The organism is Ochrobactrum sp. RH2CCR150 (assembly GCA_014138095.1).
GTDB classification, from domain to species: domain Bacteria; phylum Pseudomonadota; class Alphaproteobacteria; order Rhizobiales; family Rhizobiaceae; genus Brucella; species Brucella gambitense.
Window position 1 is genome coordinate 57,672 of sequence record JACGXE010000014.1, and the last position, 52,307, is coordinate 109,978.

The following is a 52,307-nucleotide window of genomic DNA, read 5'->3' on the forward strand; positions in this document are numbered from 1 at the left end:
TTCTTTGCATGAAGGGCCCCATGCCCATGCAATTGAACAGGGACGGTTCATGGAAAAGATACTCAGAACGGCGCTTGCGATAGGCAGCATTTCGCTGATTGCAGCGGTAGTCGCAAGGGCTCCGGGCGTCATGGAGCAGGAGATGGATTTAGAAAGCCAATCCCCTGCGTTCAATTTCAATATACCGTCGAAGCCACTTCTGGCTGCTCTTGCTGATTTCGCGGAAATAACAGGCATCCAGATTGTGAGACGGGACGGCAACCCAATCCAGGGATCGTCCACTGCCGTTGCAGGTCGCCAGTCCGCGGAAACCGCACTAACGCAAATTCTATCCAAAACCCATCTCGGCCATCGTTTCATAGATGCACGCACGTTCAATATCTTTGAACGTCAAACCTCTGTTTCGCCGACGGATGGAACGACCTTGCTGGAAACAATTGTCGTTGATAACTCAAGGATGACAGATGCGGCTTCGGTGTATTCTGCACCTCGCTCCAGCGTTTATATCTCCGGTGAGGAACTCGACCGCTATGGCGCTATCTCTGCTGGTGACACGCTCAAAGGGGTGCCGGGCGTTCAAGTAGCCGACAGCAGGAACGGTGGCGGTGTCGATGTCAATATACGTGGGATGCAAGGGCAAAGCCGCGTAGCGGTCACCGTGGATGGATCACAGCAGGCTTTAAATGTCTACCGTGGCTACGCAGGCACACAGCAACGAAGCTATTTCGACCCCGACCTCATCAGCGATATGATCATAAGCAAAGGACCGGGGCTCGCCCCGGGTGCAGCCGGTGCCATTGGCGGCACCGTCGCAATCACAACCTTACGTCCCAAAGATATCCTCCCTTCCGGCAAGAATATTGGCATCCGATTGAAGGGTGAATTATGGGACAACGGCGTAAAACCGCCACATCGCAGCTCACAAATTGAAAGTAGCAGTGAATTGTTTGCCCGGCCTCAGCAAGGGAAAGGCGATCTGTTTGACTCCGATGCGAGGTCAGGAAGCGTGGCTTTTGCTTTCGAACAGGACAATTTCGATTTCATCGCAGCCTATGCTCGCCGCAATCAGGGTAACTACATCGCCGGACGCCATGGCCACGATAAGTATCGGATATTCAACGGCTCCGGCTATCAAGAAAATTCGGCCGCGACGTCCTATGCACCTGGCGAAGAAGTTCTCAATACATCCGCCAATACAGAATCGGTTCTTTTGAAGACGACCGTTCGTCCAACGGACGAGCAGGAACTGGAGCTTAGCTACCGTCGCTTCAATGGTCGTTTCGGAGAAATCATGCCGTCGGACATCTTTCGTTCCGGTACTGCTGGTGTCTACCAGTATCCACAAGGTGAAATGCTGATCAACTCCGCTTCCATGCGCTACGCTTTCGATCCCGAGGATAACGACTGGCTTAATCTCAAAGCCAATCTTTGGTGGACTGATGCCCAAAGCAGCCAAATCAATGGCGTCACGGGTCCCAAGTCACAGTATTTCGCAAGTGATCGCAGTTGGGTCAGAATGTCCAATCGCCGGATCGGCGGGGATATTTCCAATAAATCGGATTTTGCAACCCGGTTTGGCGATTTCAATCTCACGTTCGGTGGTTCGTTCCAGCATGAAGATATCCGACCGCAGGACGGTGTTGTTATTACCGAGCACGATCTTGATACCAACCGATTTCTACGCGATGGTTCCAGAACAGAATTGAGCCTTTCAAGTCAACTACAGTATAAACCGCTGGATACGCTCGAATTCTGGGCCGGCGGTCGCTACAGTATGTTTCGTTCAAAAGACCGCAACGCTATGTCTAGAATAAGATGGGAAAACGTTTTTGGACGCTGGATATATGCAGCCAACTCCAAAGATACTGGCTATATGTTCTGGCGACCGGATGCAAATGGCATATTTGACGATGCTACGGACCCCCGCCTGAACAATGGGCTGATCTTTGGCGACAGCAACAATCCATTCGATGGAGTACCATTCAACGAATTTGGTGCGACTTATACCCATGCGTTCGATCCCCGTTGGTCGGAGACCGTTGTCGGCTTTGACCGAGGAGCTTCAATGTCCGCCAAAGACAGCGGCTTCAACCCTGCTTTTGGGGTAAATTACGAGATCTCGCCCGATACCTTCCTTTATGCCAGTTATGCCGAAGGGATGCGCATGCCTTCGCTGTTCGAAACAACCTTGGGAACGCTTCAGGTGGAGCCGACAGGCGGGCTGAAGCCGGAACGCTCGAGAAACTGGGAGATCGGAGCCAGCACCACACTTGACAATCTGCTAAGCGGGGGCGACACAGCATCTTTCAAGCTCGCCTACTTCAATACCAATGTCAAAGACTACATCACCCGCTATTATGATCCGAATACGAACGGTGTGATGACTTTCTCAAATGCAGAAAGCTACAAGACCAGTGGCCTAGAGTTGCAGTCAAAGTACGACAATGGCAGAATATTTGCCGATGTTTCCGCAACATACTATTTTAAAACTCAGACATGCGACCCCACTTTCGCGTCTTATCTGCGCGATACCGCGGGTGTTTACCAACACACGGAGAATACGCCCAATTGCACGCCTGGCAGCTTCATGGGGTCCTATACCAATACGCAAAATCCCCCCAAATATGCGGTGAACGTGACCTTGGGCAGTCGCTTCTTCGAGGAAAAGCTGATCCTTGGAGGACGGATGACTTATACGTCTGGTCCGACAGAAGAAATAAGCAAACCCTGGCAAACGGGCGCGACGACGCCACAACTCGTTTATCACCCGGTCGCCATTTTCGATGCCTTTATGAGCTATAAGCTCAGAGATGACGCCATTCTCAATGCTTCAGTTCAAAATATCACCGACCGCTACTATCTGGATGCTCTGGCACAAAGCTTTATGCCCGCGCCAGGCCGTACATATCGCGCCGGGCTGACAATCAAATTTTAAGCCATTGAAATACCGAGTGCGTTACTTCAATCGCAGTCACCCAATATACGCATGCCGGCCGGGACGGATCATGTTCTTACGCAACATCTGATCGTCTCGCCGGTTAGGGCACCCCACAATGAGGGGAAAAACACCATCAGATAAGATGGTTTTGCTGTACGTCAATCGCAGCAAAATGATCCTCATATCTGAGCCTTAAACTCCCCTTGGCTTTTGCTCATTACGCTCAATTAGTTCTGAAATAGTGCCTAAGCCCAGCTGCGCCATAGCGTTGATCAATTCTGTGCGGAGCAACTCAGCCATCTGATCTGGTCCCTCAGTCACGCCAAGTGCTGCAACGGCGTAAAGAAATGGACGGCCGACAAAGACATAATCGGCACCGTGGTTAAGAGCGACAATAACGTCCGTCCCCGAGCGGATGCCGCCGTCCATCAACACCGGGAAGTTTAGCCCCACAGAATCCCGAATAGCTGACAAAGCAGTCAATGGCGCGGGGGCGGCCTCGAACTGTCGTCCTCCATGACTGGAAACAATGAGGGCATCCGCCCCGGAATCAACAATTCGTCTGGCATCCAGCGGATTCAAGACGCCTTTCACGACCAATATTCCTTTCCAACGCCGCCGCAGGTCGCTTAGAATTGCCCAGTTGAGCCTGCCCGAAGTTTGGCGGGTCATCAAACGTGCCAGCGATGTGCCAGACTGTGAACCCGCTGAATAATTTGCGAAATTGGCCACTTTCGGAGATCCCGCGCGTAACGTTGCAAAACACCACGTAGGATGGGTTGCGAAGCTAAGGATGCTTGCCGGGCTTGGACGTAGTGGTAACGTAAAGCCATTCGCCAGGTCCCGCAGTCGTCTGCCGGGGGCGGGTATGTCAACTGTAACGACAAGTTTTCTGATACCCGCAGCTTCCGCACGGTCGACCAGATTGTCCACGATGGATTGATCTTCACCCACATAGAGCTGGAACCATGCGTCCGGATTAACTTTAACGATATCCTCGATAGTGGTCGATGCGGCTGTAGACAATATATAAGGAATGTCCAGACGATAGGCTGTCTGTGCTAAGGCGATATCTGTCTTCGGCCATACAAGATCGGCGAGACCTATCGGCGGAATACCAAAAGGCAATGACTGTTGTGTGCCGAAAAGACTGCAGCTCGTGTCAAATTGGGTGTGGCCCCTTAGTACCCTCGGTACCAGCTCAATGTCATTGAATGCAGCTTCTGCACGGCGCAGTGCATTCTCCCGCCCCGCGCCACCATCAATAAAGTCAAAAGCCATACGGGGAAGACGCCGTTTGGCAGCCTGACGTGTTTGTGAAACGCTGATAAGAGCCATTGCATCAAACTTCTTCTACGCGTGTCAATCGGCTACGTCTCCACATTGCGATGAGTGCCGGAATGGCAATCATTGCAATCCCGACTGTCATGACACTTCCGACCAGCCAGTTCGAAAAGAAGATTGAAAGCGACCCTTGCGAGATCATCAAAGACTGGCGAAAGGCATCCTCAGCCTTTTGCCCGAGCACCATTGCAAGCACAAATGGAGCAATGGGATAGTCCAGTTTTTTGAAAAGATAACCAACGACGCCGAATATAACCAGCAACACCATATCAAACGACGCACTGGCCACTGTGTAGGCGCCGATCAAACACACGAACATAATCAACGGGGCTACGATGGCGAAGCGAACGCGCAAAATGATTGCAAAAAACGGGACCGTTGCAAGCGCAAAGATGACACCAATGACATTGCCAAGATACATTGAGGCAATCAAACCCCATACGAAATCCGTATTTTGAACGAACAGCATCGGACCTGGATTGAGCCCCCAGATCAAAAGCCCTCCCATCATAACGGCAGCCGTCGCAGAGCCGGGAATGCCCAGCGCCAGCATCGGCAATATTGCCGAAGAACCGGCTGCGTGATCAGCCGTTTCGGGAGCAATGATACCCTCAGGAATCCCGGTTCCAAATTTCTTCTTGCTGGAGCGTTGCGCAACGCCATAACTCATAAAGGAAGCAGCAGTTGGCCCTCCTGGTGTGATCCCCATCCAGCAGCCAATGACGAGAGACCGCAGATATGTCGCCCAGTATCGCGGCAACGTCGCGATTGTTTTAAAAACACGGCGGATTTCCAGCTTCGACCTTACGGAATCGAACTTCAGGTCTTCTTCCATCGTAAGCAACAGTTCTCCGATGCCGAAAAGACCTATAACTGCGACGAGAAAGCTGATGCCGCGCAATAATTCGGAAAAGCCGTAAGTCAGTCGCACTTCACCTGAAACCGTGTCCATACCCACTGATGTGAGTGCGAATCCCAGCGCAATTACCGCCGCACTTTTCAGCATCGAACCGGAACCGAACCCTATAAAGCAGGAAAATGCGAGGAAATAGACGGCGAAATACTCTGCCGGTGAAAAGCTGAGGGCGAAGGAAGCGATCCAGCTCGATAGAACAGTGATCAGCGCCACCCCGAACAACGCGCCAATACCTGCGGAAGAGAATGCATAGGTTAATGCTTCAGTAGTCTCACCGCGTTTGGCCATGGGATGACCATCGAATGTGGTTGCCACAGATGATGGTTCACCGGGAATATTGAACAGGATCGATGTGGTCGATCCACCAAAAAGCGCACCCCAATACATGCTGGTTAGCAGTATGATGGCCGAGACGGGTTCCATCGAGAATGTCAAAGGCAACAATAGCGTCACACCATTGGGTGCACCCAATCCCGGTAGAACACCAACAAGTAGCCCCATCATCACGCCTGCGATCATCAAGAATATATGATAACCGCTTACCGCGATAGAAAAGCCGTGAATAAGGTTTTCGAGGTTTTCCATTGTTGCCACCTCACAACCCGAGAGGGGGCTCAATCGGCCCCTTCAACAAAGGGATGCGGAACCAGACTTCAAACATCACATAGAAAAGACCCACTGCAGATATAGCGATCAACAGTGCATTCAGCGTCGTTGCCTTGGCTTGAAATCTGATGGTTAGAAACAAATAGATCAGGCCGGCGCAATAGATACCCAGAAGATAGCTTGCGACGACCAGTCCGATAATCGGCAGGAAGAACGAGACAACATCGCGTGCGCCATCAAGTGTCAGAAACACTCTGGCTCTATACCGCTCACGTTCGAGGTAGCCTGAGATCGCGATCCCAGTTCCGGCGAGCGCAATGGCCCACCCGAGATAAAATGGCACGTAGCCTGAGTCAGGCCCACTGGATGTCCAGCCAAAACCCAAACCAGCAGCGCCATACGCAACGATTACACCTATAGTCATAAGAAGCGCTGCCACAAACATTTCGGCGGCAAAGCGCGTCAGCAACACCTTCCTGGCATCATCCATATCGGTCTCTCCCATTTTCAGCAGACAGCGCGGCCAGCAGGCCGTGGTGTAAAGCTTGTCCTATTTGACAAGCCAGCCTTCGCGCTCAAACACTGCCTTCGCTGCCGCACTATCCTGATCGATATAGGTCTGAAGCTCAGGCCCCTGCAGAAACAGATCGCCCTGCATGGTTTTCTTAAGATAGGCTTGCCATTCGGGCTTCTCGCGCACTTTCGACAGAAGGTCGTGGAAATAGGCCTGCTGGTCTTCGGTCAGTTTCGCCGCTGAAAAGATCGTTCGCGGAATCTCATAGGATTGTATTTTGCTGCCCTGACTTGCGCAGGTTGGAATGTCTCCAAAACCAAGCCCGTCATACACTTTTTCATTGTCTTCAAGCTTTGCTGCGGCAAAAATGCAGATTGGTCTCACCGCGCCACCCGCCCACTGGCCTACATTTTCCGAGGGGTTGTTTGTATTGATATCGATATGCCCGCCAGCCAGCTGCACAGCAGCTTCGCTTCCACTCTTGAACGGAATATAGATGAAATTGCCGCCTGCCTCATTCGCAATCATCCGCACGAGAATTTCGTCACCGTCTTTGGATTGTGTGCCGCCCGACTTCAAAGGCGTGGACGGGTCTTTCGCGGCGTTCACCACATCCTGATAGGTCTCGTAGGGGCGATCCTTATTGGTCCAGAGCAGGAACCCATCTTTCGCCATACTGGCAACCGGTGTTAGATCGTCCATCGAATAGCCAACTTTTGCCTTCATCGGCAGCAGCCAGGCATTATTGTTTCCGAACAATAGTTTATGCGGGTCTTTGCCGCCTGTAACACCATACATGAAGGCTTCGCTTCCAGCGCCAGCTGGCTTATTCGTCACGACAATATCAACATCCGCCAGGTCATATTTTTGTATGATCGACTGGATTGTACGCGCGAAAAGATCTGTTCCTCCGCCCGGTCCCGCACCTGCCACGAATTCCAGGTCCTGAGCCGGTTTCCATTCGGCCTGAGCCATGTCTGTAAACGACATAGCCGCAATCAATCCTAAAACTGCAGTAGAGTAACGCATTCCATCCTCCCAGTGGTTTGCTTTCCATCAGTATTCCTGCTCATCCAAACAGATGAAGCAGAGGTCTCATCATCCCTTTCCGCGTCCCATCGACGTCGGCATCTTCAGCAGTTCCGCCTTTCGTTCAGGCGACATCGAAAAGCCCAGACCAGGTGTTTCCGGCAGGGTGATTTCCCCCTCACCCAAAGTCGTCAGCCCTTCAAAAACCCCTTTGCAAAGTTCAACCGAGACCAAGTGCCATTCAACCAGGCCACCATTGGCCATAGCGGCATGCAGGTGCATATTGTGGAACGGAAATGCCCCGCCATTATCGATCGTGGTGTTGAAGGCCTGCGCCATGCCGGCAATCTTGGCACCCATCGTATAGCCGCCGCCGATACAGACATTCGGCTGCAACACATCGACAGCCTGATGCATGAGAAGATCACGATAGCGAAACAGCTGCCCTTCATTCTGTCCGGCAGCGACCGGAATTCTGATCTTGCGACGCAGATCAGCCAGACTTCCAATATCGTTCCCGCGCAAAGGTTCTTCGAAGAAGCGGATATCGCAATCGGCAATCCGCTCTGCCAGAAGCTGAGCGTGAAATTTGTCCAGACTGCAGTTAGCGTCGATGAACAGGTCGACATCGTCACCAACCGCCATGCGGACAGCACGAACCCGGGCCTCATCTTCTCGAATGACTGCATCAAGTGAACGTCCGCTGTCACGACGGGCCAGCGCATGATGGCCAACCACCATTTTAAGCCGCTTCTGCCCCTGTCGGGACAAATGAGCAGCCGCTTCCGCCAGTTCCTCCCGGTCAAGTGCAGCAAAACCAAACGTCACATAACTTTCGACCTTGCTGCGCGCTCCACCCAGCAAACGCCAGACTGGCATCTGCAGTTTCTTTCCGGCTATATCCCACAGCGCAATATCAATCGCCGAAGCGACATGACTGGCATAGCCGGTTTGGCCACGTGGGCTAAGTAACCAATACAATCGTTCTGCCACGGCCTCACGAGACATTGCGGGCATGCCGACAAGATTGGGTGCAACAAGACTATTGACCGCAGCGCTCACCACTTCTTCATCGGTAATCGCCGTGAAACCATGCCCTATCACGCCTTCAGCGGTTTCGATTTCAACCACCACTGCAGACAATTCAGTGGAACGATTGATTGCACCGATTTTCAGTTCGCACGGCAGAAAGACCGGTATGGCCTCAACCCGCGCAATTGCATCGCCCGCTAAATCGCTTGTAAGCTGCACATTCATATCTTCCTCCCTTGTGCCGAGCGTCGAAGTTGCTCGACAACCATTCACGGCATGACGGTGACCTCCACCAACGCCAGACCCTTGTTCGCTGACACGTGCGCGACAGCAGCCTCTAGCGCTGCCGACAAATCTTCCGCCCGTTCAACACGTTGCGCAAAGGCGCGACTGGCTTGCGCAATCATTGTGAAGTCGGGTGTAGGTCCCAGCGAAGTCAGTGGCATGATATTGGCCTGCGCCGCATAGCCTTCCGGATAGAGATCCGCGACTGACTGGCGCACCGCACCCCATTCGGAATTGTTGACCACCAAAACCACAATCGACAGACCCAGGGCTTCTGCAATTTGATGACAGACCACGGGATTGGCAAACATATAGGAGCCATCACCCATCGTCGCGACGACCAACCGGTCTGCGTTTGCCAGTTTCATGCCCATAGCAGCGGGGAACGACCATCCAAGACCACCGGAATGTGGTTCTTGAAACCAGCTTCCATGCCCGTTCAGTGTCAGCGGCTCCAAGGGACAACCAAGCTCCGACAGCACCGATACTTCGCGACCCTGAACAGCTCGCGAAAGACAGAGACTGACATGATCTTTCGTTATTCCGGAGGCTTGTTCGGTCTCAGCCCTGGCAAGGACTTTTTCCCGTCGCGCGCGACAGCGGGTCTGCGCATCATCCCGGCGACCATCGACATTTTGATCGCTTTCAACACCCAAGGCCTCTAACGCCTTTTCCAAAGCAACGAGGAATGGACCGACCTCACTGGTAATGGTCCGGTCCGATGGAAAACTCCGAAACGGAAACCGTTCGTAGAGCGGATCCGCACCAATCTGAAAGATTCGGCATTCCGCTTTTGGTTCATGAATGGCGGGGGACCACGGCGCCAGACAATCCAGTACAACGATGAGATCGGCCTCTTCGATCCAGGGTGCAATCTCTGCTCCTGTCGAAAAGGGGTGGCCTGTTGCAAGTGCGAGTTGCACCGCCCAATATTGACTGACGGGGATTGCCCAATTTCGGGCAATGCGATCCAGGGCAGCAAAACCCTGCTGTGTCCCCGCACCTCTTTGCGCCACGAATAGCGGCCGCCGTGCCTCCCCGATGGCACGCGCCAATTCGGTTACCCCATCGAGGTCGAGCGCAGAAACAGAAGACGCCACCCGACTGGGCGCGGTCAAGCCTTCATACTCAACGACCTCACACAGCACTTCACGCGGAACGCTTACATAAACCGGGCCTCGTGGCGTGGAATTCGCAATGGCAAATGCGCGGTCCACGACGTCTGGAATCTGCTCCGGAAAGCGGAGTTCATAGTCCCATTTGGAGGCTTCACGGACCAGCGCATGTTGATCGCGCATTTCCTGTCCCCAGCCGATCGGAACTGTGCGCGCGCCGAAACGCCCCTTTTCAAGCGTTGGCGTTCGCCCTGACAACAACAGCATGGGAATTTGCTCGGCTGCAGCATTGATGGCGCCCATGGCGCAGTTTGCAAGGCCGACATTGGTGTGGGCCATGACCGCCTGAGCGCGACCCGATGCGAGATAGTATCCGTGTGCCATTGCGACAGCAGCAGACTCATGGGGAATGACAAGCGCCTCCGGCAAAGCAACGCCATTAGCCTTAGCTTCAGCCAGCCCCTCAATGATAGGAGGAAAGTCAGTACCGGAATTGGCAAAAATATAGTCCACGCCAACAGCTTTCAAACGCGCCAGAAGCGCGCCTCCGGCAGTCATGGAATGACCCGTCTGGTATCGAACATCCACGCGTCTTGCTCCTCCTGAGAACTTCGCATTGCGCTTTGCTTTCGGCACATATTTCTATATGTGAAATATATATTGCTATTAATGCTAATTCCGTTATACTTCCCCTGTCAACATGCTTTGACATTTTGTGATCATCGCGTCCCGTCGGGAGAAAGATGCGACATGAGCCAGGCCAATGGATCGGTTATTAAAGCGTTCCAGATATTGGACTTATTCGACGATCAACTGCTCCAGCTTGGGACGAGCGATGTCGTGTCGCGCCTGGGGTTGAATACCATTACAGCACACCGTTTTCTGAAAACCCTGGAAGTGGCCGGCGCACTCGTTGCGGTTTCGCGCGGCCAATATCGACTGGGTTACAAACTGGCGGAGCTGGGTAAACGCGCTGCTGGTGCAGATAATCTGCGCAGTGCCCTGCAACCCGTTCTAGACCAGTTGACGAAGGACGTTGGTGAGGCAACGCTTGCTACAACTTTTGACGGTGAAAGTGCAATCTGTATCGCCCGCGCCCTGCCCGATCGGCCGATGTTCGTATCTATTCAACTTGGCAGCCATCTCGAAGCATATGCTAGCGCGCATGGCAAACTGTGGCTTGCCCATTTAAGTGACGCCGCACTTGATGCCTATCTCCAGCGCATTGAACTGAAGGCAATCAACGATGGCTTTGTACCAAGCCGGGACGGCCTCATCGCCGAACTGCAGGAAATTCGAACGACCGGTCTCGCCTATAATCGCGGCGAGCGCGAACCCGATGTCTATGCGCTGGCTGTGCCAGTGCTGAACCCATCTGGCAAAATGATCTGTGGCCTTTCTGTCTTCAGTTCAAAAAGCCGTATGGAACCACTGATCGCCAATGACCTTGCCGCCAGGCTTCAGGCATCAGCACAAAAAGTGCGAACTGCATTCTACGGAACGGCAGCTCAAGCCAGCTGAATAAACCTCAATTCCATTAAAAGGGAGGATTAGATGAATATCGGACTGCTAATAGATGGCCAGGATGTCCCAGCGCTCGGCAACGCAACTTTTACCCGTATTGACCCCGTCACTGGCGAAGAGGCCACTGTAGCACCCGCTGCCCGGCAGCCCGATGTCGACAGGGCGGTCAAGTCTTCCGCAGCAGCCTTCGCACAATGGTCTGAAACTGGTCCAAGCGAGCGCCGAACCATCCTGATCAAGGCAGCAGACATTCTCGAAGCCAGGATCGGTGATTTCGTCGCCTGCGGCATCGCCGAAACCGGGGCGACTGCACCATGGATTGGCTTCAACGTCGGGCTTGGCGCCAAAATCCTGCGCGAGGTTGCTGCTGCAACAACGCAGATCAAGGGCGAGATCATTCCATCGGATAAGCCTGGAACACTTTCCATGGCCGTACGCGAACCGGTTGGCGTGATGGTTGGAATGGCGCCATGGAATGCGCCGGTTATTCTGGCTGTGCGCGCCTTTGCGATGCCGATCGCCTGTGGCAATACGGTAGTACTCAAATCGTCCGAAATGTGCCCGCGCCTGCATCGAATGCTGGGCGATGTTATGATTGAAGCAGGTCTGCCAAAGGGTGTGCTCAATATTGTCAGCCACAGCGCTGAGGACGCACCGGAAGTGGTCAACGCGCTTGTATCGCATCCCCTCGTTAAGCGCATCAACTTCACCGGCTCTACCCGTGTGGGGAAAATCATCGCTCTTGAAGCTGCAAAACACCTAAAGCCCGTGCTTCTTGAACTGGGAGGCAAGGCCCCATTAGTCGTATTGGATGACGCTGATCTGGATGGCGCCGTCAACGCAGCGATTTTCGGTGCCTTCATGAATCAAGGGCAAATCTGTATGTCCACGGAACGCATTATCGTCGATGAAAAAATCGCCGATGAATTTGTAGCCAGATTTACTACACGAGCTTCAGCTTTGCCGAGCGGCAACCCGCGCGAAAAGGTAGCTCTGGGTGCCGTCGTCGCTCAAGCTACGGTTGACCGGGTGCTGGAACTCGTGGCCGATGCCCAGAAATCGGGGGCTATTGTCACCACCGGCGGTACGGCAAACGGGACGATCATGCCGGCAACCATTGTCGATAAGGTTACACCGGCTATGCGTCTGTTTCGCGAGGAGTCGTTTGGACCAGTCGTCTGTGTGATACGCGCTCACGACGATAAACATGCGATCGAACTCGCAAATGATACCGAATATGGCCTGTCATCAGCCGTTTTCAGCCAAAATATAGACCGCGCGCTCAAGGTCGCGCGCAAAATCGATGCAGGCATTTGCCATATCAATGGGCCGACGGTTGGAGACGAACCGCAAATGCCATTCGGTGGCGTCAAAGACAGTGGCTATGGAAGATTTGGCGGCTCTGCTGGCATTGATAGTTTCACCAATCTGCGTTGGATCACGATAGAAGATCCAAAACAGCATTATCCATTTTAATATCGGTTCGATTAAACCGGAGCCATATCAGACCCGATATGGCTCCGGTTTTACGCCTCATTGAGACAACGGCTTAGCAACTCGAAACATCCCAACATAACAGCAAGCAACATTGTTCGCCAAAGGCGTCCTACCCCTCAATCAAACGCAGGAGTGGTATAACGATGACGAAATTGACCCGACGCAATGTGAATACGCTTATCGGTACGCTTATCGCCAGCGGCATAGCACCGAAAAGTGCCTACGCCCGAAATTACGGTAGCGGTGGTACAAGACTGGCGATGATCAATTTACGCATGTTCATTGGTCAGGAGATGTCGTCTCCCGGCACGATCATTATTGAAAATGGCATTATTTCCGCTGTCCTGACTGAAACGGACAGTACAGCGGCCGCTTTGGAAAATACGCAGATTGTCGATTATCAGGGACGCTACCTGATCCCCGCCTTCACCTGCAACCACGCACATGTCGGCCTCATCAGGGGCACGACTGGCGGACGCCATAATTTCACGCCAGACAACGCTTATGCGGCGCTGCGTCAGTTTCAGGCTTACGGTATCGGTACCGTAGTATCGCTCGGAATGACACCGACGCCTGAGCCAGCAACCCGTGAAAACATGCGCAACAATCCCCGATATGGCGCATCCTTCATGACGGCAGGCGCGGGAATATATGCACCTGATGGTCTGTCGCCGCGCCCGCAGATACCCGAAGAAGCGCGTCAGGTCGTTCGCCAGATGGCGCAACAGCCCATCGATATTATCAAACTATGGATCGACACATTCGGGCCTATTGAACCGATGAGTGAAGAATGCTTTAGCGCGGCAATTGATGAAGCCCATCAATTGGGGTTTGCCGTCGCTGCGCATGTCTACACACTCGACCACGCAAAAAAGCTAGTTGCTGCAGGAGCAGATATTCTCGCTCATGGCGTTCGCGACGTTGAGGTCGATCAGGCATTTATTGATGCTCTTCGCGAGAAGCGTACATGGTATATTCCGACGGTGCACATGGACGAAGCGACCTATATTTTCGCCGATCAACCATCAATGCTGGAAAATCCCTTCCTACAATCGGCGTTAAGTCCGGAACTGAAAGCCCAGTTCTCCAATGCAGAATGGCGGGAAAAGACTGCTACCGGAGAACGGGCACAAAAGGCGCGACGCGATGTCGAGATGAATCTCCGCAATCTGTCAAAGTTGATAGAGGCGGGCGGTGTGAAATTCGGCTTCGGTGCTGATGCAGGTGCGTTTCCGGAACGTATCCCCGGTTTTGCCGAGCACCGCGAACTGGAACACCTGGTCAATGCGGGCCTCTCCCCCTCTCAGGCAATCGGCGTAGCAACAGAACAGGCTGCAGCGCTATTGAAACTGAAGGATAGGGGCAAGATTGCTGACGGACAACGCGCCGATCTGATCGTCCTTGATGCCAACCCGCTTGACGATATCACCAACACGCGAAAAATTCATGCAGTCTGGCAACAAGGAGAGCTGGTTTCCGTCGGCACACCGTGACCAACAGATGATTTCCCTTTAGCCAACGAGCAAGGGGCCATGCCTATCACGCGTTCGCCGCCCGAAATATTCATGCCGCATGCTCCTATTTTTTGGGCGGTAGTTTTGCATGTCTGTCGAGCCCGGTGATGATGCGCAACAGAGTATCCAGCAGCGCCTGCTTATCTGATCCAACAATATGATTGAGAGCCGCATTATGTGCCGACGCGCATGCACGCAATTCCGCCAAATACTTCTCACCGGCAGGCAAAAGGCTAAGCAGTCTGCCCCGGCGGTCAACGGGGTCGATATCGCGGCGGATCATTTCCTTCTTCTCAAACTCTTGAAGGATCGGCGTAATCGTTGTCTTGTCGCGCCCCACCTGACGGCTCAGTTCCGTCTGCGATATGCTCGGTTGATCATAGATAATCCGAAGTACCGCATAGTGTCCCGGGCGAAGACCTCGTTGGTCAACAATCGAGGCATAAGCGGCAAACGAGGCTTCCTGCGCCCGGCGCAATATGAAAGCGATGTTATCGGCGAAATCCTCGTCAGACGAATTATGGCGCATCAAATGGTTCCGTTTCATTCCTTATATTCTCGTTGCCTTGACGGAATATACCGCACGGCCTGGTCGTTGATGGACCAAACAATACAAAGACACAAGCAACTTGCTTCCTTCAAATTGAAGCAAAACACAAATTCCAGAAATGAGGAAACCTTTTAAGCATCGATCCAAATCTTCGTTGTGCGCGGTCCATTCGCGAGCGTAGAACTTTTACCGATCTTCCTATCAGTGATGTGCATTTGCTTGGTAGGCATGTGCGGTAAGAAAATGAGAATAGCGCTGTTGGGCGATGTGGTTTTCCATCGATCGCTGGAATGAACAAGCCTCCACTCTGCCCTTGTCTAAGCGACCATCATAGGGCATAAAATCCATATAGTTGGAATCCAAACTAATTTCAAAGGAACATCACTACGTAACTATCGGGAGGAAATTATGGGAAGAAAAATCTGCATACCTGGGAGGGGCGCGTCATGAACAACATTCATCACGCGGAGGGGAATAAAGACGTAGACATCGGCGAGTTGCTGGATGAAGGTCCGTGGACAACCGTCCAACGTATCGTGGTGCTGATTGCAGCCCTATCAATCGTTCTTGATGGCTTCGACGGTCAGCTTATCGGATATGCAATTCCTGTGCTTATTCAAGAATGGGACGTCTCACGGGCAGATTTTGCCCCTGTCGTCGCTTCTGGCCTATTTGGGATGGCATTCGGGAGTGCCTTTGCAGGTCTCATTGCTGATCGTTTTGGCAGACGACTGGCTGTGATTTTGTCTGTCATCACATTTGGGCTCGCTACAATGGCCATCGGCCTGTCCCAGGGAATTTGGTCTATTGCCTTTTTCCGTTTCATCGCCGGCCTTGGGATTGGTGGCGCTCTTCCAACGTCGACAACTATGACCGCTGAATACACGCCTCGAAGATACCGGACGGTTGCGATTACTGCAACTATTGTGTGCGTTCCGCTTGGTGGCATGCTTGCAGGGATCTATTCATCCTGGGTCTTGCCAACGTTTGGATGGCGAACACTGTTCATCGTAGGTGGAGGGATTTCAGTTCTCTTTTCCGCTTTGTTGATCACATCTTTTCCTGAGTCTCCGCGCTGGCTATCACGCCAACCAGCCAAAGCAAAGGTTCTCGCAGATCTGCTTGCAAGGATCGAGCGTCCAGTTCCCGCTGGAGCAAGGCTTATCGACCCGACGGAACGGATCAGTGGCAAGAGCGGGATCTCAACTTTGTTCAATGATGGCCGAGCCTTGAGCACTGTCGCTCTATGGACCGCGTTCTTTACTACACTTTTGTCGGTATATCTCGCGTTCAGTTGGCTTCCGACGTTATTGACATCGGAAGGATTAAGCCTCTCGTTGGCAGGTTCGGGTCTAACAGCTTACAATCTTGGCGGGGTGATTGGTGCATTGGTCTGTGCGGTCGCGATAGATCGGTTTGGTTCCCGCAGCCCGCTCGTATTCTGTTCTTTCGCGGCTGCAGCCACGGCACTTTTCTTGAGCGAGCTCAACGAGATGGAAGCGACGACCATGTTGATCGTCGGCATCGGGCTACATGGCCTGTTCGTTAACGCGGTGCAATCAACAGCATATGCTGTCGCCGCCAATCTCTATCCAACAGAGGTACGTGCGACCGGTACTGCGGCTGCCCTGGTAATAGGACGACTGGGTGCGATATCGAGTGGATTTGCCGGAGCAACCGTAATCGCAAGTGGAGGTGCGCAAAGCTATTTTGGGGTGTTGTTCATTGCGATGGCAATATCTGGATTTGCCTTTCTGATCCTTCGCAAGCATATTCCGCGTGCATCTCATTAGCTCACAACAGTGGATGCGGGTTGTAATTTCTCCCGCATCCTCAGTGCTCCACTTGCCGCTCAATTTAGACAACCGCATTGACGATTACAGCGATACTCATACATCCACGCCGTGCACCGTTAACGCAACCGGATTGCAAGGAAAGTAATGAAGCATGGGCCGGATCATGGATTGATACGAGGTGCCACCGTCAATAGAAATTGTGACGGCCCCTATCGACAACCAAAAGAAACCTGCTCGTTAGATTGTAGGCGGTCGGCGGACGGACCACCACGTCAATCGCGGCGACGAAATAACGAAGCATCTATGTCGTGTCGTTGCAGCCTAGCATAAAGGCTGCGACGCGGCAGTTGCAGCACTTCGGCAGCAGCACCCACATCGCCGTTGCAGCGCTCGAGCGTGGCGCGAATGACCCCCTCCTCGAATCGATCCATCTGCTCGGAAAGGGGCAACGCGCTCGGTTCATGTGCAGGATTATGCCGCAAACCAAGCACCACCTGTTTGGCGTAGTTGCGCAACTCCCGAACATTGCCAGGCCAGTCGTCCGAATGAAGTCGCGACTCGATGGCCGCGTCGATTGCGGGACGCGGCTGCCCGAACTGGCTGGCAGCCTCGTCGAGAAAATAGGCAAAAAGCAGACCGATATCCTTGCGACGCTCACGCAAAGGCGGGATGCTCAGGCGTACGGTTTCGAGCCGGTAGAAAAGATCGGAACGGAAACGTCCCGCTGCAACGGCTCCGTCCAGATCGCCCTTGGCAGCTGCAATCACCCGCAAGTTGACGGCACGCGGCTCGCCGGACAGCGAGGGTAGCTCACGCTCCTCCACAACCCGCAGCAACTTGCCTTGCAGATTGACCGACATGCTGTCGATCTCGTCGAGAAAAAGCGTACCCCTGTCCGCATCGACGATCCTGCCACGGTGGATACGATTACCAAACAAGACTTCATCGGCCACGGTATCGGGAAGTGCAGCACAATCAATCGCAACAAAGGCGCGCGCATGACGCACACTCCAGCGGTGCAGCAAACGGGCGACAAGTTCCTTGCCAGTTCCGGTCTCGCCTTCGATCAGCACGTCAACATCGACGCTCGCCAATTGGCGGATCGTATCGCGCAACCGCACCATGACCGGTGTTTCGCCTAACAATGGATAGTCCTGCTCAGCTTCCGCGGCAGCACGGCGCAGACGCCGGTTTTCCAGCACCAGTCGGCGCATTTCCAGCGCGCGGCGTACGCTGGAGATCAGGTGGTCGGCTGCGAAGGGCTTGGTAATGAAGTCAAAGGCGCCCTTCTTGAGCGCCGTGACGGCCATACCGATGTCGCCATGGCCGGTCATCAGAATAACCGGCAGTTCTGGATCGCGCGCCATCAGTGCTTCCATCACGGCATGGCCATCGATACGCGGCATACGAATATCGGTGACGACAACGCCAGGAAAATCGGCGGTCAGATTGGCAAGCGCCGACTGGCCATCCCCATGGGTTTCAATATCGATCCCCGCGATTTCGAAGGAATCCGCAAGGGCCGTGCGAAACGGCACATCGTCATCGACCAGCATCACGCGCAAGGGCTCACTTCCCGTCATGCTCACCATCCTTATGAACGCGTTTCCATGTCGCAGCAAACGCCGCTCCGCCCAGCGGTGAAGGAACGACCCGCAGCGTTCCTTCCAGTTCTGTCATCAGATCGCGCGCGATACCAAGCCCGAGACCAAGTCCCTCAGGTTTACCGGTGACAAAGGGGCTGAAAATTTCGTCGGCCAGTTCCGGTTCAATGCCAGGGCCATTATCCGCAACGACCAACGACACTTGCTCATCGTCTTGCTCGATGATGATTGCGACATGCGGATCGGGATGCGTCATCACCGCATCAAGCGCGTTTTGCAACAAATTGACGAGCACCTGTTCCGAGCGGATACGGCAGGCGAACACCATCAATTCTGATCGTTCCGGCATATCCAACGGGACATTGGCATTGCGAAAACGGTCGCCCATCAGCACCATCGTGCCATCGACCAGCTCGTTCAGTGGTATCGGCCGCGCGACGCTGCCGCGTCTACGGGCAAAGCGGCGCATTTCCTGCGTGATGAAACCAATGCGCGCCGTCAGATCGACGGAGGTCGCGAGATTTGCGGCAACCTTGTCGAGCTTACCCGCGGACAGATAGTGTTGCGCATTCTCGTTCAGTGTGCGGATGGTCGCAACCGGCTGGTTGATTTCGTGCACGAGGCCCGCAGTAATCGAGCCAAGCGAGGCGAGCCTGTTTGCCTGAGCCAGTTCCTCCCGCGCATCGCGAAAACGTTTGTCGGCGCACGCACGCTCGACCATCTCGGCACTCAGTTCCGCCGTGCGTTCGGCAACAGCCGTTTCAAGCGCCGCGCGGTCAGCAGCTGCACGAGCAGCACGCGTCATGCGCCAGTAGAAAGCCGCAGCAAGAAGCAGCACCACCAGCATCGCCGCAACCGTGATCAGTCGCGCCAAATCGTGTGCCGCCCGCATGGACGGTGCAGTCGGCTCGATATGGACGAGTTTCAGCTCGGTCCCCGCGATAGGTTCTTCAACGACGATGAACGGCGCTCCGGAAGGTCCGCGCATCGAACCTCCAGGCTCGAACGCATAATGGCTCGGCTGGAGATCGGCGGCATGGAATTGGCCGCTTTGGATAATCTTCGCCCGTTCGGCGGTGGTAATCGGCTGGAAAGACCGCAAGTCTTCCGGCGTATCCGTCGACGCCAGAATGATTCCGCGTGGATCGTTCACGAAGGTCTGGCCCGGGTCGTTTGACCATGTGTGCACCAGCCGGTGAAACTCGAATTTGACCACCACCACACCGACAGGATTGGTCTCGTCGCCGATACGCCTGGAAAGGAAAAGGCCGAAACGCCCGCTCAGATCGCCGATGGCGTAATATTCTGCATCACCAGCAGCCATGGCGCCCTGAAAATAGGGGCGATAGCTATAATTGCGTCCAACAAAGCTTTCCGGCGTGCCTGCATTCGACGAGGCAATAACTACACCGTCACGGGCGATGACATAGATGATCGGCGAGCCGATTTCGTGAGCCAGAAAGCCGAGATTGGCATTCAAGCGCGCAACCGCATCCTGCGATCCGCCTGCCAGCACGTCTCGCAGGTCACTATATTCCTTCAACGCGATAGGCAAGAGACGAAACTTGGCCAGTTCGCTGTCGATCAGACGTGTTTGCTGACGCGCAACAAGCGTTGCGTTCTGACGCAACCGCTCTATAGCGCCCCGCTCTGTCCATAGCTTTGCAGCTGTCCAGAAACCCGCTACCAGCACAACAGCCAGTACAAGAAGCAGGACTTTCACCGCATTTCGCGAGATCTTCATTTGTGCAGGATTATGCAATCACTCACCAAAAGTCACGCAGATTTTTGCACAAATCACGCGAATTTAAGCAGCCTTTGGACAATTTTTCCAATGTTTTTCAATGAATTAAACTTTTTAATGCCTGTCGCTGGTGATTGAAATCCGCGTCCCGCATCTTATCGCGACCACGAAAATGGGAGTTTCGTCAGGAGGAGTTCATCCATGCAGCGACATCATTGCCCGTCTCAGATTGATCGGACCGGGATTTCAATTTCTTTAATCCCGACGGCCGTTTTGCGGCAAAGCACAGTTCGCTTCTGAACCTTCTTTCGCAATTGCAGACAATTCGGCTTCGGGTTCCATGCCGCCCGGCACCATGACCCGTTTGAAGCCCCCACCAAAAAGCCACCCGACAGGCAGCGTAATGAAGTTGCGTTTCTGCAACGGGTCGCACCTCAGATATCGAGACATGTGAAGGAACAACAATGGCCTCAATAACATCCGAACGGAGTGATGCGCCGAGCACCAACAGCCGGCTTAAATCAATCATTGGTGGTTCGACCGGCAATCTTGTCGAGTGGTTCGACTGGTATGTCTATGCTGCCTTCACGCTCTATTTTGCGCCGCATTTCTTTCCGTCCGACAGCCAGACTGCACAGCTCTTAAGCGCCGCAGCCGTCTTTGCCGTCGGTTTTGTTATGCGTCCGATCGGTGCGTGGATCATGGGCATTTATGCCGACCGCAAGGGCCGCAAGGCCGGTCTGGCGCTTTCCGTGACGCTGATGTGCGCCGGCTCGCTGATCATTGCGCTCACCCCCGGATATGAAACCATCGGCATCGTCGCGCCAGCCCTTCTCGTTCTCGCACGGCTGATGCAGGGCCTGTCGGTCGGCGGCGAGTATGGCGCAAGCGCCACCTATCTGTCTGAAATGGCCGGAAAGGACCGACGCGGCTTTTTCTCGTCGTTCCAGTATGTCACGCTGATTTCCGGTCAGCTTTTGGCCATCCTTCTATTGATCGTCCTTCAATCGACCATGGAAACTTCGGCTCTTGAATCCTGGGGCTGGCGTATTCCATTCTTCATCGGCGCTCTCCTTGCAGTTGTCGTCTTCTGGTTGCGTCGCGGACTTGCAGAAACCGAAAGCTTCAAGAACGCCAAAGCGAATGATGCGCCAAAGTCGGGCTTCTGGACCCTGATCAAGTACCATCCAAAGGAAACCGCACTGGTCATGCTTCTGACCGCTGGTGGCACGCTCGCCTTCTATGCTTACTCGATCTACATGCAGAAGTTTTTGGTCAACACGTCTGGCTTCAGCCGTGAAGTGGCGAGCCAGATCAATGCCGTCACGCTTTTTGTCTTCATGTGCCTTCAGCCCATTGCCGGTGCGCTGTCGGATAAGATCGGTCGCAAGCCGCTGATGATCGCTTTCGGCGCGGCCGGTGTGCTCTTCACCTATCCGATTTTCACCACGCTGGAACAGACACGCGATGCATGGACTGCCGGGCTCCTCGTCATGGCGGCACTGATCATCGTAACCGGTTACACCTCGATCAATGCGGTGGTGAAGGCGGAACTCTTCCCTGCGCATATCCGGGCGCTCGGCGTAGCGCTTCCCTATGCTCTCGCCAATACGCTGTTTGGCGGCACGGCAGAATATGTTGCGTTGAGCTTCAAGAATGGCGGCTGGGAACGCGGCTTTTACTGGTACGTCACGGTCATGATCGGCATTTCCCTGATCGTCTATCTGCGCATGCGAGATACAAGCAAGGACAGCATGATCAAGGAAGACTAGTTCTATTCCCTCCCTAGCATGAAGAATACCGGGCCCCAAAAAGGCCCGGTATTCTTATCAAGGAGTCTCCGTTTTCGGAGATGCCTAGGCAGCGTGGACGAATTTGAGCCAGTATCTTGCGGTTGCAATATGAACCACGCTGATGAAACTCTCAGGGAGTTGGTCAGTGGCAATGGCGCGGTTGATTTTCAGTCCTCCAAACATCCGTTCGACTAAGTTGCGTTGTTTATACAGCGTGCGATCATATTCAATCTTCCCACAGCGGTTTGCTCTGCCGGGAATGACGGGTTTGGCATTGCGGCTGGCGAGATCATTACGAATGGCATCCGCATCATAGCCCCAATCAGCAAGAAGCGCCCGTGGCGCTTGCTCGGTTAAGCTGATCAATGTGTCATAAGCTTAGCAATCTGCTGTCGCGCCAACTGTTAGGTGGAAAGCAAGCGGTTTTCCTCTGGCATCAGCCAGACAGTGAAGTTTACTGGTGAACCCGCCCCGCGAGCGGCCAAGAGCGCGTCGATGAATCCCCCTTTTCCGCCCGCTGCCGAAATATGGGCGCGAACCGTGCTGCTATCGATGCTGTAGTGGCGGCGTTGTCACGTTACCAGAAGATGATTGCGCTGATAGCGGTGGGGCTGGAATTCACGCGAATTTCCAAACGACAACTTCCCATTCCGCCATCGCTTGCTGGCGGTGAATTTGGATGGCGAGAGCAGAGTGTTTAGAGCGGGGCGGGACAAACAGATTGCGAAGAGCCGAGAAGATCGAAATGAAGCGTTGGAGGCTTCCTGGCGATCGGAAACCTTGCATCGTCCTTTGCCGCTTTCGCAGCGGCAGATGCGAATTCTCAGCTCGATTGTTGAGCCCCTTGTGCGACCGATGCTCGATTGCCGGCGTTACTTGCCGCCGGGCTGCTCCATAGGATCGCAGCTTGTCTGTAATCATGCGTTTTGGCGCGACGCCCTGTTTCTTCAATAGGCGTATCAGCAATCGAAATCGCTTGGCAGCCTTGGCGCTGCGGCGGTTCTGGACTACCTCGTCAAGGACGTATCCGTCCTGATCGACGGCTCGCCAAAGCCAATATTTCTTACCAGCGATACTGACGACGACTTCATCCAGATGCCAGATATCGTTTGGGCCAGGACGCTTCCTTTGGAGCCGACAGGCACAATCCGGGGCGAATTTCAGTCCCCATCGACGGATGGTCTCATACGAAACGACAATACCGCGCTCCAGCAGCATTTCCTCGACCAAGCGCAGGCTCAGCGGAAAGCGAAAGTAGAGCCACACCGCATGGGCGATGATCTTGGGCGGAAAACGGTGGCGTTTGTAGCAGATGGGCGAGCTGTTCATACACCTGCATCTATCGCAGCGGATCCGAACAAGCAGTTACTGTGACGACACCAGGCAACCTGCTCGAAGCCCTGATCAAACAACTTGGCAATGCCATCTGGATACCTATTCCAAGGTCGGAATCTGGGCGAGTGTCCGTGGAGGGATCAGTTCTCTTTCCCCGAACACTAGCACAGATCGCATTCATCAACGGATCGTCCAGGTGCAATACCAGATTGGGGCAGATAGTCAGCTTTATGACGGTGACGACGGCACGCTTTATTTCGGGCTTGCTCGAAAATATGGGACCGCACATAGTCCGATAAAGTCATCCATTGGCGGCGGCTCCATTGATACAAGCGACTGGGGCGTTCACGGATCGATGACCTGGTATGGCAGTCAGGGCTTCTACATCGATGCGCAGGCAAAAACGATGTGGTACAGAGACGGCTTGTTTTCCAGTACGATCAATAATGCCATCGCGAATGGTAAGCACGGTTTCGGCTATGCTCTAGGTCACATACCCATAAAATAGTTTTCGGTTTGAATGGTTTGTGATTCACTGTCTGCATTGATTTGGAGGCAGTGATGCGCGTTTTGATTTAACAGATTTCGAATGGTCCGTGATTGAGCCGCTTCTTCCGACCAAAGTGCGTGGTAAGGCCCGCGTTGACGATCGGCGTGTTTTGAACGGTATATTCTGGCGGCTGAGAACAGGTGCGCCCTGGGCAGACATTCCAGCCCGCTATGGACCTTATACGACCTGTGTAAATCGCTTCAACAGATGGCGTCATGCCGGGCACTGGGCGCGCATTCTCAACGCGATATCAGAAGCTTACGACGGTGATATCGAGCTGATCGACTCCTCGTCAATCCGCGTGCATCAACATGCGGCCAACGGCCAAAAAAAGACGAACGATCCGGTTGCATGGGTCGTTCGCGCGGCGGGATGACCACAAAAATTCATGCGCTTGTCGATGCTGATGGTCGCCCAATTCGCCTGAAACTGACTGCCGGACAAGCACATGACGGACGTTCGGCAGCCGATATGTTTGAGACGCTCGGGTCTGGGCAGATACTATTGGCAGATCGCGCTTACGACAACGACAGCTTGCGCCAAAGTCTCAAAGAACGAGGAGCATGGGGGCTGTATCCGCCCCATGCCAAACCGTGTGAATATCCCCGCCTTCAGTCCATGGTTCTATAAACAACGCAACGCCGTCGAAAGGTTCTTCAACAAACTCAAACACTTCAGGGCCATCGCAACCCGATACGACAAACGCGGCGATAATTTCCTCGCATCTATCCAGCTTGCTTCAATTCGTATTTCGCTTTGATCTTATGAGTCAGTCACCTAGGCCGTGCACTCATAAATATGCTAGCTATTTGAATAGATTAGTGATTCAAAGGCCTCGGATTTGGAGGTCTTTGATGTCACGTCGTCGCTATGAACTCACAGAACGGGAATGGTCGATTATCGCGCCGCTGTTGCCGTGCAAACCACGTGGCGTGCCCCGAGTTGATGATCGCATGGTGCTCAATGGCATTCTGTGGCGCTTCCGCACCGGCTCGTCATGGTCAGAAATCCCTGAACGCTATGGTGTTGCAACGACCTGTTACAACCGGTTTGTTCGCTGGCGTTGTGCCGGTGTCTGGGATCGGCTTCTGGAAGCTGTCTCAGAGGCCTATGACGACGATATCGTGATGATTGATAGCACCTGTGTTCGTGTTCACCAACATGGAGCCACAGGAAAAAAGGGGATGCTGACGATGGTTGCATGGGACGTTCCCGTGGCGGCCCCACAAGCAAAATCCACGCAATTGTTGATGCAGAAGGCCGTCCGATCAATCTTTGCCTGACGGGTGGCCAGGTTGCTGACTGCTCTCAGGCTGAAGGCCTCATGGCTTGTATCAAAGAAGGCAGCACGCTGCTTGCCGACAAAGCTTACGACACCGATGCCATCCGCAAGACAGCAGCAGGCTACAAAGTATGGGCCAATATTCCTCCCAAATCCAACCGCAAGGGCGTCTTCGCGTTCTCACCATGGATGTATCGCCAGAGAAATCGGGTCGAGCGGTTCTTTAACCGCATCAAACACTATCGTGGTATCGCCACACGTTACGATAAAAACCCCGCCAATTTCCTCGCTGCAATCAAACTCATCGCTGTCCGCATCTGGTGTATCAGTTTATGAGTCTACATTCTAAGTGTCGAGGCCAGGAATGAATTCGCGCTCGATCAGTCTCGGTCACTCACGCAACCAGAGCGCATCCGTTTTAAGTTGGGTCATAACCGCAAGTGGCAAAGTAGTTGGCGCACTCGGTTGGTTTGAACAATGTTATGACTTGGCGGACGGCATCCTATAGAGCTTCGACGGTGCGTTCGGCTATTGCACGCCGATGTGCTTTGAGTTTCGAGAATGCCATCTCTACTGGATTGAAGTCTGGACTGCAGGGTGGCAGATACCGCAGCTGCGCACCTGCCTCCTCAATCGCTTCTCTGATGCCCACAACCTTATGAGCAGGTAAATTGTCCATGATCACGATGTCACCGGGTGTCAGTGTTGGCACGAGCACTTGTTCGATATAAGCCCGAAAGGCGTCGGCATTCATTGCGCCATCCAGCACCATCGGTGCTGTCATGCCTGAGAGGCGGAGCGCACCGGTAAACGTCGTTGTTTTCCAGTGACGATGTGGGATGCCTGCGTGATATCTTTCGCCTCGTAGGCCGCGCCCACGCAACCACGCCATCTTCGTATTCAGTCCTGTTTCGTCGAAAAAAAACCGAGCCTTTCAAGATCAAGCTGGCTTTCAAACCACGCCTCGCGCCCGCTCATCAGGCCTGGCTGTTCTTGCTCCAATGCATGTGCGGTCTTTTTTTGTAAGTGAAGCCACGTGCCCGTAGCCAGGCATTCACAGCACTCCGCACAATCTGGAGGCCGCGCTCTTTAGCCAGACGCGCAACCATTTCGTTAAGCGTGATACCTTTGCGCTCTTCAATCATACTCACGATGAAATCTTCATGGGCATCAAGTCTCGAAACGCGTCGTCGACCCGAATGCCGTGCTTCCAACTCACCATCCCGAGCACGAGAAACCCAGCGGATCGCTGTCGCTGCGGACACCCCGAACCGTGCACCCGCGTTGCGTGCCGACAATCCTTCGCTTGCAGCCTTCAATACACGTGATCGCAAATCAGTGCTTAATGCTCGTCCCATCGAAAGCCTCCTTATCTGGAAACCTTGAATCAGACAGATTACCGATTGTCACCTCAAAACTGATTCAGCCTTCAAAGGACACACTCTAGCTTCAATCGAAACACCCGGGCAAAATCAAGAATGAGAGAGACCCCTACTAAAAATGCGACTTTACCCGCTTGAGAAATACTCAAGGGTTCCAACTTCAAATAGCATTGAAGCGGCACTTATAATCTAAAAAACTTTAAATAACAACCAGTAGTCATTCGAAGTCTTTGCAGAGATCGCGGTATAGTTGTTACCGGAGATAGGGCCGCTTTCAACCTGACTACAAGTTTGCGACATAGGCCTGAAAGAACTTGCAAGCTGGAATGCGTGAAAAGCCGTAAGAGGCTTTCCACCTTGCATCCAGCGTTACGTAATCAGCTCCATGCGTGAAGGGGAGGCTTCTCGTCGTTCAGGAAATATTTTCCGAGTATGGCATACTTCCAGCGCACCGGATCGTGCAGCGTATGAGTACGCGCGTTGCGCCAGTGCCGGTCAAGCTGGTGTTCGGCAAGCGTCGACCGAGTGCCAGCAAGCTCGAACAGTTTGTTCGTAGCAGCTATCGCAATTTCAGTCGACAGTATCTTGGCTTCAGCCGTCACGATCTGCGCCTCTGCAACCGTCTCGGCGTTAGGGTTCTCGATAGCGCGGTCAATAACAAAACCCGCTTTTTCAAGGAGCGCCTGCGCCGCATGTAAACGCAATGTAAGATCACCAACCGCCTGAATAGTATAAGGATCATCCCTTGCGTGATCGACACCACTATCTACCCAGGCGCGGCTCTTTGTGCGCACGAAGGAGACTGTTTCGTCGATAGCCGCTTTGGCAATACCCGTATCAACGGCCACTTGAATGATCTGGAAGATCGCCCCGTCGGCAGTTGGAACTTCATAACCCTTATAGCCCGGCACCAGATGAGTTTTGGGGACCTTCACATCATTAAGAATAACCGTTCCCGAGAGCGTCGTGCGTTGACCGAAGGACGACCAATCGTCAATGACGGTCAGACCCGGAGCATCCCGTTCAGCAATTGCATACCACGCTCGACCCTTTTCATCGAGCGCCACGATCGGCACCAGATGGGCCAGCAAGGCCCCCGACGAATAAAACTTCTGGCCGTTAACGATCACATGATCACCCGCATCGACGAATTTCGTTTCGAAATCGGCGGCACGCTTCGACCCAAACTCAGAAAATGCGTTGCCGAAACGAGTGCCACGCAGCGCCTCCCCGAATAGCAGTTTCTGTTGTGCTTCGTCCGAGACCGTACGCACTGCGGCGATAACACCCAGGTGGTTCTGCGCAATCTGGCCGATAGAGGAATCGGCCGCTGAGACGATCTCGATCACTTTGGCGAGCGTCGCATAGGAGACTTCCGGACCGCCGAATTTCTTTGGCACGTTAATCGACCACAGACCGCTTTGAGAAAAGGCGTCGAGTTCATTAACCGGCCAGATGCGGTCGCGGTCGCGGATCGCCGCACCCGGAGCAATTTCTGCTGCGAGCTTGTGCGCCACCTCAATAGCCTCTGCATCACTGCGGATAATGTGAGCCGGTTCGCTCGGACGCGGAACCGCTGGGACGCCACGGTTCACATCTTTGGTGTTTAGATTTGCAACAGTCATTTCATGTCTCCTCATGTGCTTTTCGGTTTCAATAGGCCAGATGGGCAAAAGTTGCGGAACCTTCGACCGGCTTTTGCCCAAGATAAAAAGCCTTCACATCGTCACGCGCCTTGAGGTCAGCTGCCAAGCCCGAAAGTACACTGACGCCGTTTTCAAGAATGACAGCCCTGTCGGCATAAGTGAGTGCCACCGCCGAGTTCTGCTCGGCGACAAGAATGGAAAGCCCGTCTTCACGGTTAAGCCGACGCAATGTGCGGAAAATGTCCTGTACTACAAGTGGCGCCAGCCCCATCGACGGTTCATCGAGCACCAAAAGGCGGGGACGCGACATCAAAGCGCGACCGATGGCCGTCATCTGCTGCTCTCCACCAGAAGTGAGACCGGAAAGCGCACGGCGTTTATCGCGCAGCCGCGGAAAATACGCATAAATTTTCTCGAGGTCGGTCGCGATCTCCAGGCGTGATCCACCGCGGCCCAGCCCGCCTGAAACGAGGTTTTCCTCTACACTCAGGCTCTTGAAACAGTGTCGTCCCTCAAGTACCTGGACGAGGCCGAGACGCACTAGACTGGCTGGATTTACCCGGATTACATCGCGACCCTCAACGAGAATGCGCCCAGCACTAACCTGCCCGCGCTGTGCCGGAAGCAGATTCGACACGGCTTTTAAGGTCGTGGATTTTCCAGCGCCATTACTGCCCAGAATGGCGAGAACTTCACCGCGTTTGATCGCCAGATCCACACCATGCAAGGCCGTGATGGAATGATTGTAGGTCGCGTGGAGCCCTTCCACCGTCAAAAGATTGCTTCCGAGTGTCATGATAAACCCCACTAACGAGTATCCGGGGCGGCATTATCGCCGCCCGCATTATGTGCTTGTTGACGTCAGTTTGTCGCCACGTCGGCATCGGCCGCAGTGCGAAGTTTGATGCCCTTTTCCGCCGCATATGCTTCCGAGGACTTTTCAATAATTGGGCGCAACAATGCCCAGTCTGGTGCAATCCAATCGGAAACGACATTCCACTTTTTGCCATCCCACTGCTGGAACGTCACGTAGCCGTTACCCTCGTGGTTATCCCAGGTCACATTGATCGAGTGAAACAGGCCTTTTGCACCCAACGCCTCGACACGTGCTGGATCGAGTTGCAGATGTTCAAAGCCCCAACGCACTTCATCACCCGTTAGCGTTCGCTTACCGAATTTCTCCTGCGCAATGCGTATAGCTTCGACGTTCAGGATACCGTTGACAATGCCCAGATTGTGGTAGACAGAACCTATACGCTTTTTATCCTCAAGATTGCCCTTGCCTGCATCGTAGACAGTCTTCACAATCTCTTGCACGACCGGATACTCAGCACCTGAGGCCTGTGTCGTGATGGCGGTATACCCCTTGGCGGCATCGCCAGCCGGGATAGCGTCTTCCTCCGAGTTCGACCAGACATTGCCAATGATATGATCGACCGGAAATCCGGTTTTTGCCGCTGTCTTGAGGGCTACCGGGTTCATGACACCCCAGCCGCGCAACACAACGTAATCGGGCTTGGCACGGCGAATTGTCAGCCATTGCGACTGCTGTTCATTGCCCGGATGCGGTACCTCGATCTGCTGCAATTCAAAGCCATACTTTTCGGCGAGCAATTCATAGATCGGAATAGTTTCCTTGCCATAGGGCGAACCGTGATAGAGTACCACGATCTTCTTACCTTTGAGGTTATCAAGACCGCCTTCCTTGGAGGCGATGTAGTTCACGATACCAGAGGTTTCGGAATAGGGATTGAGCAATAGTGGGAAAACATAGGGGAATACACGTCCATCGGTGGAATCAGTGCGGCCATGATTGATGGTAATCAATGGCACCTTGTCCTGCGTGATGCGGTCGATCATCGCATAGGCGATGCCCACTGAAAGCGGATTCCAGGCGGCAATACCGGGGTTGCTTTTCAGGCGTTCATAGGCTTCTACGCCGCGCTCGACCTCATATTGTGTTTCGGCTTCCGACCAGGTCAGTTTGACCCCGTTGACCCCACCGTCGCGCGTGTTGATTAGATTGAGGTAATCGATGAAACCGCCAAAGAAGCCAGTACCGCCGGCTGCGTAAGGGCCAACGCGATAGCTCTGTAGTGGGAAATACTGCTCGTCGGCCTGGGCCGGAAGCGCAAGGGCAGTAAGGCCTATACCGGCGGCAAGAGCTGCGATTCTGATCTTTGTGTAAAGGGTCATTTCTGGACGCACTCCATCTATCGGGTGGCATGATCACCACCCGGTTTTGTTCAGGATTTATGGACTTGCTTGGAAGCTTTTTGAGGAACTTCCGGATATCACGACCGTCGGATAACTGCCGTAAAGCTCGCTTTCAGCCGATCCCAGAGCGACACGAGCCCGTCAGGCTCTAGGATCAGAAACAAAATGATAAAGACTCCGACTACAATACGCTGCGTCATATCGAGTACGCCGGAATCGAACACGTCACCGAGCAATAATGACCCCACTCTCGACAAGATCAGCGGGAAGACCACAATCAGCGCCGCGCCGAAAAAGGCGCCACGAATCGACGCGAGACCACCGATGATAATTATAAAAAGTATCTGAAACGAGCGGTCGAGATTGAACCCTGCCGGTTCCACAGTGCGCAGATAGGCAAAGGCCCACAGCGCGCCAGCAACGCCGATGATGAAGGAGGACACGGCAAAAGCCAGCAGCTTTGTCCGCAACACAGGTACACCGATGATACGCGCCGCCGTCTCATTATCTTTTACTGCGATGAAATTACGCCCGGTCTGCGATGACACCAGACGATGGGCAAGAAAAGTGACAACGACCACAATTGTCAACGCGAAGAGATACCGTCCAACTGGTCCCTCGAACGGGATGCCCCCAATGGACAACGTCGGAGCATCAATGACCCCGGATGCCGAATTATTGGAGAACCATCCAAACTTTGTCAGCGCCCATTGCACGAAGAACTGCGCCGCGAGCGTGGAAACGGCAAGATAGAAGCCGCGCAGGCGCAAGCTTGGCACACCGAAGAGAACACCAAACGCCGCTGCGGATAGCCCCGCGAAAACGATGGAGACAAGCAATGGCAATCCATCAATTCGCAGATTGAAATTGTAGGCTGCGAAAGCGCCCACCGCCATGAATGCGGCCGAGCCAAGTGAAACCTGGCCTGCATAACCAGTCAGAAGGTTGAGACCAACGCCGGCGAGACTCAAGGCAAGAAACGGCAGAAGAATAGCCTCAAAGAGATAGCTCGTGCCGATAAAGGGAATGATGAGATAGGCTATTACCAGCACCGCAAGTGGAGCGGCATAACGCGGCAGTGTGATTTGACGGGAAGGAATGACGGCTATAGTGGACATAGTCATACCCTTTCCACAAGCTTTTGACCAAACAGGCCAGACGGGCGGATGAGGAGGAAAGCGAGCGCAACTACATAGGCAAACCAGCTCTCAATGCCGCCGCCGAAATATTCGCCGATATAAACCTCAGCAAGCTTCTCCGACGCACCGACCAACAATCCACCGACAATCGCGCCAAGGATGGAATCGAAGCCCCCGAGCACAAGAACCGGCAAGGCTTTCAACACGACCAGCGACAGCGAGAATTGCACGCCGAGGCGCGCGCCCCATAAGAGGCCGGCAACCAGTGCGACCAGGCCGGCAGCGGCCCAGACACTGGCCCATATCCACGGCAGCCTCAGTCCGACGGCAAGGGCGGCAAACTGATCATCAGCGACCGCACGAAAACCGAGTCCGATCCGCGTATAGCGGAAGAATACAGACAGCAGCGCCACCATACCCGCCGCTACAACGGCGGCAAAGATATCAAACTGGCTGATGAAGATGCCACCGACATCAAAGGGCACATCTTCGATCCCGAGATCGAGAGCATGAACCTGCGTGCCCCATAGAAGCTGGGCTGCGCCCTCAATGATATAGGATAGGCCAAGCGTTGCCATGAAGAGGGTGATTGGCGGTTTGTTGGTCAGTGGCCGCAATACACTACGTTCGATGGCGATACCGATGATCACCATGGCTGCAAATGTAATGGCGAAGGCAGCCCAGAACGGCACACCCCGCTCTATGAGGCTTACAAAGGTCAAGGCAGCAAAAAGCAATAACGCCCCTTGCGAGAAGTTCAGCACGCCTGACGTCTTGTAGATAAGCACAAAGCCAATTGCGACGAGGGAATACATCACGCCCGACAAGAGCCCGCCGATCAGCACTTCCGTGAAGAACATCCAGTCAAAATCACCCATCAGATGCCCTCCCCGTCTTCATTTTCCGACGCCACGCCGAGATAGGCATCAATGACACGCTGATCAGACAAAATGTCCTGTGGGGTGCCGTCGGCAATCTTGCGCCCGTAGTCGAGCACCGCAACGCGGTCGGACAGACCCATCACCACACCGATATCATGCTCGATCAGCACAACTGTTATGTCGTACTCGTCCCGTACCAGCCGAACATAATTGGCAAGCTCGTTCTTCTCGGTGGCGGTCATACCCGCCATCGGTTCATCAAGGAGGAGAATGCGTGGCGCTGCCGCCAAAGCACGGGCAAGTTCTACCCGCTTTTGCAGGCCATAGGGCAGCGTGCCCACCGGTCGATCAGCATAGTGCGACAGGTTCAGGAAATCGATGACACGGCTCGCGCGCTCGCGCGCATCGGCCTGCTCGCGACGGGCCTGCGGCAATCCGATAACTTGGCTCAAAAAGTTCGCACGATTGGTAAAGGCACGCCCCGACATGACATTGTCGAGAACACTCAGGCCCTTGAACAGTGCAAGGTTCTGGAAGCTACGCGCGATACCCAAATGCGCCAGCTTGTGGGTCGGCACTGAATTGTAGCTCTTGCCGCCAATGAGAACCTGACCATGACTTGGCCGGTAAACGCCGCAAATAACATTGATGAGCGAACTTTTGCCGGCACCGTTCGGCCCGATGATCGCGCGAATTTCACCATGCCGAACACTGAGATCCACGTCCTGCAAGGCAACAACCCCACCAAACATCAGACCTATGTCACGCAATTCCAGTGCAAGATCGGGCTGCAGGCGCGTAACCGGAGCTTCGGCCGACGCCAGCTGGCACGTAGCCGCTTGCGCATCAGGATCCGTAATGAGGAAATGCAATGCTGACATTGTTCGTTCCGTGTTACTCAGAGTCAATCGGGGCATTCCGGCAGTCGAAAGGACACAACTAGCCGTTCGTGAACACGATTGTGTTCGCGTCAGGCTGGAGCGGCGATCAAGCCCGCTCCTTGAATTCGATTCATTACTCGGCGGCCAGCGCCGCGTTGTCTTCCGCCTCTTCCAGTTCACGCACCAGCGGAATGACGTGCTTGCCGAAATATTCGACCTCTTCCTGGAAATGCAGGAAGCCAAGCAGAATAAGGTCAGCACCCGCGCGCTTCAGCTTGACGACGCGTTCCGCCACCTGCTGCGGCGTGCCGATGAGATTGGAGCGGAAGCCATCATTATATTGCACAAGGTCATCAAAACTGGACTTCGCCCAGTTGCCTTCGCCTTCCGGTGAAGATTTGCCCGCGTTCTTCACTTCGTGACCGAAGGCTTTGACCGCTTCGGGATTGGCCTTTTCGACAATCTCGGCCAAGACGGCCTTGGCCTCTTCTTCCGTGTCGCGCACGATGGCGAAGGCATTGACGCCCACACGAACTGAATGGTTGTTTTCCTTTGCCTTGGTCTGGATATCGTCAACCTGTTTGGCGATTTCCTCTGGCGTATTGCCATTGGTGAAATACCAGTCAGATACGCGCGATGCCATGTCGCGGGCTGCACGCGACGAACCGCCCTGGAAAATCTCCGGCTGCGGATCGATGGGTTTGGGCTTCAGGGAATAATTGTTGAAACGATAGAAATCGCCGTGGAACGAATAGCTGTCCTCGGTCCAGATGCCACGCAGCGCGCGAATGAATTCCTCCGAACGGCGGTAACGCTCATCGTGGTCGTACCACGGCTCGCCGATGGCATGGAACTCGCCACGGAACCAGCCGCTGACAATATTGACCGCAACGCGGCCATTGGTCAGATGATTGATCGTGGCAATCTGTTTGGCGGCAAGCGCCGGGTTCCACGGTCCGGGCAGAAGGGCGGCAATCACCTTCAGCGTCTTGGTGGATTCAAGAAGTGCGTGGCTGAAGGAAACCGATTCATGCTGGAACTCCGCACCGTAACCCGCAGTGAAACGAATCTGGCTCAGCGCATATTCAAAGCCGCTCGCCTCGGCGATCTGCGCGAGCTTGCGGTTATAATCGATCGTCCAGCTGGTGCGCTGTTCAATATTCGAGATGACGAGGCCGCCAGAGACATTTGGCACCCAATAGGCGAATTTCACGGGATTTTTGCTGCGTTCTGTCATGGCTCAACTCCTTAGGTCATCATCAATTGGCAGCGATTTCGCCAGACACGATACGAAGAACCCCGTCGCCGGCACCAGTGGTCGCGTCGATACGGGAAATGGCAGGCGAAAGATCAAACAGCTCGAAAATTGCCCGCTCGATACGTGCTTCAACCGCGGGGTTGGACAGTGTATATTCCGTGAAATCCGCTTCCACTGCATAGATCGTCGTTGGAATTGTAACCGCGCCAAAAAAACCGAATAATGGACGAAACTGGTGTTCTAGCATCAAGCCGTGCAGAGGCGAACCGCCTGTCGCGGCAAGAACCACGCGCCTTCCCTGCAAGGCACGAAAATCAACCAGATCAAAGAGATGTTTCAGCGCGCCGGTATAGGATGCGCGATAGACAGGTGACCCGACCACCAGGACATCCGCCGCTTCTACGGCATCAACAATGGCTCGACCGGCCGCATCCAACTGATCGGCGCGCAGCGCCCGGAACAGAACCGGTGCGGCATCAACCAAATCGATCCGGTCAATCTCAACATCCGCGCCGCGCGCGATGCCTTCGAGAATTGCGTCGACGAGCCTCGCCGTACGCGACGGTCGCTTGACGCTGCCAAAGATGCCTAAAACCTTCATACAACCACTCCTTGTAGAGCTTATTGTCTATGGTTTTAGTAAACTATCAAAGATGACTATTCCAAAGTCGAGGACTTCAGGGGAATGGAATCCCTTCACTTGGGTGGAGACGAATAACGGTGGGATTATCTTGTAGCAGTGGAGGATGCCAAGTTCAGCCTACTGCGCCGGTTCATTGGGAAAGGTGTCGCATATTCTTTCTGTTTCGATGTGGACAAAGGTAAATCATTCGTCGAAAGAATGGGCGTGGCGAAAATGACAAATATCGAGGCAAAACGGACAATGAGCCCTGCAGCGGAGATGGCCTTCTGAATCATTCCGGCTGTCAGACGGCTGCGATATACCGCCTAACAGATCTATTTCGCATCGTCGGCGAGTGGAGCGGTAACAAGTCACGGTTCATTCGCGTGACTTACTGACAACCCAATGGAAGCAACGTCGAATGCATCTGGGACAGCTATCCGGATATGTCGCATAAATCGAGCTATCTGATTTCACCACCCAGCATCATCATGCCCGAACATATGGCGCCAGAACCCGTGGCTGCACGTTGGCTACGTGCACATCACGACGAAGGTGTGGTTTTATGTGCAGTTTGCGCGGGACTTTCGTTCTCGCAGAAGCCGGTCTGATAGACGGACGAGCGGCTACAACGTATTGGGCTTTTGCGGAACAGTCAGCGCGCCGGTTTCCCGTAGTTCTGGTCGCCACTGAACATATGGTGCTTGACGACTGCGATATCTTAACCGCAGGCGGCATTCTTGCATGGACCGATCTGGGCCTGACCATCGTCGAACGCGTCCTTGGCGCGGCCCTTCGCAGATTTCATTCCGAATTTTGAGCACAATGACGATGCAATCCGGCGTGCACAGCATTATATTCACGCCCACACCCACCAGAACCTGATCCTATCGCAATTGTCAGCCATCGTCAGTATGACAGCGCGCACTTTTCTTCGTCGTTTTACGGCTGCCTGCGGCCATCGTCCGAATGAATATCTTCAACATGTTCGCGTATCCAAGGCGCGGGAAGCGCTGGAGCGTACACTCAACCCGCTCGGCAAAATCGCATGGGAGGTCGGTTACGAGGACCGCACTGCGTTCCGGAAACTGTTTTTCCGGCTAACTGGAATATCACCCGCCACTTATAGGCAACGTTTCGGAATAAAAGACGCACGCGGCTGACAGGGCACGCGATATATATTCTCCATCGACGTCGATGCTGCATCCTTTTCCGTATCAGTATCAGCCTGCGCGAAGCCGAAGAAATAATGGGGTACTAACTTGTTAGCTGAACACACTGCTTCTGAGAGCCGGGTACGAGACGGTCTGGACAATACCTAAAATGCGGAAGGGGCCGGAAACTGCCCCCCCCAACGAAATCCCGTATGAACCTGCTTTGTTTATTTGCCCGCGGCCTGAGCGGCATAGACGTAACTGTCGTAGGTGTATTCGGCGACACGAAACCATTCGAAGCCTTCGTCACGGAATTTCTTCCAGCTTGGGTAGATCTTCGCCCAGGCTGGGTTCTTCTCATTATACTCGGCATAGAGTTCAAACGTAACCTTGTAAGCTGCATCCAGTACATCGCGTGGCAGCGGTTTGAGTTGAACGCCTTTCGATACCAGCGAGCGGATCGCCGCCGTGTTTTTCACGTCATAGAGCGAGATCATGTTCTGCGTTGCGGCCTGTGCAGCCGTATTCAGCGCCACTTTGTAAGCTTCCGGCAGGCTTTCATATTGCTGCTTGTTGACGAAGAAATGCACCGAAGCGCCGCCCTCCCAGAAGGCCGGATAGTAGTAATAGGGTGCGATCTGGTAGAAGCCGAGCTTTTCATCGTCATAGGGACCGACCCATTCGGCCGCATCGATGGTTCCGCGCTCCAGCGACGGATAGATGTCGCCGCCCGGAAGCTGCTGCGGCACGACACCAAGGCGCGACATGACCTCGCCGGCCACGCCGGCAATGCGCATTTTCAGACCTTTCAGGTCCTCGAGACTCTTGATTTCCTTGCGATACCAGCCGCCCATCTGCGCAGCGGTGTTGCCGCCGACGATGCCGACAACACCGTAATCGGACAGGAATTCATTATAAAGTTCATTGCCGCCGCCATGATAGAGCCATGCATTTTGCAGGCGCGTATTCATGCCGAAGGGGATGGCCGTGCCGATCGCGAAAGCCGGGTTCTTGCCCGTGAAATAATAGCCACATGTATGCGCAATTTCGACCGTATTGGCCTGCACTGCGTCGATTGCCTGCGGACCGGGCACCAGTTCGCCTGCCTGAAACACCTGAATCTGGAACTTGCCATCCGTCATCTTCGACAAGGCGTTGGCCATATAGACAGCGCCGCCATAGATCGTGTCGAGATTGTTCGGAAAGCCCGATGTCAAACGCCAGCGCAAGGTTGGCAGTTCATCCGCAATGGCTGGCGTAGCAAGTGCCGCGCCGCTTGTTGCGGCTGCGGCACCAATGGCAGCGCCCTTGGTCAGAAATGTACGGCGATTCAAACCCTGTTTCATGTCTTCCTCCTCTAAGACGATTGATCATAAATGACCCGCGCAGTGACTGGTCTCCCCTATCCTCACTGCGCAGGCTTTTCCGGTTGTCCGAAACTTGGCGGCGGCGACCCGAACGATGGCGCGGGCAGCGGTTCCGTGGACGGCGAAGGCGCACCGAAGGGGGCGGGCGCATTGCCGAACGGGTTGCCACCGCCCGCATCTGGCATAGGAACATTAATCTGGATCGCAGACGGATCAGCCACCGGGTGGCTCGACTTATAATGGGTAACTATCCCCGGAAAGGCGATAATGATGGCGACCATGACCAGTTGGATCAGCAGGAACGGGATCGACCCCATATAGATCTGGCCGGACGTGACTGGCTGTATCGTGGCGCCCGTCACCTTGTCCTTATAGGCGCGCGACGGCGCCACTGAGCGCAAATAGAACAGCGAGAACCCGAATGGCGGATGCATGAACGAGGTCTGCATGTTCATGGCCAGCATGACGCCGAACCAGACGAGATCGATGCCGAGAGCGTCGGCCACCGGCGCCAGAAGCGGGATGATGATGAAGGCCAGCTCGAAATAATCGAGGAAGAAGGCCAGCACGAAGACGAGAAGATTGGCGACGATCAGAAAGCCTACTTCACCACCCGGAATGGACGTCATCAGATGCTCGACCCAGACGTGGCCGTTAACGCCATAGAAGGTGAGCGAGAAGACGCGCGCGCCCAACAGAATGAAGATGACGAAGGACGAAAGCTTCGCCGTGGCGTAAAGCGCCGAGGTCAGCATCTTGATGTTCAGGCGGCCGTTGATGATGGCCAGCAACAAGGCGCCAACAGCGCCCATCGCGCCGCCTTCCGTAGGCGTGGCGACGCCAATAAAGATCGTGCCCAAAACGAGAAAAATCAGCACTAGCGGCGGAACAAGCGAGACCACTACTCTCTGCGCCAGTTTCCATCCCTTCAAGGTGCGGGCGTGCGGCGGCAGTGCTGGTACGGTTTCCGGCCGCAGAATCGACATCCCTATGATGAAAGCGCAATAGACGCCGACCAGCATCAAACCCGGCACCAGCGCACCCTTATACATGTCGCCGACCGACCGACCAAGCTGGTCGGCCAGAACGATCAGAACAAGGCTTGGCGGAATGATCTGCGCCAATGTGCCGGAAGCAGCAATGGTGCCGCTTGCCACCTTGCGATCATAACCGTAGCGCAGCATGATCGGCAGCGAGATGAGCCCCATCGAGATCACCGAAGCAGCAACGACACCTGTGGTCGCAGCCAAAAGTGCGCCGACGATAATCACCGCAAAGGCCAGACCGCCGCGCACGGGGCCGAACAGCTGCCCGATCGTGTCGAGCAGATCTTCCGCCATGCCACTTCGTTCCAATATCAACCCCATGAAGGTGAAGAAGGGGATCGCAAGCAGGGTTTCGTTCGACATCTGCCCGAATATGCGGTCCGGAATAGCGCCGAATAGATTGACCGGGAGAAGCCCCATTTCGATGCCGACAAAGCCGAAGGCAAAGCCGACGAAAGCCAGAGCAAAAGCCACCGGATAGCCGAGCAAAAGCACAACGACCAGCGACAGAAACATGAGTGGCGCAAGATTTTCTGCGAAGAAAGCAACCATATCCATCCCCCTCAGAGCGCTTGCGCTTCAGCATCTTCGGTGGCGACGGCATCGGGTATCCGCCCCTGAAGAATGGCAATGCGCTTGATCAGTTCGGACAGGCCCTGCAAGGCCAGCAATCCGAAACCGATAGGGATGAGCAACCAGACCGGCCAGAGCACCAGCCCGCCAGTATTGTTCGAGGTTTCACCGCTGGCGATCTTCGCTTCCACGATGGGCCAGGAGAGATAGATCGTGATGAAGCAGAAGGGCAGCAGGAAGAAGATCGTGCCGAAAATCTCCACCAGCAGCTGCGTGCGCCGCGAGTAACGGCTGTAAAGCAGATCGACTTTCACATGTTCGCTGTGCAGCAGCGTATAGCCCGCGGCGATCAGGAAAACAGCCGAGAACAGATACCACTGCGCTTCCAGCCATGCGTTGGAACTGAGATTGAAAAGCTTGCGCGAAACCGCATTGATGGCGCTGATCAGCACCGCCACGAGTATCAACCAGGATACTGCTTTTCCGATGAAATCATTGGCCGCGTCGATAGCGCGCGACAACGCCAGCAAAACTGACATTGCTCCTCTCCTCCTTGTTCGGCCTCCTCAAGCCGTTTTCTTGAAGGATAGGTGCGGGGAAACTCACCCGCAAGCAGACGATAGTCGCAAGCGGCACACACTACCCACTAGTGGGTAATCAAGGGGCGATTCACCGCCGAAATATCCAGAATATGGTCTATTTTACTGTCCAGCTATACTGAGTCTATTTTCGATGGCATAGCGCGTAAGGCCGGCGGTGCTGGCAATACCGAGTTTCTTTTTGATATTCTTGCGGTGAGTCTCGACCGTTGCTTCCGATATGCCGAGTTTCGAAGCAATCTCACGGTTGCTGCTACCTTCGGCAACCAGAACCAGAACGTCGTTTTCCCGCGACGACAGGCCTTCCGCCTTCTTCTCGGCACTGTCGAGAAGTGCTTCCGAAACGCCGGACGAAAAGTAGGTTCCACCCGACGCAACCGCATGGATGGCGGCAACGATTTCATTCGTTGAAACATCCTTCAGGATGTAACCCGAAGCGCCGCGCATGATCGATGTCGAAATGTACTCGCGACTGTCATGCATGGAGAGCATCAGAATCCGTGTACCCGGCAATTGTCGCTTGAACAGCTCGATGGCGTCGATACCATTAAGAAGCGGCATATTAATATCCATCAACACAACGTCAGGCTTGACCGTTTGAGCCATTTCGAATGCCAGACGCGCATTCGACGCAGCGCCCGTAATTTCGATATCATCATAGGTCTCAAGCACTGCGCGCAATCCGTCGAGCACCAGAGGGTGATTGTCGACCAGCAATACACGTATCTTGCATTCTTTCGTCATGCGACTTCCGGGTTGAATAGTGGCGGCTTCAACATTGGCGGTTTCGTCATCGGTCTTTCGACTGCCGAAAGCGGCAGGCGCGCGGTCAACTGCGTACCATCACTGCCGGTTTCCACCAAGAGCACACCGCCGAAATGTGCCATGCGTTCCTGCATATTTCGCAGGCCGAGCCCCGATGTTGCACCTTTCAGATCCTGCCCGGCAAAACCATTGCCATTGTCGGTCACCGTCATCGTCACGCACCCGTTCGAATCCCAAAGTCGCACACCGACCGCTCTCGCGCCTGCATGACGCTCGATATTCGTCAGTGCCTCCTGTGCAACCCGGTAAAGCGCCGTGCTCGGCTCCGGTTTCAGATTGACACGCAGTGTATCCGCTTCAAAACGGATTTTAATGTCTGTCCGTTCCGCGAAGTGCTCGAACAGTGCCTTTAGCGCTACCGTCATACCCAGATCGTCAAGAATGCGCGGCCGCAGATCATGCGATAGACGCCGCACTTCCTTGATGGCACCATTCAGCACATCAGCTGCCTTCTCAATGGCTTTGGGCGCACTCTCACTGCCCGTATTCACCTGACGGCTGGCCAGATCGATGGCATAGCGCACGCCGACCAGATTCTGCGAAATGCCATCGTGCAGTTCCCGGGCCAGACGCGCGCGTTCCTCCTCTTGCGTATCGATGATACGCTGAGCAAGCTCCTTAAGCTTGTTGTCGGCCATACGCCGCTCGCGCAGGTTCAACAACATACATGTCGCGAAAACCAGCATGACCGCAGGCACGGCGATGAGACTGACCACGAGAAACGTGGTGCGGATATTGGCGCGAAAATCGGCATTGGCCGCCGCTGTCTGGGCGTAAACATCATCCAGATAGACACCGGTTCCGAGCATCCATTTCCACTTGTCGAGACCGACAGCAAAAGACAGCTTGTCGGCCATCTCGCCGCTTGATGGCTTTTCCCATTTATACTGGTGCAGCCCCCCGCCCTGCTTCGCCTTGTCGATCAAATTGGCAATGACATGATCACCATCTGGATCGACCAGATCCAGCCAATTCTGACCCGGACGAAAGGTCTGGCGCGGATGAACAACATTATTGCCCTCATAATCATAGACAAAGAAATAACCATCGCGCCCGTAATCCAGCGATGTGAGAATACTCGTCACCTTCCGCATGGCCTCAGTGTCATCAGGACCAGCATCGTCATAGATTTTCTGGATCGCAGACAGAGCCAGATTGGTGAGGTTCAGAAGTTCAGTCTCCTTCGCCTTCAGCATGTTTTGTTCAAAGGTCGTGATGCTGCTCTGCACGAGATTGGCCGATTGCCACGTGATAAATGCCGTGACCGTCAAGATGGCGACAATCAAGGGCACAATAGCCAATGCCAGAATCTGATATCGAAGCGTCACGCCTAGCTCCTCCCAACTTCGCCGGACAGCTTATGAGCAACAACTCTAAAGCTCAGTTCCCGATGACGGAAGAGGTGATATGCAAAGCTGCTTGGGCTTCGCTCAGTCTGGACACGGACTAACGTTCGGCCCAACCGCGCGAACGCGGAATCGCGGACACGGAGATGTCATGCGGATCGTCTCCAGCCAGTTTGACGATCCAACGGTTCATATCGTGGTTCTAAAGAAGCATCCCGACTGGCAATACGCCCCGAATTGGCAACCATACTCTTGATTATAACGCATTGAAAATACGTCACTATTAGTATCGCCGTCAGATTTACTCAGGTTTCTATTTGCAACAATTGCCAAGTTTGGATATCTCGTGGCCGTGTCAGCAGATCATCAAGAGCCGCATGCCATTCAGCGCGATAAGGACGATGGAGTTGAACATTTAACACGTCGAGCCGGTCAGTCCAGGTTTCGTGCAACTGGAAGACGTCAGGTCGCTCCGCATCGACGTGAAGTGCGGCATGAACGAAGGTTTCTTCGTGCCGCATGGCATCAATTACCGCGCCCAGCAGTGAGCAGAATCGCTCACGTTTATCTGGCTTGACGTGAAAGGTGATGACATATGTCTCGCTCATGTTGCGTCCTCCATTTGGAAAGTTACGACAGCACCATTGCCCTACGCTTCGTCGCGATCGAGAAAACCGATCACCTCAGCAATGCGTCCCATCCCATCCAGCCGCACGATGTCAGTGCCACCGACCACTGCAGCGCCGCCGTCTGGCGCCAGTGTCCAGGAAAAGCGAACGAACCGACCATGAGCATCAGGTGTGCCGCGCAAGGTGAACGCATGACCGGGGAATTGTTCGCGCGCGCTGGCAATCATGGCGGCGATTTCCTCCCGACCGGCCCCGGCCATCAACGGATCCGAATAACGACTATCGGCAGTCCAGTTTTCTTCCAATCGGATGCGACGTGACTTGTCTTCGGCATCGTTCCACAATGCGAGGTAATTTTCAGCGATGATGTTCGGGTTAGTCATCTGGTGTCTCCTTGTTTATGCAGGGAGAATGACAGGTATGTTGGGGCCGTTCGATTACCTCTGAGGTAATGGTATAGTCACCGCAGACCGACAAGGATGCCACCATGACTTTGCACAACCCCACTGTTGGCGATTTTCTGCGCGACTGGCGCGCTCGACGCCGGCTTAGCCAGCTTGACCTTGCTGGCGAAGCTGAGGTCTCTACACGTCACCTCAGCTTTGTGGAAAGCGGACGTGCAGCGCCAAGCCGCGAGCTTCTGCTGCGTCTCGCAGAACCGCTTGCGCTACCGCTGCGCGAGCGTAATCGGCTATTGCTTGCGGCGGGATATGCACCAATGCATGGCGAGCGTGCAATTGATGCGCCCGACATGGCGGCTGCTAAAACTGCAATAGAGACGATATTACGTGGACATTCGCCGTTCCCGGCGCTGGCAGTCGACCGGCAATGGAATCTTGTAGTCTGCAATGATGCGGCGCAGGCTCTTCTTGATGGCATTGATCCCGCACTACTTGCACCGCCGGTCAATGTCCTACGCGCCAGCCTTCATCCGAATGGGCTCGCCTCGCGCATTGTCAATCTGGCCGAATGGCGGCACCACCTGTTGGCACGGTTACGAGACGACGTGGATCGCAGCGCTGATCCTGCCTTGCTTGCATTGTATGAGGAACTGCGCGCATTACCCACGCCAGCGAGCCCGCGCCCGTACGGCTCTCCGCAGAAGATCGCCGTTCCATTGCAGATCCGGAACCCTGCTAACGGCGAAGTGTTATCGTTCATTTCGACGACAACGGTGTTCGGCACGGCAGTTGATGTCACGCTTGCCGAACTGACACTGGAGTGCTTCTACCCAGCTGATGAGGAAACAAGAAGAGCACTGATTGGCTAGGCCGCTTATCTCTGTTCTGCCATTTTTTCTTAACTGAACTGGCAGGAAGCCACCATTTTATCGGCCTTCGGCTTCCTCCCTACTTATGGAGTTTTGGCAAGGTTCGCGAGCACCTGATGGTGCAAGGTATCGTTTGCCGATGCAATGCATTGACTGCCGGATGTGATTGTGAGCGGCGCTCCGTGCCAATCGGTGATCCGCCCTCCAGCACCGTTAATGACTGGAACGAGTGCACAATAATCGAAAGGCGATAGCCCTTCATCAATGCATATATCGAGGCTTCCATCGGCGACACGTCCATAGGACATACAACTGCCCCCAAAGACGCACCAACGTGTTGTTCTTTGAAGGTGCTCCAGCCGCCCCTTGCTGCCACCATCAAACGCATCGGGATTACCCGTCGACATGAATGCTTCTCCCAATGCAATTGTGGAGGCAGACCTAATCGGCATATTGTTCAGGGTTGTTGCCTCACCTGAAACTCCAAACCAGCGGTCTCCGGTCGTGGGATTATCAATGAGTCCAATGACCGGGGTGCCACCGTGGGTGAGTGATATCAGCGTGCCAAAGACTGGTAAGCCAGCCACAAAGGCCTTCGTTCCATCAATCGGATCGAGAACCCAGACAAATTCCCGATCCAGTCCCTCCGCGCCGAATTCCTCACCGAGTATGCCGTGATCTGGAAAGCGGTCATTGATACACTCACGCAACCTCTGTTCAACGGCTTTATCTGTGGGGGTGACCGGGCTTGCATCCAGCTTTGCTACCGGTTGCCGGTTGTCCTTATCGGCGGTCTGGATGATGTGACGCGCAATATCAGCCAAGTCATGGGCAAAGGTTGTATATTCGCTGAATAACCGGTGTGGCATGGCGCGAGGCTTTCGCTTTGTTTGAGGCTGGGGACAGGTTTGATAATCATGCGTTACGCGTGATGATCAGTTGCCGGCTTGAGGTGTCGGCAACCGAATAATCTAAATGGCTCATGCCAATGCCATGATCATGCCGTGCGAAGCGCAGTTTGCCGCGCCATCTCCTCAATCAGGTTTGATCTGAGATTTTCCAGCTGGCAAATTCGCAAATGCTCACACGAATTTCGCGCTGCATCGATGGTTGCATGGCGAGCGGCATCCGGTAATTGATCCAGCTTGAGCGCCCGCTGCATGACATCGGGAAATTTGGCGGGATGAGCGGTGGACAGACACACAATCCTGACGCCTGAAGGCAATTTGTCTTGCAGCATTTCCACAGCTGCCACCGCAACCGCAGTGTGGGGGTCGATGAGATAGTGCCGGTCGGAATTGTAGACCTCACGGATCGTGGTCAGCGTGTCTTCGTCGGCGACGGAAGCGGAGAGGAATTTGTCTTGAATGCCACTTGCCGTTTCGGCATCGAACACGACCTTTCGGCTTTGGGTAAAATCGCGCATCCACTGTTGAATACGCTTTGAATCGCGGTTGGTCTGGAAGTACAGGAAGCGCCAGAAATTATAAGGCGCCACAATATCAATTGCGGATGAAGGCGTTTGCACCAGATCATTGCGTGGGAAAACACCGGTCGAAATCGCCTCGTGAAGAGCGCCATTGACATTGTTGGCGCAAACGAATTTCGCTACTGGCAGCCCCATGCGGCTGGCAAGGAACCCGGCGAAAAGATTGCCGAAGGCGCCCGATGGCACCGCGAACACGATTGGATCACCAACCTTCTCTACGGTTCTGAAATAGGCGTAGAAATAGTGCACCGTCTGGAACATGACCCGGCACCAATTGATCGAGTTCACACTCGACAGGTGGAGTCTGCGCTTCAGCTCTTCATTACCAAACAGTTCGGCGACCACCAGATCGAGATCATCGCCGCCATCCGGACAATTCTCGACGGCGACCGGATGCACATTATCGGCACGCAGTGTCGTCATTTGCCGTTCCTGCTCACGTGAGATCATCCCGCGAGGATAGAGCGGCCAGCAGTCGATATGGCGTTTTCCGGCCGCTGCCCACGCGGCGGCTGGTCCGGTGTCACCGGTCGTGGCCAGCACAATGTTCAACCGCTTCTGACGCCGCTCGAGCAGATAATCTATCGTCTCCATCAGGAAGCCCATCGCCATGTCTTTGAAAGACTGGGTCGGGCCGTGGAAAAGCTCCAGAACCCTGATGTCGGGCTCCCCACTGATTGGAACAAGCTTGACAATGTCCGAATGCTGGAAGTCCCGATAACTGTCGTTGATCAGCCGTTTCAGATCCTCTGACGGGATGATCGATGGGTCGATGTAAGGCGAGACCAGTTCGAAAGCGAGCTCTTGAAAGCTAAGCTTTGACAAAGTCTGCAGTTTTTCCTGACTGATCACCGGGATCGCATCAGGAACAAACAGCCCGCCATCGGCAGCAAACCCTTGCAGTACGGCTTCATCGAAGCCGACAGGTTCAATCCCACCCGTTGTACTGACATATTGGATCATTGTATTCCTCCTTAACAAGATGACGGTCAGCGGCTGTCAGTTAGACAGAGCCTGATCTGCCATGAGTTGGGCGCAAACGGCCTTAGCTATCTGAATGTCCTGCACTGCGACACCGGTCAGATCTGCGATGGTGATATCGCTTTCATTTCTGCGTGCCTTTGCGCCAGCACGGATGACATCACCCAGTTCGAGAACATCCTTTTCGGCCAGATGGCCATCACGGACGGCATGAAAGATCTCGCCGCGAGTCCGGCATTGCTCGATACTGTCCGCCACAACGATGTCGGCCCGGCTGAATACCCGGCTATCAAGCTCTTGCTTTTCAGGCGTATCGGATCCTACTGCAGTGATGTGCATGCCCGGCCGGATTTGTTCCGCCTTTATCAGAGCCTCGGTCGAAGGGGTTGTCATCACGATCAGATTGCAGGCCTCAGTGACGTCGCGGCTATGGCGGGTTGGTGTTACCTGATACCCCAGCGCGGTCATGTCCTCACAATAACGGCGCAGGCTATCATCAGAACGACCCCAGACCACCAGCTTGCGGCAGTCGGTTTCGCTGGCAAGATGCGTAACTTGCAGGCGGGCCATGGTGCCCGTGCCATAGACGCCGATCGCATCAATTTTTTTAGGCGCAAGATAACGCGCAGCAATACGGCCAGCCAATGCAGTGCGGATATTGGTAAGATGGCCCTCGTCGAGCAGGACCGATTGAAGAAAGCCGGTCTTCTGCGAGAACACTAACATCAGGCCCGAACCGGACGCCAAGCCGCGCGACGGATTATCGTAAAACCCCGACGCAATCTTGATGACAAAGATATCATCGTTGCGAATATAGCCATATTTGATGTGCGTATCACCGGGCGGCTCGTCGAACAGCAATTCACCCACGGGTGGAACAACCACCTTGCCGTCGGAATAGGCAACGAACCCCGCCTCGATGAGCGGCGTCAGATCCGATGCTTCGACGACGGAGCGTATTGCGTCGAGTTGAAAAACGTTAGTCATAGACTGCCTCGAATGATTTTGGATACAGGAGGCCTAGCGCCCTATCGGTGGATAGTTGCGTTCCCAAATCCAGATTGTATGTAACGAACAGGTGTGGCCCTTCAGGCCACGACCCAATCAATCGTCGTGTCAGTGCCTCAATATCTGACGCAGAAACAGTGCCGTGCGCTCGTTCTTCGGATTACCAAAGAAAGTCTGGGGATCGGCTTCTTCAATCAGTTCACCACGGTCCATAAACAGGACCCGATCCGCAACGGATTTGGCGAAGCCCATTTCGTGGGTCACGCAGATCATCGTCATGCCGCCCTGCGCGAGATCGACCATCACGTCGAGCACCTCGGATATCATTTCCGGATCAAGAGCGGAGGTTGGTTCATCGAACAGCATGATCTGCGGCTTCATGCAAAGAGCTCGCGCGATTGCCACCCGCTGTTGTTGACCGCCTGAAAGCTGGATCGGATATTTGTGGGCCTGTTCCGGGATTCTGACGCGCTCCAGATAATGCATGGCGATTTCGGTTGCCTGTTTCAGGGGCGTTTTACGGACCAGGCGCTGGGCAATGGTAAGATTGCGCAGAATGGTCATGTGCGGAAACAGATTGAAGCTCTGGAAAACCATACCGACTTCACGCCGGACTGCATTAATGTCCTTGGTCTTGTCGGTAAGCTCGTGGCCGTCGATGAAGATATCGCCGCTGGAATGTTCTTCCATCCTGTTGATGCAGCGGATCAGCGTTGACTTGCCAGAGCCGGATGGACCGCATACGACAATCTTCTCGCCGCGGTGCACCTTGAGGCTAACCTGCTTGAGCGCCTGGAACTTGCCGAAGCTCTTGTTAACATTGACCAGTTCAATCATCGTGTCTTTAACTTCATTCATAAAGGTCACTTTCAAGATACTGTTTCGCTTCAGCGCACCATGTGGCGGCCAAGATAATCCTCAAGGCGCTTGATCCCCGTCTGTAGAATCCAGGTCAGGACGATGTAGACGCAGGCCAGCGACAGGAACACTTGGTAGGGAGCGAAGGTTTCAGCGACAATCGTGCGGGCGATACCGGTCATGTCGACCAGAGTAATTGTGCTCGCCAGCGCGGTCGATTTCATCAGGCTGATGATCTCATTGCCGTATGCAGGCAGACATATGCGGAAAGCGAGCGGCGCAGTTATATAGACAAAGCGGTGTATCGAGTTCATTCCAAGTGCAGCACCAGCTTCGGTCAGTCCGCGTTCTACAGCGAGAACCCCGCCTCGGAAAACCTCAGAAACATAGGCCCCAACATTGAGCGACAGCGCAACAATGGCACAACCAAACGGGTCTCTGAGTATGGGCCAGAACATGCTGTCACGGATCCAATCCAGTTGGGGAAGGCCGTAATAGATGATGAATATCTGGACCAGAATCGGAGTGCCCCGGAAAACATAGATATAGAGCTGCGCGGGCCACGAAAGCCACCATCTGCCGCTCAGCCGCATCAGGAGTAGAATGACAGCGATCAGGGTCCCAGCGGCTAGCGAAACAACCATCAACTGGAATGTCATGGCAAATCCGCCCAGCATGCGCGGCAGCGCATCAAGGAAAATGCTCATATTCATGATGGCCTCCGCTGCAAATGCCGGTTGGCTAAATGCTCGAGCAGATTGACTGAGAGTGTGATGATGCTGGAAAAGAAGAGGTAAATCAGGCCGACGACGATATACATCGTAAAGGGTTTCCCAGTGACGCCCGCAGCCTGCTTGGCGACAAAAAGCGTTTCATTCAGCCCGATGATCGAGATCAGCGCCGTGTCCTTGATGAGCGACAGCATGTGATTACCAAAGGCTGGCAAGGCCGTGCGCCACATTTCGGGCAGGCGAATATAGACGAATGATTGCAGCGCATTCATTCCCAGGGCACGTGATGCTTCGACGCTGCCGGGCTTCACGCTCTTGAATGCCCCACGGAATGTTTCGGTGGCATAGGCACCCACAACCAGAGCAATGGCTATAGATCCGGCCCAGAATGGTGGGATGTCAATGAACTTGATTGCCGGATTGAAAAACCGTGCAATGGTCGTCAATGTGACAGCCGAGCCAAAATACAGCAACAGGATGACAAGTATTTCAGGCGTACCGCGAAAGAACACCGTGTAAACATTGCCGATAGCATTCAGCACCCGACTGGAAGACAGCTTGGCGGCCGCGCCAAGCAGTCCGAAAACCACCGTCAGAATCAAGGAACAGATAAACACTTTCGCAACGATGACAGATGCGAAGAGATAGTTATCCCACCAACCGTTTAAGGCTTCCAATTTGCTTCTCCGTCTTTTTGAGAAAACAGGATCGACGGATTATTTGTTGGCCCATGCATCATCGTGAATCGGGAATGGGAATATCTTCAGGGCATACTCCTTGAGCTTGCCTTCGCGAATGAGCTGGCGAATGGCATCGTCTATCCTGCCACGCAATTCATCTTCGCCTTTGCGCAAACCGACCCCAACGCCGGGACCAAAATACTCAGGCTCATTGATCTCTGGACCTACCAACTCAAACTTGCCCTTCCCCTCACCCTGAAGGAAAGAGAGATAGGCCTTCATCGGATTGGTCATGATCATGTCGACCCGGCCATTCTTGAGGTCGAGATACATGGGCTCGACACCGTCATACATAACCAGATCGGCATCAGGCAGCTTGGCCTTGAACCAGTCGAAATAGGTCGAGGCACGTTCGACACCTATGCGCACGCCCTTGAATTTATCAGGGATCGGCTGACCGCTTGCGTCAAACATATCGGCACCCTTTCCGGCCCGACCAACCAGATGCGCGACTGACTTGCGATAGGGAATGGAAAAGTCAATCTTCTGCTTGCGCTTGTCGGTGATCGACATGGAGGCAATGATCAGATCAAACTTGTTGGCGAGTAGCGCCGGGATTAAGCCATCAAAGCCCTGACAAACATATTCAAGCTCATAGCCGGTGATTTGGGCTATGCCTTTGGCCACATCCACGTCATAGCCTTCAAGATTGCCTTCCGCTGTGCGGTAGTTGAACGGCGGGTATGTGCATTCCAAGCCGACTCGCAAGGTTTCGCTGTGGGCCAGCGATGTGCTGACCAGCATTGTCGTAACAGCGCCCAAAACAGCTGACTTCCACATTTTCATGGTCTTTGTTCCCTTTGTTTTTTCGCCTCCACAAGCATTCAGTGCAGCTAGAGCGGCGATGAAATAACTTGCGTAAGCCCTGTAATTTCGATTTAGACTATGATATCTAAAATGGACTGTCTAGTCTATTTTTTTCGCATGTTGCCGCTATACAATCAGGATCAACTGAGGGTATAGTTTGGGAACAAAAGGGATTTTTGATTAAGGAAAACAGCCTCTTGAGCCATGAGATAAGCCCGAATCTGTTGCCCTATGTGCCGGTTTGCGAGGCAATTGCGACGTTGTTTGCGCCTTTTGCGGAGGTCGTACTGCACGATCTTCCCAGCGCGTCAGTTGTTCATATCGCTGGAAATTTCTCCAAAAGAGAGCTCGGAGATCCGTCGAATCTTGATGAAATCAATTTTACGCCGGCGGATCGCTTGATTGGCCCCTATGCAAAAACCAACTGGGACGGGCGGCGGATAAAGTCGATCAGTTCTGTATTGCGGACCGCCGACGGGAAAGAAATTGGCGTGTTATGCATCAATGCGGACATGTCTGTTTTCGAAAGCATGGTGCTGACGCTACAGAATTTCGTCTCGGTTCCGTCGACACCGGGTGAGATGGAAAGTCTGTTTCGCGATGACTGGTTCGAGCGCATCAACAATTACATTCAGCACTGGACGGCGGCGCGGAGCCTTAACATATCGGACCTGTCGCGCGCCCAGAAAAAGGAACTCGTACAAGCGCTCGCTGATAGCGGTGCATTCAGCGGCAAGAATGCGGCGGGATACATATGTCGTTTGCTGGGAATGGGACGCGCCACGGTTTACAACTATCTTAATGGCAATAGCAGTGCCGATGACGAGGCAGGCTAGAGAAACATTGCTCCCGGCTTTTTGCATTCACATGTGATGAGGCGGTTTGATGACAAACGCTTCGAGTTTTGTTTGCCGATCAGGAATCTTCTCGTTTCTGGCGCTGGCGACCTGCCGGTGTCTGTGGAGTGTTGCGGCTAAAAATGGTGACTGACAAGCGCTGCACCCAAACCCATGAGAATAGTGCCGCAAGTCTTTGGCACTAGCCAACCAGATCGATCGCTGTTGAACCGACCAAAAGCGAATGAGGCGACAGCTACTGCCGCAACGTCGGCTATCGAGAAAATCAGGTTCACCACAACGCCCAGAACAAGAAACTGGAGCCAGAGCGGGACTTCGGCTGTCGGCTGTACAAATTGCGGCAGAAAGGTCACAAAAAATAGCGCAGTCTTGGGATTGAGAACCTCAACAATAATGCTATCTCGAAACGTCTTTGACACCGGGTTGCCGGAATGATCGCTCGTCTTGTTCCAATCAAAGAAGATGACCAGCCCCAGCCAGACAAGATAAGCTGCACCGGTAAATCTTATGATCATATAAGCGGTCGGAGCATGCTCTATCAGCGAGGCAAGGCCAATCGTAGCCGCTGCAATATGAACATAGCAGCCAAGATGAACGCCGAGCGCTGCCATCAAACCAGCATTGCGACCGTGCGCAAGTGTTTGCGCGGTCATATAGAGTATTGCTGGTCCCGGTATGCAGGCAAAGGTCAGCGTCGCAACCGCAAACGGTATCAATAACTCCAGCGACAACATGATGGTTCCTCCCCCATCGGCCAAACGCTGGGAGATTTAGGCTTCACTGAAATAGAATGATATACGGCAGGCGCCGTATTTAAACGGCAGTGATGCCTGGATAGCGTACTCTTGGTTAACTTTTTTTGATTGCCCGAAGCGGTCTTATGAGACGACGCATGAACTGGTTATCCAGTTCAAGATATCGTCAAGCTTGGGCAGAGGCTAGGTGACCGACTCATAAGATCGAAGCCAAATACGAATTGAAGCAAGCTGGATAGATGCGAGGAAATTGTCGTCGCGTTTGTCGTATCGGGTTG

Annotated in this window: 47 protein-coding genes and 2 pseudogenes; 13 read left to right on the forward strand and 36 right to left on the reverse strand. The window is 54.1% G+C overall.

Features of this window, described 5'->3' with window-relative positions; translation table 11 throughout:
* The first annotated feature begins 49 nt into the window (after positions 1-49).
* Complete coding sequence (locus FHW03_RS21165; protein ID WP_210277360.1) at positions 50-2,935, forward strand: TonB-dependent receptor; 2,886 nt, start codon at positions 50-52, stop codon at positions 2,933-2,935.
* Positions 2,936-3,130: 195 nt separating this feature from the next.
* Here the strand turns inward: FHW03_RS21165 and FHW03_RS21170 are convergent, their stop codons facing one another.
* The 6 genes from FHW03_RS21170 to FHW03_RS21195 form a co-directional block, all read right to left on the reverse strand.
* Positions 3,131-4,276: an alpha-hydroxy acid oxidase gene (locus FHW03_RS21170; protein ID WP_182522431.1), complete on the reverse strand. Its 1,146-nt coding sequence runs from the start codon at positions 4,274-4,276 to the stop codon at positions 3,131-3,133.
* Between the two features lie 4 nt (positions 4,277-4,280).
* Entirely contained in the window at positions 4,281-5,783 is a 1,503-nt protein-coding gene (locus FHW03_RS21175) for a tripartite tricarboxylate transporter permease (protein WP_182522432.1), read from the reverse strand.
* Positions 5,784-5,793: 10 nt separating this feature from the next.
* The gene (locus FHW03_RS21180; protein WP_182522433.1) at positions 5,794-6,294 is read right to left on the reverse strand and encodes a tripartite tricarboxylate transporter TctB family protein; all 501 of its coding nucleotides are present in this window, start codon (positions 6,292-6,294) and stop codon (positions 5,794-5,796) included.
* A gap of 60 nt (positions 6,295-6,354) precedes the next feature.
* Positions 6,355-7,347 (reverse strand): tripartite tricarboxylate transporter substrate-binding protein, encoded by a 993-nt coding sequence (locus FHW03_RS21185; RefSeq protein WP_182522434.1) that lies wholly within the window; start codon positions 7,345-7,347, stop codon positions 6,355-6,357.
* Between the two features lie 69 nt (positions 7,348-7,416).
* Positions 7,417-8,604 carry a mandelate racemase/muconate lactonizing enzyme family protein gene (locus FHW03_RS21190; protein ID WP_182522435.1) on the reverse strand — a complete coding sequence of 396 codons (1,188 nt, stop codon included), beginning with the start codon at positions 8,602-8,604 and terminating at the stop codon, positions 7,417-7,419.
* A 44-nt stretch (positions 8,605-8,648) separates the two neighbouring features.
* Positions 8,649-10,367 carry a thiamine pyrophosphate-requiring protein gene (locus FHW03_RS21195; protein ID WP_377515386.1) on the reverse strand — a complete coding sequence of 573 codons (1,719 nt, stop codon included), beginning with the start codon at positions 10,365-10,367 and terminating at the stop codon, positions 8,649-8,651.
* A gap of 162 nt (positions 10,368-10,529) precedes the next feature.
* Here FHW03_RS21195 and FHW03_RS21200 point away from each other — a divergent pair, with 162 nt between their 5' ends.
* The 3 genes from FHW03_RS21200 (at position 10,530) to FHW03_RS21210 (ending at position 14,293) form a co-directional block, all read left to right on the forward strand.
* Entirely contained in the window at positions 10,530-11,300 is a 771-nt protein-coding gene (locus FHW03_RS21200) for an IclR family transcriptional regulator (protein WP_182522436.1), read from the forward strand.
* Positions 11,301-11,333: 33 nt separating this feature from the next.
* Positions 11,334-12,779 (forward strand): aldehyde dehydrogenase, encoded by a 1,446-nt coding sequence (locus FHW03_RS21205; RefSeq protein ID WP_182522437.1) that lies wholly within the window; start codon positions 11,334-11,336, stop codon positions 12,777-12,779.
* 164 nt (positions 12,780-12,943) lie between these two features.
* The gene (locus FHW03_RS21210) at positions 12,944-14,293 is read left to right on the forward strand and encodes an amidohydrolase family protein (RefSeq protein WP_182522438.1); all 1,350 of its coding nucleotides are present in this window, start codon (positions 12,944-12,946) and stop codon (positions 14,291-14,293) included.
* An 85-nt stretch (positions 14,294-14,378) separates the two neighbouring features.
* Here the strand turns inward: FHW03_RS21210 and FHW03_RS21215 are convergent, their stop codons facing one another.
* Positions 14,379-14,861 carry a MarR family transcriptional regulator gene (locus FHW03_RS21215; RefSeq protein ID WP_210277361.1) on the reverse strand — a complete coding sequence of 161 codons (483 nt, stop codon included), beginning with the start codon at positions 14,859-14,861 and terminating at the stop codon, positions 14,379-14,381.
* A gap of 449 nt (positions 14,862-15,310) precedes the next feature.
* On the opposite strand from FHW03_RS21215, the gene FHW03_RS21220 reads away from it, so the two are divergent.
* Positions 15,311-16,657, forward strand: coding sequence for an MFS transporter (locus tag FHW03_RS21220; RefSeq protein ID WP_182522439.1), 1,347 nt, complete (start codon positions 15,311-15,313; stop codon positions 16,655-16,657).
* 275 nt (positions 16,658-16,932) lie between these two features.
* Here FHW03_RS21220 and FHW03_RS21225 read toward each other — a convergent pair whose 3' ends face one another.
* The 3 genes from FHW03_RS21225 to FHW03_RS21235 all read right to left on the reverse strand — a co-directional run bounded on the left by FHW03_RS21225 (position 16,933) and on the right by FHW03_RS21235 (position 20,431).
* Positions 16,933-18,243: a sigma-54 dependent transcriptional regulator gene (locus FHW03_RS21225; protein WP_182522440.1), complete on the reverse strand. Its 1,311-nt coding sequence runs from the start codon at positions 18,241-18,243 to the stop codon at positions 16,933-16,935.
* On the reverse strand, positions 18,230-20,008 hold the full coding sequence (locus FHW03_RS21230; RefSeq protein ID WP_182522441.1) for an ATP-binding protein: 1,779 nt from the start codon (positions 20,006-20,008) through the stop codon (positions 18,230-18,232). Before FHW03_RS21230 ends, FHW03_RS21225 begins: the two co-directional genes overlap by 14 nt.
* Before the next feature lie 255 nt (positions 20,009-20,263).
* A complete protein-coding gene (locus FHW03_RS21235) occupies positions 20,264-20,431 on the reverse strand; it encodes a hypothetical protein (protein ID WP_182522442.1) in 168 nt (55 codons plus the stop codon).
* Positions 20,432-20,472: 41 nt separating this feature from the next.
* Between FHW03_RS21235 and FHW03_RS21240 the strand changes: the two genes are divergently transcribed.
* The gene (locus FHW03_RS21240; protein ID WP_182522443.1) at positions 20,473-21,780 is read left to right on the forward strand and encodes an MFS transporter; all 1,308 of its coding nucleotides are present in this window, start codon (positions 20,473-20,475) and stop codon (positions 21,778-21,780) included.
* An 84-nt stretch (positions 21,781-21,864) separates the two neighbouring features.
* On the opposite strand, the gene FHW03_RS26120 is transcribed toward FHW03_RS21240, so the two are convergent.
* Both FHW03_RS26120 and FHW03_RS21250 read right to left on the reverse strand, forming a co-directional pair.
* Positions 21,865-22,167 carry a hypothetical protein gene (locus tag FHW03_RS26120; protein ID WP_377515390.1) on the reverse strand — a complete coding sequence of 101 codons (303 nt, stop codon included), beginning with the start codon at positions 22,165-22,167 and terminating at the stop codon, positions 21,865-21,867.
* Positions 22,168-22,419: 252 nt separating this feature from the next.
* The gene (locus FHW03_RS21250; protein ID WP_182522444.1) at positions 22,420-23,130 is read right to left on the reverse strand and encodes an IS6 family transposase; all 711 of its coding nucleotides are present in this window, start codon (positions 23,128-23,130) and stop codon (positions 22,420-22,422) included.
* Here FHW03_RS21250 and FHW03_RS21255 point away from each other — a divergent pair.
* The 3 genes and pseudogenes from FHW03_RS21255 to FHW03_RS21265 all read left to right on the forward strand — a co-directional run bounded on the left by FHW03_RS21255 (position 23,114) and on the right by FHW03_RS21265 (position 25,304).
* Positions 23,114-23,644: an autotransporter outer membrane beta-barrel domain-containing protein gene (locus FHW03_RS21255; protein WP_182522445.1), complete on the forward strand. Its 531-nt coding sequence runs from the start codon at positions 23,114-23,116 to the stop codon at positions 23,642-23,644. The genes FHW03_RS21250 and FHW03_RS21255 overlap by 17 nt on opposite strands.
* 58 nt (positions 23,645-23,702) lie before the next feature.
* A pseudogene (locus FHW03_RS21260) lies at positions 23,703-24,446 on the forward strand (IS5 family transposase); the annotation flags it as partial.
* Positions 24,447-24,540: 94 nt separating this feature from the next.
* Positions 24,541-25,304, forward strand: a protein-coding gene (locus FHW03_RS21265; protein ID WP_182522446.1) for an IS5 family transposase whose coding sequence is annotated in 2 segments (ribosomal slippage) — positions 24,541-24,862 and positions 24,862-25,304 — 765 coding nt in all. Because the reading frame shifts where the segments join, the coding sequence is not laid out codon by codon here.
* An 82-nt stretch (positions 25,305-25,386) separates the two neighbouring features.
* On the opposite strand, the pseudogene FHW03_RS21270 reads toward FHW03_RS21265, so the two are convergent.
* From FHW03_RS21270 to msuE, 9 genes and pseudogenes are all read right to left on the reverse strand, one after another.
* Positions 25,387-26,326: pseudogene (locus tag FHW03_RS21270) on the reverse strand (IS630 family transposase).
* Between the two features lie 401 nt (positions 26,327-26,727).
* Entirely contained in the window at positions 26,728-27,975 is a 1,248-nt protein-coding gene (locus FHW03_RS21275; RefSeq protein ID WP_182522479.1) for an SfnB family sulfur acquisition oxidoreductase, read from the reverse strand.
* Between the two features lie 28 nt (positions 27,976-28,003).
* The gene (locus tag FHW03_RS21280; protein WP_182522447.1) at positions 28,004-28,792 is read right to left on the reverse strand and encodes an ABC transporter ATP-binding protein; all 789 of its coding nucleotides are present in this window, start codon (positions 28,790-28,792) and stop codon (positions 28,004-28,006) included.
* A 65-nt stretch (positions 28,793-28,857) separates the two neighbouring features.
* On the reverse strand, positions 28,858-30,192 hold the full coding sequence (locus FHW03_RS21285; RefSeq protein ID WP_182522448.1) for an ABC transporter substrate-binding protein: 1,335 nt from the start codon (positions 30,190-30,192) through the stop codon (positions 28,858-28,860).
* Between the two features lie 98 nt (positions 30,193-30,290).
* Entirely contained in the window at positions 30,291-31,331 is a 1,041-nt protein-coding gene (locus FHW03_RS21290; protein ID WP_377515404.1) for a branched-chain amino acid ABC transporter permease, read from the reverse strand.
* 2 nt (positions 31,332-31,333) lie between these two features.
* Entirely contained in the window at positions 31,334-32,230 is an 897-nt protein-coding gene (locus tag FHW03_RS21295; protein ID WP_182522450.1) for a branched-chain amino acid ABC transporter permease, read from the reverse strand.
* Positions 32,230-32,985 carry an ABC transporter ATP-binding protein gene (locus tag FHW03_RS21300; RefSeq protein ID WP_377515406.1) on the reverse strand — a complete coding sequence of 252 codons (756 nt, stop codon included), beginning with the start codon at positions 32,983-32,985 and terminating at the stop codon, positions 32,230-32,232. The genes FHW03_RS21295 and FHW03_RS21300 overlap by 1 nt, the downstream gene beginning before the upstream one ends.
* 262 nt (positions 32,986-33,247) lie before the next feature.
* Positions 33,248-34,351 carry a dimethylsulfone monooxygenase SfnG gene (gene sfnG / locus FHW03_RS21305; protein ID WP_182521235.1) on the reverse strand — a complete coding sequence of 368 codons (1,104 nt, stop codon included), beginning with the start codon at positions 34,349-34,351 and terminating at the stop codon, positions 33,248-33,250.
* 22 nt (positions 34,352-34,373) lie between these two features.
* Entirely contained in the window at positions 34,374-34,973 is a 600-nt protein-coding gene (msuE, locus tag FHW03_RS21310; RefSeq protein WP_182522452.1) for an FMN reductase, read from the reverse strand.
* A 586-nt stretch (positions 34,974-35,559) separates the two neighbouring features.
* Between msuE and FHW03_RS26125 the strand changes: the two genes are divergently transcribed.
* Together FHW03_RS26125 and FHW03_RS26130 are read left to right on the forward strand one after the other, a co-directional pair.
* Positions 35,560-35,814: a hypothetical protein gene (locus tag FHW03_RS26125; RefSeq protein WP_377515395.1), complete on the forward strand. Its 255-nt coding sequence runs from the start codon at positions 35,560-35,562 to the stop codon at positions 35,812-35,814.
* A gap of 76 nt (positions 35,815-35,890) precedes the next feature.
* On the forward strand, positions 35,891-36,157 hold the full coding sequence (locus tag FHW03_RS26130; RefSeq protein ID WP_377515408.1) for a helix-turn-helix domain-containing protein: 267 nt from the start codon (positions 35,891-35,893) through the stop codon (positions 36,155-36,157).
* 218 nt (positions 36,158-36,375) lie between these two features.
* Here the strand turns inward: FHW03_RS26130 and FHW03_RS21320 are convergent, their stop codons facing one another.
* The 7 genes from FHW03_RS21320 to FHW03_RS21350 all read right to left on the reverse strand — a co-directional run bounded on the left by FHW03_RS21320 (position 36,376) and on the right by FHW03_RS21350 (position 42,916).
* A complete protein-coding gene (locus tag FHW03_RS21320; RefSeq protein WP_182522453.1) occupies positions 36,376-37,494 on the reverse strand; it encodes a TRAP transporter substrate-binding protein in 1,119 nt (372 codons plus the stop codon).
* Between the two features lie 62 nt (positions 37,495-37,556).
* On the reverse strand, positions 37,557-39,113 hold the full coding sequence (locus FHW03_RS21325; protein WP_182522454.1) for a TRAP transporter large permease subunit: 1,557 nt from the start codon (positions 39,111-39,113) through the stop codon (positions 37,557-37,559).
* A gap of 11 nt (positions 39,114-39,124) precedes the next feature.
* Positions 39,125-39,673, reverse strand: a complete 549-nt coding sequence (locus tag FHW03_RS21330; RefSeq protein ID WP_078339979.1) for a TRAP transporter small permease subunit — start codon at positions 39,671-39,673, stop codon at positions 39,125-39,127.
* Between the two features lie 162 nt (positions 39,674-39,835).
* Entirely contained in the window at positions 39,836-40,477 is a 642-nt protein-coding gene (locus tag FHW03_RS21335; protein ID WP_182522455.1) for a response regulator transcription factor, read from the reverse strand.
* Entirely contained in the window at positions 40,474-41,886 is a 1,413-nt protein-coding gene (locus FHW03_RS21340) for a cache domain-containing protein (RefSeq protein ID WP_182522456.1), read from the reverse strand. Before FHW03_RS21340 ends, FHW03_RS21335 begins: the two co-directional genes overlap by 4 nt.
* Positions 41,887-42,209: 323 nt before the next feature.
* Positions 42,210-42,512 (reverse strand): putative quinol monooxygenase, encoded by a 303-nt coding sequence (locus tag FHW03_RS21345; RefSeq protein WP_182522457.1) that lies wholly within the window; start codon positions 42,510-42,512, stop codon positions 42,210-42,212.
* Between the two features lie 41 nt (positions 42,513-42,553).
* A complete protein-coding gene (locus FHW03_RS21350) occupies positions 42,554-42,916 on the reverse strand; it encodes a nuclear transport factor 2 family protein (RefSeq protein WP_182522458.1) in 363 nt (120 codons plus the stop codon).
* Between the two features lie 104 nt (positions 42,917-43,020).
* Here FHW03_RS21350 and FHW03_RS21355 point away from each other — a divergent pair, with 104 nt between their 5' ends.
* Positions 43,021-43,803, forward strand: a complete 783-nt coding sequence (locus FHW03_RS21355; RefSeq protein WP_182522459.1) for a helix-turn-helix transcriptional regulator — start codon at positions 43,021-43,023, stop codon at positions 43,801-43,803.
* 83 nt (positions 43,804-43,886) lie between these two features.
* Here FHW03_RS21355 and hisN read toward each other — a convergent pair whose 3' ends face one another.
* The 7 genes from hisN to FHW03_RS21390 form a co-directional block, all read right to left on the reverse strand.
* Positions 43,887-44,672 (reverse strand): histidinol-phosphatase, encoded by a 786-nt coding sequence (gene hisN, locus FHW03_RS21360; protein WP_182522460.1) that lies wholly within the window; start codon positions 44,670-44,672, stop codon positions 43,887-43,889.
* 128 nt (positions 44,673-44,800) lie between these two features.
* Positions 44,801-46,255: a threonine synthase gene (thrC, locus tag FHW03_RS21365; protein ID WP_182522461.1), complete on the reverse strand. Its 1,455-nt coding sequence runs from the start codon at positions 46,253-46,255 to the stop codon at positions 44,801-44,803.
* Between the two features lie 36 nt (positions 46,256-46,291).
* A complete protein-coding gene (locus FHW03_RS21370; protein ID WP_182522462.1) occupies positions 46,292-47,260 on the reverse strand; it encodes an ornithine cyclodeaminase family protein in 969 nt (322 codons plus the stop codon).
* A gap of 129 nt (positions 47,261-47,389) precedes the next feature.
* A complete protein-coding gene (locus FHW03_RS21375; RefSeq protein WP_280994661.1) occupies positions 47,390-48,139 on the reverse strand; it encodes an amino acid ABC transporter ATP-binding protein in 750 nt (249 codons plus the stop codon).
* Positions 48,140-48,168: 29 nt separating this feature from the next.
* A complete protein-coding gene (locus tag FHW03_RS21380) occupies positions 48,169-48,852 on the reverse strand; it encodes an ABC transporter permease (protein ID WP_182522463.1) in 684 nt (227 codons plus the stop codon).
* Positions 48,849-49,547 (reverse strand): ABC transporter permease, encoded by a 699-nt coding sequence (locus tag FHW03_RS21385; RefSeq protein ID WP_182522464.1) that lies wholly within the window; start codon positions 49,545-49,547, stop codon positions 48,849-48,851. The genes FHW03_RS21380 and FHW03_RS21385 overlap by 4 nt, the downstream gene beginning before the upstream one ends.
* Positions 49,548-49,586: 39 nt before the next feature.
* Positions 49,587-50,396, reverse strand: a complete 810-nt coding sequence (locus FHW03_RS21390) for a transporter substrate-binding domain-containing protein (RefSeq protein WP_182522465.1) — start codon at positions 50,394-50,396, stop codon at positions 49,587-49,589.
* 218 nt (positions 50,397-50,614) lie between these two features.
* On the opposite strand from FHW03_RS21390, the gene FHW03_RS21395 reads away from it, so the two are divergent.
* Positions 50,615-51,253 carry a transcriptional regulator gene (locus FHW03_RS21395; protein WP_377515401.1) on the forward strand — a complete coding sequence of 213 codons (639 nt, stop codon included), beginning with the start codon at positions 50,615-50,617 and terminating at the stop codon, positions 51,251-51,253.
* 137 nt (positions 51,254-51,390) lie between these two features.
* Here the strand turns inward: FHW03_RS21395 and FHW03_RS21400 are convergent, their stop codons facing one another.
* Positions 51,391-52,008 (reverse strand): LysE family translocator, encoded by a 618-nt coding sequence (locus FHW03_RS21400; RefSeq protein WP_182522466.1) that lies wholly within the window; start codon positions 52,006-52,008, stop codon positions 51,391-51,393.
* Positions 52,009-52,307: the final 299 nt, after the last annotated feature.

Bases quoted from the DNA above. Each gene is read 5' to 3' on its own strand.
- FHW03_RS21165 (WP_210277360.1), top strand. From the start codon at position 50: ATGGAAAAGATACTCAGAACGGCGCTTGCGATAGGCAGCATTTCGCTG.
- FHW03_RS21170 (WP_182522431.1), bottom strand. From the start codon at position 4,276: ATGGCTCTTATCAGCGTTTCACAAACACGTCAGGCTGCCAAACGGCGT.
- FHW03_RS21175 (WP_182522432.1), bottom strand. From the start codon at position 5,783: ATGGAAAACCTCGAAAACCTTATTCACGGCTTTTCTATCGCGGTAAGC.
- FHW03_RS21180 (WP_182522433.1), bottom strand. From the start codon at position 6,294: ATGGATGATGCCAGGAAGGTGTTGCTGACGCGCTTTGCCGCCGAAATG.
- FHW03_RS21185 (WP_182522434.1), bottom strand. From the start codon at position 7,347: ATGCGTTACTCTACTGCAGTTTTAGGATTGATTGCGGCTATGTCGTTT.
- FHW03_RS21190 (WP_182522435.1), bottom strand. From the start codon at position 8,604: ATGAATGTGCAGCTTACAAGCGATTTAGCGGGCGATGCAATTGCGCGG.
- FHW03_RS21200 (WP_182522436.1), top strand. From the start codon at position 10,530: ATGAGCCAGGCCAATGGATCGGTTATTAAAGCGTTCCAGATATTGGAC.
- FHW03_RS21205 (WP_182522437.1), top strand. From the start codon at position 11,334: ATGAATATCGGACTGCTAATAGATGGCCAGGATGTCCCAGCGCTCGGC.
- FHW03_RS21210 (WP_182522438.1), top strand. From the start codon at position 12,944: ATGACGAAATTGACCCGACGCAATGTGAATACGCTTATCGGTACGCTT.
- FHW03_RS21215 (WP_210277361.1), bottom strand. From the start codon at position 14,861: ATGAAACGGAACCATTTGATGCGCCATAATTCGTCTGACGAGGATTTC.
- FHW03_RS21220 (WP_182522439.1), top strand. From the start codon at position 15,311: ATGAACAACATTCATCACGCGGAGGGGAATAAAGACGTAGACATCGGC.
- FHW03_RS21225 (WP_182522440.1), bottom strand. From the start codon at position 18,243: ATGACGGGAAGTGAGCCCTTGCGCGTGATGCTGGTCGATGACGATGTG.
- FHW03_RS21230 (WP_182522441.1), bottom strand. From the start codon at position 20,008: ATGAAGATCTCGCGAAATGCGGTGAAAGTCCTGCTTCTTGTACTGGCT.
- FHW03_RS21240 (WP_182522443.1), top strand. From the start codon at position 20,473: ATGGCCTCAATAACATCCGAACGGAGTGATGCGCCGAGCACCAACAGC.
- FHW03_RS21255 (WP_182522445.1), top strand. From the start codon at position 23,114: ATGGGCGAGCTGTTCATACACCTGCATCTATCGCAGCGGATCCGAACA.
- FHW03_RS21250 (WP_182522444.1), bottom strand. From the start codon at position 23,130: ATGAACAGCTCGCCCATCTGCTACAAACGCCACCGTTTTCCGCCCAAG.
- FHW03_RS21275 (WP_182522479.1), bottom strand. From the start codon at position 27,975: ATGACTGTTGCAAATCTAAACACCAAAGATGTGAACCGTGGCGTCCCA.
- FHW03_RS21280 (WP_182522447.1), bottom strand. From the start codon at position 28,792: ATGACACTCGGAAGCAATCTTTTGACGGTGGAAGGGCTCCACGCGACC.
- FHW03_RS21285 (WP_182522448.1), bottom strand. From the start codon at position 30,192: ATGACCCTTTACACAAAGATCAGAATCGCAGCTCTTGCCGCCGGTATA.
- FHW03_RS21290 (WP_377515404.1), bottom strand. From the start codon at position 31,331: ATGTCCACTATAGCCGTCATTCCTTCCCGTCAAATCACACTGCCGCGT.
- FHW03_RS21295 (WP_182522450.1), bottom strand. From the start codon at position 32,230: ATGGGTGATTTTGACTGGATGTTCTTCACGGAAGTGCTGATCGGCGGG.
- FHW03_RS21300 (WP_377515406.1), bottom strand. From the start codon at position 32,985: ATGTTTGGTGGGGTTGTTGCCTTGCAGGACGTGGATCTCAGTGTTCGG.
- sfnG (WP_182521235.1), bottom strand. From the start codon at position 34,351: ATGACAGAACGCAGCAAAAATCCCGTGAAATTCGCCTATTGGGTGCCA.
- msuE (WP_182522452.1), bottom strand. From the start codon at position 34,973: ATGAAGGTTTTAGGCATCTTTGGCAGCGTCAAGCGACCGTCGCGTACG.
- FHW03_RS26125 (WP_377515395.1), top strand. From the start codon at position 35,560: ATGTGCAGTTTGCGCGGGACTTTCGTTCTCGCAGAAGCCGGTCTGATA.
- FHW03_RS21320 (WP_182522453.1), bottom strand. From the start codon at position 37,494: ATGAAACAGGGTTTGAATCGCCGTACATTTCTGACCAAGGGCGCTGCC.
- FHW03_RS21325 (WP_182522454.1), bottom strand. From the start codon at position 39,113: ATGGTTGCTTTCTTCGCAGAAAATCTTGCGCCACTCATGTTTCTGTCG.
- FHW03_RS21330 (WP_078339979.1), bottom strand. From the start codon at position 39,673: ATGTCAGTTTTGCTGGCGTTGTCGCGCGCTATCGACGCGGCCAATGAT.
- FHW03_RS21335 (WP_182522455.1), bottom strand. From the start codon at position 40,477: ATGACGAAAGAATGCAAGATACGTGTATTGCTGGTCGACAATCACCCT.
- FHW03_RS21345 (WP_182522457.1), bottom strand. From the start codon at position 42,512: ATGAGCGAGACATATGTCATCACCTTTCACGTCAAGCCAGATAAACGT.
- FHW03_RS21350 (WP_182522458.1), bottom strand. From the start codon at position 42,916: ATGACTAACCCGAACATCATCGCTGAAAATTACCTCGCATTGTGGAAC.
- FHW03_RS21355 (WP_182522459.1), top strand. From the start codon at position 43,021: ATGACTTTGCACAACCCCACTGTTGGCGATTTTCTGCGCGACTGGCGC.
- hisN (WP_182522460.1), bottom strand. From the start codon at position 44,672: ATGCCACACCGGTTATTCAGCGAATATACAACCTTTGCCCATGACTTG.
- thrC (WP_182522461.1), bottom strand. From the start codon at position 46,255: ATGATCCAATATGTCAGTACAACGGGTGGGATTGAACCTGTCGGCTTC.
- FHW03_RS21370 (WP_182522462.1), bottom strand. From the start codon at position 47,260: ATGACTAACGTTTTTCAACTCGACGCAATACGCTCCGTCGTCGAAGCA.
- FHW03_RS21375 (WP_280994661.1), bottom strand. From the start codon at position 48,139: ATGAATGAAGTTAAAGACACGATGATTGAACTGGTCAATGTTAACAAG.
- FHW03_RS21380 (WP_182522463.1), bottom strand. From the start codon at position 48,852: ATGAATATGAGCATTTTCCTTGATGCGCTGCCGCGCATGCTGGGCGGA.
- FHW03_RS21390 (WP_182522465.1), bottom strand. From the start codon at position 50,396: ATGAAAATGTGGAAGTCAGCTGTTTTGGGCGCTGTTACGACAATGCTG.
- FHW03_RS21400 (WP_182522466.1), bottom strand. From the start codon at position 52,008: ATGTTGTCGCTGGAGTTATTGATACCGTTTGCGGTTGCGACGCTGACC.